Source organism: Streptomyces sp. NRRL WC-3742, assembly GCF_000720635.1.
GTDB lineage: Bacteria > Actinomycetota > Actinomycetes > Streptomycetales > Streptomycetaceae > Kitasatospora.
In genome coordinates, this window is record NZ_JOCF01000062.1 from 1 (window position 1) to 49,527 (window position 49,527).

A 49,527-nucleotide genomic window follows, 5' to 3' on the forward strand; every position below is an offset into this window, starting at 1 on the left:
CGGCTTCCCCGGCTTCACCGCCGCCTTCTTCACGACCGGCTTCGACGCCGCCGCCTTCCGGACCTTGCTCTCTGCCATGCACGAAGGCTACGCCGAACCACAGGCCCCCTGGCGGCGGATCAGCCACAAGCCGCTCGCAGGAAGCACCGCGCCGCCAGTTGCGCCGATCCTCGCCACTTCGCGCCGAAGTGCGCCGAACTTCGCCGGTCCGTGCTAAGGTAGCGCTCGATCTCGACTCACCATCTGGGGCCACCAACATCGAGGAGCGTGAACGATGGCAGATTCCCCCACACCTCGACCGAGCTGGACAGACCAGAAAATCGGCACCATGGTTCGAGCGGCCCTATGGCTGGTCGACGTGGTTGGTGAAGGGAATGTGTTCACTCGAGCCCAGCTCCGCGATGCCTTTCCCGACGTGACCCAGATCGAACGCCGAGTACGCGATCTCCGAGACGCCGGCTGGGTGATCGAAAACTCCCGTACACAGGTGTCCCTGCAGCCAAACGAGCAACTCTTCGTTCAAGCAGGCGACGCCGTCTGGGACCCCGCCGTCAGAGCAGCCAGACAGCGCCAGCGAGCCGTCAGCTCCAAAGCCGGGCTGGAGCAGGTCGTGCGGCAGGTCAGCAAGCAGACGGCTTGGGAACGGCTCAAGGACCTCTCTCCAGGCGACCGTTCTCTGGTCCTGGCCTGGATGGCGATGGGGCGGCGGCCTGCCTCGGCCGTCGATGCCGCGTGGGTGGCCTACTCATCGCTGTCTGCGGAGGACCGATCTGAGCTGATGGCAATGCTCGGAGAGCTGATCAGCAAGGAGTTCACCGAAGACGCCTCCGCTGCCGCAAACAGCGAAGCCTCCTCATAAATGCTTCCGCCGGAGATCCCGTGTCACCTTCCACAGATCCTCGGGCTCCGGCGGTTGGTCCCACCTCATCGAAACAAGGAGACGACCGTGGCCAGTATGCGCCTAACGTCAACGAAGAGCCACCGACCGCCCCGCCTTGAGTTCCTCGTGGCGGCAATCGCGGCGGCCTACACCGCCGGCTACACCGCGGGGGTCGGCAACGACACCGAGCAGATGGTCGGGGCCGCCGGCGTCGCGATCATCGCGTGGCTCTGGGAACGCTGGCGAAGCTGACCCACGCGCCGGGCGGAGCCCTCTCCGCCACCTACCGTAACCATCCCTGACTGACTCGAAGCCCTCCTCACAAGTACCGGGGAGGGCTTCGGCTTTCAGGTGCACCGCCGCTGACCTGCAATCGCCCACCGCACGTTCGCATGGCCTCGGGGCGCCCCGGCGAGACGAACTACCAAACCTCTGAAACGCGTTTGCGACGGGTCATAGCCCAGGATCGCCTCCCTGACCCTGCTGCCGCTGACGCTGTCCCGGCGGCATAGGGCAGGTGGGAGCGGGGCCAGACGCATAATCCTCAGGCGTGTAAGAGACCGCGAGCCGCATGCATTCGACCAATACTGCCGGACTGACCCTTATCTCACATGCCAGGCGCTGGAGTACCTCGTCATTCTCAGGCCGGAGTCCAAGGGTGCGAAGTACGAGATCACCGAGGTCCAGTTGCAGCCGACGCTTCTCGCGGACCAGTGCTCGGCCCCGTTGAACGTACTCTTCCCACTGGACAGGGTCTGCGCAGGGAACCCAGGAATGCTCACCCATGTGGGCACCTCCTCGACGCCGTAGAGCCACGCGTTCGTGCTTCCATCGTCCCTCCCACAGTTCCCTAGCGGGGGTCAGAAGCGAGACCGCTCACCTCGGCGTGGCCATGCCCGCCGGAGTAGATTGGTTCGTAGACGGCATGCGGAGCCGCCAAGGGCTGTTGCGGCTTCTCGCGGTCCGAACGTCAGACGGGCGGGTGGAAACCAGCTCGACGGCACGCGCTCAGCACACGAGTGAGGAGGCTCCTCGTGGCAACCATGACACTTCCCACCGGCTACACGAAGTCCGAATGGGAACCGATCGTTCGCAAGGGCCGGAAGCTGGTCAAGCAGAAGTCCAGCATCCAGTTCGCACTGGGTGATCTCGTGATCGAAGCGCTGGAAGGCCACCCTCGCAGGCGTGGCGAGGTTGGCGAGGTCATCGAACTGCTGGCACACCAGATCGGCATCAACGCGGGGACGCTGCAGAACCACTACAAGATTGCGAAGCAGTGGCCCGAGGACAAGCGCCGCGCGGACGTCTCCTACTCCGTCCATCGGGAACTCGCCTACGTCCGAAGCCGCTACGTCATGATCCGGAAGGACCCGTACGACCCGATCTCGAAAGAGTACCGCTGGACCGAGAACGAGGCCCAAAAGGTCGCAAACCGTAACTTCGACACGCCGAGCAACAGGGATGAACGGCTGGCCAGGACCCGTCGGCTCCTGCACAGCGACGAGGACGCGGCCGAGGTCGTCAAGGAGATGATCACCCGGCCCGAGGTCCGCAGCCGGGTGGTGGCCGACCCGCGGTCACGGAACATCCTGCGGGAGGCTCAGCGTGAGCACTGGCGGAAGGTCGACGAGGAGCTCGAAGCCGAAGTCGAGCTGGCGCCGGCCGAGGACGCCGAGGAGGTCGAGGAGTTCGTCGAGGAGCAGGAACCACTGGTCAGCTACAAGGAAGCGCCTCTGGAGATTCTGCGGCTGATCGGGGCGTTCGCATCGTTCTTCGTCTCCCTGCAGCGGATCATCCCCGAGATCCACGCCCAGGACTACAACGAGGAGACGAAGGCTGCGGTGCTCGACAACGTCCACAAGGCGCGGATGCTCCTCGACTGGTGTGAGAGTGCCGTCAAGACGGGCCGTACCGACATGGACAAGGCATTGGCGAACCTGTTGGAGGACGAAGAGGGTGAGTAGCCGTGGCAACGCAGCGCGGCCGGTCGGCGCGCGACATCGGGGAGGAATCTGTGACCGGGTGGCCAAGGCCGGTGACAGCGGCCTGCCCCAGGAGGAGGCAATGGGCCAGCTCACGCTCGCTGAGTTCGAACGGGGCAAGGCGTAGGTCCGTGACCACCTGCCTCCGTGCACGGGGAAGTTTCACCTGAACGGTGGTCGCTACACGTGACAAGCGATGAGGACGAAGAAGGCGAGTAGCTATGACGACGACGCGCCGCCGAGCGGCGCACGACAGCGGAGAGGACATTTGGAACCGGGTGATCGTGGCCGGTGACGACGGCCTTCCCCGGGAGGAGGCCATGGGCGAACTCACGCCCGCCCAGTTCGAATGGGGCAAGGCGTGGATTCGCGACTTCCAGTGCGGTAACGAGAAGACCGGGTTCGTGCTGTTCCAAAGCCGTTATGCGGCGACGAACAACGTCGACATGAACAAGCTCTACGCATCGGCCCGGTTGCACAGCTTGTACAAGTCGGTTCTGCGTGTTTACAAGTGCGCCCTGGCGAATCTTCCGCCGGAGGCCGAGAGTGACCTATCGATCAGGGTGTTGCTCAAGACGTGCGACGACATCTTCCGTGCGATGAAGTTCCTCGAAGAGACAGGATTCTCGGCGGACGCCGCTGCAAAAGCCGCGCAGGTGAAGCCCAAGACGTCTACGGCATCGGCGAGGAGCCGCAAGACGTCGGGTGCCGCCGCACGTAGCTGAACCCGAAGGGCACGAGCCGGGCCCACAGCGAGGGTGGGCCCGACCCGCTAAGGTCGAGCGTCCCTGGCTACAGGTGCCAACGCAACTCAAGGTTGAACTCACTGTGCCAGGCCAAAACGAGCACCCGCCGCTCCTCTAACGGTTCTTCTTGCGAGATGCCCTCGCTTGCTTCTGCTGCCGCTTCCTGACTTGCGTGGCGCGCTTCTTTGCCTCCAGCGCCTGCCGCTCTGCCGGCGAGAGCATGGCGCGGCGGAACGCGGCCTCCGTCAGTTGCTCATCTTCGCCAAGCCAGTTCGGGGCCTTGCCAATCACCGTTTCGTCGGCCGCGATAGAGGCAGCAAGCTCGTCCCGAAGATCTTCAGCGCGGTTGTAGCTGATGATCTCGACAGGCTTGCCATAGACGACCCCGGGGCCGACCTGTGTCTGCTCGAAGCCGTAGTCGTTGTAGGCAACGATCCCACCGCCGACGCCGCGCGCATCCCCCTTGGGGATATTGGCTCCGTACATGTTCGAGGCTTCACCTCGGCGGCCTTCCGGGCTGCTCAGATACGGGCAGACCATGGCAGCATAGATCATGCATGTCCGATGACCGGGGGCCTCACCAGTGGGCGCAGGGTTGAGGTATGCCTTCCCGATGTCCAGCAGCGCGCTGATCATCTCGGCGTCCTCGCCGTCCACGACGCGCCACACTGGTCCCGGCTGCATCTCCCTGCCGCAGACCGTGCATCGACGCTCTTCGACGCAGAGAAACACCCGGCGCATGCTGGTGCTGGCGAATTGTGGAACGCCGTCCTCCCAGGGAGTGATCGCCGGGACGGGGTAACCACGGTCGTCGCGCGGACGTGCGGTGATGCCGGAAGGCATGGTTATGTCGGTGACTCGCATTCCGCGACTATATGACTCTGCTGCGTCATCAACGCCCCTCGGGGGGCAAACCTCAAGATCAGATGCCCGAAATGTGACACTTAAATACTTAGTCAACACTTTGTTTTATGAGATCCAAGCCGGAGCGCATCCCCAACGCCGCTGCGTAGCGGGCGCAGTCATGTCCAGCGCCTGCTCCCGCAGCTCGGCCCTGCAACCTCGTTCTGGGCTACATTCCTGGCTCCAGAGGCTCAGCCGTTTTACAAGGCGAAGAACGTGCGCGAGAAGGGCCAGCTCGACTTCGATCAGATGCTGCCCCGCCTCGATGCCGGCCAGCGAGCCTGGCTCGTGGGGACGCTGGAGCTGGTCCTGCCGGGCCATGCCTGGCTGGGCAGGCTCAGGAAGGTGAGGAGTGGCACGTCGTAGAGGGCGGGGTTGCGGGGCCGGGTCATGGTGGGCCTGGCGACTTCCACGATCAAGAGCTCGCTGAGGAACTGCACGCGGGCGTTGAGCAGGTGGCTGGTGCGGCCGTCCGCGTTGTCGCCCTTGAGGCCGGCGGCGAGGTGGATGTGCGGGAGGACGAGGCCGGTGGCGGGGTCGTGGGCGAGGGTGCCGCCGCCGAGGGCTTCGACGAACTCGACGCGCGTGCGGTCCCAGAGGGGCTGTTCGGGGTGGGTAAGGCCGTCGCAGGTGCCGACGATCTCGGCTTCGGAGAAGGCGCCGATGAACATGGGGATGTAGCCCTGCTGGACGTCGTGCTCCTTGCAGAACTCGGCGAGGGCGTCGAAGAAGTCCTCACCGTGCTCGAAGGTGACGCCGAAGGTCCGGCCGAGGGTCAGTTCGCTGGCGCGCATGAGGCTGGATCCTCGCTGTCGGAAGGGCTGGTGCGGGCTCGGCTCAGTCGGCTGCGGCGCGGAAGGCGGCGGCGATCTCACGGTCTTGCGGCCCTGGGCGAGCAGGAGGTGCAGGAGAAGACGGGCCTTGTAGGCGTCGAGGTGGCCAGCTCGGATCAGCCCACGGGCGAGGAGGTCCTTCTCGGAGCCGGGGAAGCTGTAAGTCGCTCGCAGGACTGGGCCGTTGCCGATGCGACTGGTGAGGAGGACCGGAATCCGGGAGGTGGTCCTCTCCAGGGTGGCCACGTAGTTCTGGGGGACGTGGCCCACGCCGAAGGCGGCGATCACGAGGCCGTCGCACGCCTCGGCCATCGTGGCGAGGAGGGTACCGTCGTCGCCGAGCGTCGCGGTGTACAGGCCGCCGCGGGGCGCGGGGCTGGTGAACTCCTCGGCCAGGTGCGCACCCCGGAAGCTCCAAGCGATCGGCGGGTGGTAGGCAGGCGCTAGAATCCCTACTGCCGTGGGTGATTCACTCCGGCACTGTCGCCGCTCGGGACTCGCTTGGCCGCCTGTTCCGGGCGGCTGACTTGTATCTGATTGCGGGTGGAGCCCAGCGGGCGGGGCGAGCGAAAAGCCCGGCCAACCGGGGAGCAGTCCTCGGTAGGATGCTATTGCCCGCAGTAGACCTTCGATCTGTGCGGCGCCTCGGGAGCTGGCCCTGGTCAGCGTCTCGTCGCGGCCCTCAGACTTTGCGCCCTGTGGCGGCCCGCTGGGGTGCGCGCAGGAGGAATTGGAGCATCCGAGGATGGCTCGGCACCTGATCACCAGCGCCCTCCCGTACATCAACGGGATCAAGCACCTGGGCAACATGGTCGGGTCGATGCTCCCGGCGGACGTCTACTCCCGCTACCTGCGCCAGCGCGGACACGAGGTGCTGTACATCTGCGCCACCGACGAGCACGGCACCCCCGCCGAGCTGGCCGCCCAGGAGGCGGGCCTGCCGGTGTCGGAGTTCTGCGCCCAGGCGCACGACCAGCAGAAGGCGATCTACGACGGCTTCCAGCTGTCCTTCGACTTCTTCGGCCGCAGTTCCTCGCCGCAGAACCGGGAGATCACCCAGGAGATCGCCCGCGAGCTGCACCGGAACGGGTTCATCGAGGAGCGGTCGGTCCGCCAGGTGTACTCCAACGCCGACGGCCGCTTCCTGCCCGACCGGTACATCGTCGGCACCTGCCCGCACTGCGGCTACGACAAGGCGCGCGGCGACCAGTGCGAGAACTGCACCCGCGTCCTGGACCCGACCGACCTCCTGGAGCCCCGCTCCGCGATCAGCGGCAGCTCCGACCTCGAGGTCCGCGAGACCAGGCACCTGTTCCTGCTCCAGTCGAAGCTGACCGAGCAGGTCGAGGAGTGGATCGCCGCCAACGCCGACCACTGGCCCGTCCTCGCCTCGTCCATCGCCCGCAAGTGGCTCACCGAGGGCCTCCAGGACCGGGCGATCACCCGCGACCTGGAATGGGGCGTGCCCGTCCCGGCCGACGTCTGGCCCGAGATGGCCGCCGAGGGCAAGGTCTTCTACGTCTGGTTCGACGCCCCGATCGAGTACATCGGCGCCACCAAGGAGTGGTCGGACGCGGCCCCGGCCGGCGAGGTCCGCGACTGGAAGTCCTGGTGGTACGAGGTCGACGAGGCCGTTCGCTACACGGAGTTCATGGCCAAGGACAACGTCCCGTTCCACACGGTGATGTTCCCCGCGACGATCCTCGGCTCGCGCCGGCCGTGGAAGAAGGTCGACTACGTCAAGGCGTTCAACTGGCTGACGTACTACGGCGGGAAGTTCTCCACGAGCCAGAAGCGGGGCATCTTCACCAACGTCGCTCTGGAGCTGCTGCCCGCCGACTACTGGCGCTACTTCCTGATGGCGCACGCGCCCGAATCCGACGACTCCAGCTTCACCTGGGACCTCTTCGCCTCGGTCGTCAACAAGGACCTCGCCGACACGCTCGGCAACTTCGTCAACCGGGTGCTCACCTTCACCCGCAAGCGCTTCGGCGACGAGGTCCCCGCCGGACACGCGGCCGGCGAAGCCGAGCAGCGCCTCGGCGAGCAGCTCGCCGAACTGCTGGCGGAGTACGAGGGCAACCTCGACGCCATGAACTTCCGCAAGGCCGCGCAGAGCCTGCGCGCCCTGTGGAGCGCCGGCAACGCCTACCTGGACGAGAAGGCCCCCTGGCTCCAGGTGAAGACCGACCCCGAGGCCGCCGCGCTGACCCTGCGCACGGCGATGAACCTCATCCACCTCTACGCGGTGATCTCCGAGCCGTTCATCCCGACCGCAGCCAAGGCCATGCGCGGTGCGTTCACCCTCACCGACGACACGGCGACCTGGGTGAGCCCCGAGGAGGCCCAGGCGCTGGACTTCGTCCCCGCCGGCACCGGCTTCACCGTGCCGCCGGTCCTGTTCGCCAAGATCACCGACGAGGACCTGGCAACCTGGACGACCCGCTTCGGCGGCGAATAGGCGACAAGACAGCCCGACACGGATGGGGGCGGCGGCACTGTGATCTTCCTGGTTCGCCACGGAGAGGCCGACTACGACACGCTCGTGCCGCACGCCCCCGTCTACGAGGGGGCAAGACGGGACTTCGCCCCCTTGACGGCCTGCGGCTTGGCCCAAGTGCAGGACGCGGCACAGACATTGCGGGGTTTCCAGCCGACGCTGGTAGTCAGTTCGCCATACACTCGCACGCTGCAGACCGGCGCCCTGCTGGCTTCTGCCCTCGGCTGCGAGCTGCGGATCGATCTCTCTCTTCACGACTGGCTGCCGGTCCGCGACGGAAGAACGCCGGTGACCGCCGACTCCGTGCGCCGCGCGATCGACGAGTACGAGCTGTGGCGCTCCTCGGGCCACCTGCCATCGAACCGGCAGTGGGAGACGGACGCCGAAATGGCCGAACGGCTGAAGACTGTGGCGGAACGCCACCAGTCGCCGGGGCCGCTCGTGCTCGTGAGCCATGAGGCCGTGATCAAGGCTGCGACCGGTTCCAAGACCGTCGACCTGGCGTCAATTCACCCACTGCGCGCATAGTCACTCGTTCAGGTGCCTGCGCTGTGTCTAGTGCGATACATGTTTTCCGTGTGCTGCCCTGAGGGGAGCTTTACGCCGCACACGTGGACGTATCAGGCCAAAGTGCAATGAAACACCGACGATGCCGATCGAGTTGTGGGACTGTGGCCGCTCTCTGGGAAGTCCGACAGTGCGTCGAGACGGAGCATCCTGATGAGCGATCCCGCGCCACCTCGGCAACTCCCTTCCGCACAGCGCGAGCTGCTGGCAGAACTGGCCGACCTGCTGCAGGTCGACGAGCTGCTCGTCTACGGCGGGGCTGCCCTGGACCTGCTCGTGGCTCCACAACTGCCCAGCCATGACATCGATGTGGCGGTCGTCGGTTTGGACCAGGCCCATCAGTGCCGGCGCCTGCTCCTCACTCACCCGGAGGTCGGGGCGGTCTCGACACCGCGCGAGTACTGGATCAGGTTCAACCAGCCGGTCGTGATGTTCGACGTCGAGTGGCGCGGACGTGTTCTCGACCTCAACTTCGTGGACGCCGTCGAGGGCATCGGCCACTTCGACGTCGAGTGCGTCCGCTGGCACCATCCCTCCGCTACCTACACCGACCCGCACGACGTCCTCGCCTCCCTCCCGGTGCGGGACGCAGCGTTGGTGAGCGGAGTCGAGAGTGAGAACCCACTACTCCTGCTCAACCGGGCCATCAGGCTCGCCGCCAAGTACGGCATCAGCCTGGAGGGCTCAGGCAATCTGGCCAAGGCCCTCCCCGAGCTCACACGGTCAGCCCGGCAGTGGGCGAGCACGGATGCATTCCACGGCCGCGAGGCCGCGCACGCCCACACCCGGGCGCTGGCCTCGGCCACGCAACGCGCCTCCGGGCCGGCACGCTTCCTCGACCAGTGCCTGCGGACCGGAGTCATCGACTGCCGGCACCCCGTGCTTGCCGAAGCCCTGCGCGAGGACGAGGAAGCCATCCGACGGCTGGCCGGAACCCGCTCGTACGACGAGTTCTGGGCCGCGGCCGAGGCCCTTGGCCAACACCGAGCACGCCACCACGCCACCCACCCTGGAGGTATCTCGTGACCCGGTACGGCTTCGTCATCCCCACCTACAACGAGGCCGAGTACATCGGCCGCACGATCGAGAGCATCGCCAACCAGCAGGACGAGCAAGGCCGTCCCATCCCACGGGACCAGTACGAGATCGTCATCGCCGACGCACCTGCCGAGGACGACACCGCCAGAGTGGTGGCCGCCACCGCCGTGAAGTTCCCCGGACTGCGCTGCACGGTAGTCACCGAGACGGCCCGCTCCATGGTCATCCCGCGCAACACCGGAATCGACTACCTTCTCGATCAGCCGACACCCGCGCAGTACATCGTCAGCGGAGACGCCGACACGATCTTCCCGCCCACCTGGCTGACCACCGTTGAGAAGGAAACCCGGCGAGGGGCAACTGTGGTCTCCACCGCCGGCTTCTTCGAGGCCGACTTCTGGCGCCGCTGCCCAGCCTTGACCCGGCGCTACACCGAACACGTCGGGACCGTCTTCTTCCCGCAGAGCATCGTCGACAGCCACGTCCGCGAGGAAGAACGGCCGCTGTTCACCGAGCAGGTCTTCCGCGACTTCGGCCGTCCTGTCTCCGACTGCGCCCTCGTGATCGAGGCCCAGACCTACCGACAGCTCGACGGCTTCCGGCCTGGGTACTACGACGGGGCAGGGACTCATGAAATCCCGGCTGTCGGCTGGCCGTTCATGTTCCGCGCCGAGTTCGCCGACATCGACATCGCCTACGTCCGAACGCCAGAGTACGAGACCAGCGCACGGCGCATGCTCCACGAGCCGGAGGCCCTGTTCAGCGGCAGCTGCTACACCGGCGAGATCGAGAACTACCGCTCTGAGAACCACGATCAGCACGCCGTACTCGACCACTTCGCCGACCGGCTCGACATGGCGCCCTTGCGCCGGTACGTGGTCAAGAACTACCTGCTCCAACAGTGCATCACCCGCCCCGAGCGGGTGAACCAGAACGCCGCCTACTTCGGAGACGTCGCGGCCGAGCTCGCCGAGCGGATCGCTGCCTGGCGGGCGGACCACACGCAGGCGGTGACGCGCGAGATCTTCGCCTTCGCCGACGAGCTCACCGACCAGTTCCTCCACCCGGTACTGGAACTCGCGGCTGAGCGAGCACTCGCCTGAGTGCTCGCTCAGCTGGACGGCCGCGGCCGTGTGGAACACGCGCGCCACACGGCCCGATCAAAGACGGCCTTGCGCTCGGCGAGCAGGTCGATAGCGGCCTTCATGTGCTCGCGGTCGATCAGCGGGCTGGTGGGGTAGAACTTCAGACCCGAGATCGGTACGCCGCCGGCGGTAGTGACGTACCGGCTGCTGAACGAGTAGACGACTCCACCCGTGTTGCGGTCCATCCGGGTCTTCTGATCCCACTCGAAGAAGGCCCGCAGGTAGGAGTTGCCGTCCCGCACGGCATCGGCCATCTCCGGCGACGGGTCGAGGATCTCGTGCCGCCAGTCGGCTGCTGTCCGGTCGGGCCGGTGAAGGCGGACCATCGTCTGGTATCCGAGAGCGTGCGGGTTGAGCACCGTCATCCCGCCCTGCCGGCCGATAGCCGTGCGAAAGTGGAAGGCCGCATCGATCAGACGGGTCAGGATGGTTCCGTAGCCCTGGTGGCCAAGGCTGTGCAGGCTCGCGAGCGCCGCAATGGCCTTACCACCGGCCCGCGAGGTCTCCAGGGTGTAGTCGACCGGGGAGACAGCACTGAAGTCCTGTGCGAGCTGGTGTAGTTCGGGACCGGATGGGCCGCCCTTTCGTAGGACCGCGCAGTCGATGCGGTCGTTGAACTGAACGAAGCTGCAGTCGATGGGGCACACACCAACACCCTTGTGAAAGTCGACGCCCCAGGAGTCGGCGAACCGAAGGCCCTGGATGCGCCGCTGCTGCTCGCGCAGGGCCGCGACAGCGGCCGATTCCGGTTCCAGTTCTCCCAGGGCTTCGTCGGTGAGCATCAACCAGGCCCACCCGACCACGGAGTCCACGTGGAGGTGAGGGCGGTAGTGCAGGCAGTACTCCGCGACCAGGCGATCCCGAAGGCAGGCCATCGCGGCGATGTCATCGATGGCATGGTCGTAGGTGGTACCGCCGTTGACGATGATGGTCGCTATCTGGTGCCCGGCGTCGAGCTCGGCCCTCAGCAGGACCTCGACCTGGTCCATGTCCGTACGGCGGTCCCCGCCTGCAGGCAGGACAACGAGCTGTTCCGTGCCCAGGCCGAGCCAGTCGGCAGCAGTGGCGTGTGAGAAGTGGGCGTCCTCGGTGATGATCACGCGAGCACTGCTCGGCACGCCGGTGCGGGCCGAGTCCGGGAATGCCTTTCGTAAGCCGGACTTGATGCCGTACGCCATCGTGCCGGTGCCGCCGAAGGTGAACAGTCCGTACGCCTGCTGAGGGTCGATACTCGTGAGGTCCGCGAGGATGCTGCTGACGGCGGCTTCGGCCGCGACGGCGTTGCCGGCGAGGCCGTCGTTGATCAGGTACACGTTCACGTCGAGAGAGACGGCGTACATCGCTGCGGCCACCACGTTGACAGCCGCACCGAGGTTGTACTGGAGCTCCGGACAGCGCCAGTTGACGGCCCCGGCGAGGAAGTCACCGGTCATCTCCTCGACGAGCTGGAGCGGGTCAGCGGTCCCGGTACCGGGAAGCTGTCCGTAGCGCTTGAGGAGATCGTCCTGGGTCTGGCGGGGACCGCGTGGGCTCGGCACCCGGGGCAGGTCCCCCTCCGGCATCAACTGGTAGAGAGTTCCGAACGCGCGACCGCACAGGTCGAGGAACGGGCTGTCCCGGTATCGGACGGGGAACAACGAGCGTGGGTCGATGGGCTGGTTCAGGGCATGCATCAGCCAGGACTCCTGTCCGTGAGTGGATGGTTGTTCCGATCGGCGCGCTTTGCGATGACCCGTTTTACGTCAACTCCCTTCGTAATGCTATGAGTTATCCGATTGGGTGAGCGCCCCCGCAGCCCTGGCGCGTGAATCGCGAGGCTGGATCTCACGGCGGAGACGCGGGGGCGCTCGGAGTGGACGGCACCCCGGGGGAATTCGGTGCCGGCCACTCGATCGTGGGCCCGCCGAGTGCGGGCGTTCTGCAGGTCAGAGTTCGCGGAGTGCGACCAAGGTGCGGGCCACAACCAACGGCGTGTCCCTGTAGGACCGTCCGGCGTTGCCCTGGTTGTCGGCGCTGCGGCCGCGCCCGTCGTCGTTCCTGAATCTGGGATCTCGACCAGCGATCAGCAGCTCCGACCACACGACCTTTCCGGCGGCCCCGGGAGGGTAGTAGTAGCCCCACTTCTCGCTCAGGGCATCGACCAGGAAGACGCCCCGGCCGCTCTCCGCGTCCTCGCCCACCTCCTTGACCACCGGCGGGCGGCGGTCGTTGTCCTGCACGAAGATGACCAGACGCCCGCGTTCGAGCCAGAGTGCCAGGGTGATTGCCTTCACCGGTGACAGCGGCGAGTACGGGGAGACCTCATCGTCGGCGTGAGTGTGCCGAATGGCGTTGGTGACCAGCTCGGACACGATGAGATTGGCCGTGTCGATCGTGTCGCTCGGAACCTGCCAGCGGCGGAGCAGGTCAGTGGTGTGTCGCCGGGCCCACCCGACCGCGTTCGGGGTGTCGGCCAGCACCAACTGGCTGGTGCAGGGGCGTGCTTGTGACACGGGAGTCCTCCCGGGTTGGGAGCTGTTGGGGTGAAGGCTCGCCGCGCGGTTCTCGCTCACCCCGTTCGAGGGATGCAGACCTTGAACTGTCCAACCGGGAAGCCAACGTTGTGTGACTAGGCTGGCGCCCAAGGTGACCAAGCCGGTACGACCTGGCACTGCCCCGGCCCTGAACTTTCACCGAACTTCGGCACCCGACTGGCCGGAACCACGCCTCGCCACTCGGAGGCCGGTGCCATGCTTGGCGCCATGGCGGAACTGAACGGTAGCCCGATCAGCCTGGACCATCTCCAGGCCCTTGCCCTGACGAACTACGGGCACTTCACCTCGATCCGTGTGGAGGACGGCCACGTTCGCGGCCTCCCCCTCCACCTGGCGCGTCTGGCCCGTGACTGCCGCGCCGTCTTCGACACCGACCTCGACCTCGACCGCGTCCGGGACTTCGCCCGTCGCGCCGTACCGTCCTCCGGGGACTGCGTGGTCAGGGTGACGATCTTCGATCCCGCCCTCGACCTCGGACACGTCGGGAACGACGCGCACCCCCACGTCCTGGTGACCACCCGACCAGCTGGGTCTCTGCCCCTTCCCGCCATGCGCGTTCAGTCCGTGGTCTACACCCGCGACATGCCGGCCGTGAAGAGCGTCGGCCTCTTCGGCTCGCTCCGCCACCGACGCGACTCCCAGCGGGCAGGCTTCGACGACGCGCTCTTCACCGACACCGACTCCGTGATCTCCGAGGGCGGCACCTGGAACGTCGGCTTCGTCAAGGGAGACCAGGTCGTCTGGCCGGACGCCGAGTGCCTGGTCGGCACCACGATGGAGCTGCTGCGCCAGGCTCACCCGTCGTCGACCGCGACCGTGTGCCTGGGCGACCTCACCGACTTCGACGCCGCCTTCGCCACCAACATCGGCATCGGCGTCCGGGCAATCAACGCGGTCGACGGCGTGACCTTCCCGGACACACACCCCGTGATCGAACAACTCCGCAAGGAGTACGCGGACGTGCCGACCGATCTACTCTAGTTGCCACCAGCGAGGGGACGCTGGGCGCAACGGCTGTGGGGTGGAGGGCCGCGTTGGCGACCGTAGAAGTATGGACCGGTGTCGAGGTCAAAGCGCTTCGGCAGGCGAAGCGGATGAGCATCGAGGCGTTCGCGGCTCACCTCGGCATCAGCGATCGCATGGTGTCGAAGTGGGAGTCGAGAGGCGCCGATATCACGCCCCGGCCGGTCAACCAGGCCGCTCTGGATACGTCGTTGGCCGCATCCGGTCCCGAAGCCCACGAACGCTTCGTCCGGTTGACCGGCTCCTCGGACGCCGTCCTCTCCGACCAGCACGCGGAGACGGAACATGCGCTGCCCCGGCAGCACCAGATCACGCACCCCGGCGACGGCAAGCGGATGGCCCTCGTCGAAGCCGGGGTGTTCCTCGCCGGCCCCGAGAAGAGGCCGATCTGGCTGCCGGACTTCTACATCGACGTCTTCCCGGTCACGAACTCGGACTTCTCCCGCTTCGTCGCAGCCACCGGGCACCCGGCGCCCCGCCACTGGCCCAAGGGGAAGTGCCCCGACAGCCTGTTCGACCACCCCGTCGTGTTCGTCACCTGGCACGACGCCGCCGCGTACGTGCTCTGGGCGGGCAAGCTCCTGCCGACCAGCCAGCAGTGGGAGAAGGCCGCTCGTGGGCCGCGCGGCGACGCGTACCCCTGGGGTGATCAGCTGACCCCGGCGAAGTGCAACAGCCGTGAGAGCGGCATCGGCCGGACGACACCGGTCAGCCGATTCCACAGCGGCGTCAGCGCGTACGGCGTCTACGACCTGTGCGGCAACACCTGGGAGTGGTGCTCGGACGAGTCCGAACCCGGACGGCGCGAACTCAAGGCCGGCGCCTTCACCAGCCCGTTCGCACGGGCGACCCCGTCCGCCTTCAACGACGCCGACACGACCATGTTCGACGACGACACCGGCTTCCGATGTTGCTTCGTCGAGGCCGAACCGACCTGAGCGAGAACGGGACGGCGAGGCGCGGCAAGATCGGCGGCACGGGCCTGCACAAGGGCTATCCGGTGATGGCCAGGCCCCCCAGGGTCATGCCGGCGGCCTTGGCGGCGCGCAGCGCGTTCCTGGCGCGGGCCGCTCCGCTGCGGGTGGCCGCCTCGCCGCCGCCGACGCCTACCGTTCGTTCTCCGAGGCCGGCGCACGCCCGGCAGATGCCCGGCTGGGGCACCGGGTCGTGGCACTTGGCGCACTCGCTGTACCGGGCCGCTGCGGGCCGTACGGCGGCCTGGACGGGCGGCAGCTTGTGCTCCAGGCGGTAGCGGAGCACCGCAACCGCCGAGTGCATCGGGGCGGGCAGGCCCGGCAGCAAGGCATGGGCGAGGTCTGCGGAAGTCGCGCCGCGCTCCAGCCACTGCGCGACCAGGGGTGCGAGTTCCTCGACTTCGGCCTGGCCGAGCCGCAGGCGAGGTTCGGGGCCGATCACCCGGAACAACGTGGCGACCGCCTCATGGACTTGCTCGTCCGGCACCGTCAGGGGCTGCTCGTCAGCCTCCTCCTTCGGGGATTCCTCCCGCCCTCCCGCCTTCGCCTGCGGCTCGTCGGCGCGGACCGGCTCGTCGGCCTGCTCGGCAGGGAGGGAGGGTTCTTTCACCAGGTCCTTTGGAAGGGTGTCAGCACCACCGGTGGTCGCTCCACCGGAGACCGGACGGGTGGCACCCGGCAGCGCCCGCTGCGGGGTGTCGTAGACATGGGTCTCGGTGATGATCGTGCCGTCCGGCATGCGGATCTTCTCGACGCGGTAGAAGCCGGCCTCGGTCAGCTCCTTCAGGGCCTTGCGGATCGCACCTCGCCCCTGGGGGCTGGAGTCGGCCATGTGCCGGCCGTCCTCGCGCCAGCCGTCCGGGCGGGAGAGGAGGTCGGCGAGCAGGCCGCGGGCGGTGAAGGACAGCTGCCGGTACTGCAGCATGGCGTTGGGCAGCACGGTGAAGTTGCGCACGTGGGCGCTACGATGGACACGCATCGGGAGTTCAGGCTCCTGTTGCCGGACCCCGGAGCGTTGGCGCGCTGCCGGGGTCGCCTATTTTCGGTTGGACCACGGAACGTAGCACAGACCCGGCCCGAAGATCGACGTGATCGGCGAGCGATCACCATCACACTCGATCTGGTCTCACTCGATCTCCAAGCAGCAAGGGTGGAAGTCCAGTTGGCGATCCCGCGGCCGTCGGCACGTGGTTCTGCCGGACGGGCACCGAGGGATTTACGGAGTAAATTTCAGGTCGGTTTACCGAGGAAATCCTCTCGGTTTTACTCAGTAAATCCGACCCCTTCTGTTTCAGCTCCTGAAACGGCGCCCCCGCCCAGGAGCTGGGCAGCGCTCCTTTCAGTCTCTGAAGGAGCGCCGCCAGCGGTTGTACTAGGCGAGGTAGGTCAGCCGGAAGAGGCCGTCGAAGCCGAGGCCGCGGTACATCTCGTCGAAGGACGCCCAGACTCGCTCGTTCGCCGTGGCGCCCCGGACCGCGGTGACGTCGGCGGTTTCCAGGTCGTGTTCCCTCCACTCATGGGTGCAGCGGCAGCGGACGAAGACCATGCCGGGCTCGACGTGGATCAGGAGCCAGTCGCGGGCGGCGTTGCAAGCGGCGCAGGTGATGGTGATGCCGCGCGGGTTGAGGGGTTCGGGGTGGGGAACGGCGAGGACGACGGGGTGGTGGGAGTTGCGGTGGTCGTCAGCCGAGTTGGTCATGTGCCGCCCTTCTCAGTGTCGGTTGCAAGCACCACAAGCCGACCGCTGGCCCGATGGTTCCCTGTCTCCGGAGAACTACATCGAATCGACACCATGACTGCGTTGCAGGCCAGTTGACGGTCTCCGCGATGGCTTATCCCCGGAGAAACCGCTGCGGTTTCTCCGGGGATAAGCCCGGCGTCGGATGACGGGTCAGCGTGGACTGGTGGGCGGGGTGTCGGCTTCGCGGGCGAGGAGTTCCTCGGCGAGGGTGCGGGCCTCAGGCGTGAGGTTGTCAAGGACCTCGCGGATGAGGGCGCTGTCGGGCCGACCGGCGAGGCTGCGGACGGTGTCCCAGTGGTCGGCGATCAACTGGAGCGCCTGCTGGGAGTGCCGGAGGGCGTCCTGGCGCTGGGCGAGGTAGTGGTCGGCGCGCCGGGCGGCTTCGGGCCAGTCGATGAGGCCGTCGTCGACCAGGCGGGCGAGGGTGGGCTGGATGTCGCCGTCGGCGGCGCGAACGGCGTCGACTCGGTCGACGTGCGCGCGCAGGCGTTCCTCCTCCTGGCAGCGTTCGAGTTCGGTGAGCGCGGCGGGCATGTCGAGGTCACCCTCGGTGACGCGCACTGCGAGGTCCGGGGCCTGGGCTCGGAGCAGGTCGTACTGGGCGTTCCGGGTCTTGACGGCGGCCTTGTGCTTGCGGGCCTGCTCGTAGGCGGCGTCCAGGCCCATCGCGCCGGTGATGACCAGGCGGACGAGGGTGGGGGCGTGCTTGATCACCGTCGTGGCGAGGGATACGCGGGCGGGGCTGATGCCGTAGGTGGCGGCGTCGTCTCGCGCGGAAAATTTCGAAACAGAACGCCCCTTCGCGATGATCATGGCGCGCTGGCCCTGGGTGAGATGCCGGCGCCGGATGTTGAGCGCCCAGGCCACGGCAGCGGGGTCTCCCTTCGTGTGGGTGGCGAAGCGGGGTTCGACGCCGGCGAGCTTGCAGGCGGCGAGGCGGTTGCGGCCGTCCAGCAGGACGCCGTCGGCGTCGAGCAGGATCGGCTCGTGCTGGCCCTCCTTCTTGATGGCCTGGGCGAGGTCGAGGAGTTCTTCCTCGTTCATGGTCGGGAACGTGGCGGTGAGGGGGTGGACCTTCACAGGGCTCCTTGAGAGCGAGGACAGGGACGGGATGGGCCGGCGGACGGGAGAAGGCGGCCGCCGACGGCTACCGCCTAGGGCGGTTGGCGTCGACCGTGGGCGGTACCGGCGGCGCGGGCGGCACGGTCGTGGTCACCGTGGAGGCGGAGGCACGGCCGGTGGTGCTCCTGGACAGGGCTGCGCGGGTACGCAGTTCGTCCGGGGTGGCGGCCGGTGCGGGGGCGGGGAGGTGGGCGTCGCGGCGGATGCGCCAGGTGAGGACGGCGGCGGGTGAGTCGGCGGTGGCGAGTTCGCGTCGACCGGCGGCGTTGGTGAGCAGGGTGGTCGGGTCGTGGCCGGCGGCTTCGGCCTGGGCCAGCGTTGCGGCGAGGGCTGCCCAGTTGTCCTCGGCGAGGAGTCGGGTGGCCTGGTCGGCGGGCAGGGTGCGGCGGACGGTGGCGGCCTGCCGGTCGTGGTCGGGCTTGGGGAGGAGTCGGCCTTCGAGGGTGAGGTGGGCGATCGGTTTGGCGGCGTGCCGAGCGTAGGCGGCGCGCAGGTGTTGGGCGGCGGTGTGGGCGGCTTCGGCCTGGTGGCGGTGGCCTTGGGCGGCGTGCCACTTGGCGATCACGATGGCGAGCAGGACGAGGCTGGTGAGGATCGTGGCGGCGGCTGTGCCGTCCTCGCCCCGGCCGTTGGCGGGTCCGGCGTGGAGGAGTTCGCGGGCGGCGGAGCGCATCGCGCGCAGGTCGGCGCCGGCTGCGCGGGTGTGGGCGATGCGGGTGTACTCCAGGGCCCGTGCGGCCTGGTTGATCTCCTTCCTGCTGAGGGTCGGACTGGTGGCGGCGAGAGTGTCGAGGACTTCGAGGCCGCCTCGGATCGCCGCCTCCGCGCGGGCGGCGTCCTGACCGTCGTCGAAGGCCGGATAGGCGTGCTCGATGGTGGTGCTGGCCCGGTGGCGGCTCACAGCAGGCCAGGTGCGAGGGTCGGGTGTGGGAGCGGGCTGGTCGATGCCGGCGGTGAAGCGTGCTCGGATCTTGGGCTGGGTGAGGTCGGAGGCGAGTTTGCTGCCGGAGAACCAGACCGGCCCGGTCTCGTCGCCGGTGGGGAGGGCGAACTTGTAGCCGGTCACGTCGCCGGAGGGCGCTCGGCGCACGCCGAACAGGACACCGTTCGCCGCGAGACGTGCGGTGAACTCCTCCTCGTCCGCGGCCCCGGCCAGGGCCTGGCGGACGGCGGTGCGCAGGCGGTCTCGGTCGGTGCCCTCCCGGCCGAGGCGCTCGGCCTTGCGGATCTCGGCGCCCGTGGCTCGCTTGGGGATCGCGTCCCGGTACTCGCGGGTGCGGGTGTCGGAGAGGTCCTTGAGCCCGTACTGGCGCTCGATCTTGGTGAGTTCGTCTTCGACGCGGTACTGGTCGCCGTACAGGCGAGCCTGGGTGAGGTCGGCGCGGACGACGGTGGCGAGGATGTGGATGTGGTTGTCGGCGTGGCGCACGGCGACCCAGCGGCAGGCGTCCTCGTCGCCGTCCGGGGCGATGCCGGCGGCAGCCATGACGCGGTGGGCGATGGCGGCCCAATCCTCGTCGTCGAGGATGCGGTCGCCCGGGTCGGCGCGGATCATGCGGTGGTAGACGTGGTTGTTGACCTTCCTTCCGTACTGGAGGACGTGCAGGTCGAGGGCGTCCCCGAGCTGTTCGAGGGTGGCGGAGGGGTGGCGGCCGGGGTCGGGGACGAAGCCGTCCCAGGAGGCGACGATGTGCGGGTCGGTGTGCTCGTTCGCCTTGCCGGGGCCGTACAGGTAGCGGAGCGCGCCGAGGGTGTCGTTGCCGTGGACGGCCTTGCTGATCACCGGCGCTTCGCCTTCTCCAGCAGCGTGGCCACCCGGTCGACTTCCGCGATCAGCACGGCGCCTTCATCGAACGCCTCGCGCACCGCGGTGGCGGCCTCCAGGTACGCGTCGGGCCCCGGCTGGGAGCGCACGTGAAAGGCGTGCGTGAGCTGGTTGAGGTTGTTCGCCGAGCCCGCGTGCTGCCGGCGCAGCAGGCGCACCTCGGTGGCCAGCGCGTCCACGCTCGCGTCACGGCCGCCGAGGCCGACGGCGGGGTCGTCCGCCAGGACCTTGGCCGCGCAGTAGGCGGCGACGGCCAGCCCGTACTCGGCCGCGCGGCGGGCGATCTCGGCGTGCTGCTCGGCGGTCACGCGGAAGGCGATCTTCACGCGCTTGGGGTTGGCGTTGTCGCGGCGGCGACGCTTCGACGCGCGCGGCTCAGTCGGCGCGGCGGAGCGGACAGCACGGTGCTCGGCACGCTCGGCGGAGCACGACGGGTGGTCGGCGGCGTGGGTGCGGCGGGACTCGGTGAGCGTCTCCTCCTGCTTCGCCGCGCCCTCGCGGTGAAGCTCCGGTGCTGCCGCCCTCGGCAGCACCGTCCCGTCCACGCCCTCCTGGGCGTGGACGTCCGCATCGGGACCCCTGTAAGGGGTCCCGACGCACTCGCTTGCTCCGCTGTTGGCCTGGAGGTGGCCAACTCCATTGCGGTCCGGCGAGGTTACAGCACCGGCCACGTGCTCGTGCGGGGTCGGTCGGGTAGCGGTCAGGGCGTGCTCCTGGGGTAGCGGGGTCGGGGTGCGCAGTGTGCGGGGTGATGCCTGATTTGGCGGGGCCGGGCTTCGCAGGTAGGAGGGCGCGCGGCGCTCCGGTCGGCGCCCGGAGAGAGGCCGGTCCCGTCCGGGTCGGGGAGTGACCGCGGACGGGACCGGCAGGGTGGGGACTTCTGCCCATCGGCAGAAGTCCCGGTGACCGGACCAGGACCGGGGTGGGTTCCGGTCGGTCCGGTCACCGGGGACGGGGTTTAGCCGACCGGCGGGTGCGGACGAGCCTGGTCGTCCGGGAACTCCTTGCGAAGCTCGTCCATCAGGACCGTGAAGCGCGTACTGCCGAGCGGCAGGTTCGCTTCGCGGACGGCCCGCTCGACGACCGGGCGGCTGGGGCGACCGTGCGCCCGGACCGCCGGACGGCTGACCTCCAGCAGCCGGTCCATCGACGCGCCCGCAGGCCGTCCGGTCCGCCGCGCCGGACCGTTGCCGTCCGCCGGGAGCCGCTCGTCCGCGTCCGGACCGTGGTCCGCGGACGGGGGAACGGGGACTTCTGCCGACCCGTCCGGGACCGGACCGGTGCCGGTGTCCGCGGACGGGCGCCGGACGGCTTCGTCGGATTCCGGACCGGTGGCAGAACCGTCCGAACCGTCGGACGGACGGCTGCTGCTCGCGGTGGACGGACCACGGTCCGCACGGACGGGTACCGTGATCTGGACCGGAGCGTCCGGACCGCTCGGACGGTCCGGACCGGCAGAGGCGGGGACCGGACGGTCGGCGGAAGTCGCGTAGGACGGTCCGGTCCCATCCGAAGACGGGACGGGAGCGTGGCGGGCGATGAGGATGTAGAGGTGGACGGCGCCTCCGAGGGCGAGCGGCGAGAGGGTCGACAGCGCGCCGACGACGCCGTCGCCCAGCCTCAGGCCACCGCCGTGGTCGAGCACCTGGTTGAGGCGCACGGCGTGCAGAGCGTTGGCCCACACGCTCGCGGCGGTCGCCCCTGCGAACAGGAACCAGGCGTAGACGCGGGCCGCCAGCGGGGCCGCGCGCAGGACGAGCAGCGCGCGCACGCCGTAGGCGATGAACCCGTCGACGGTGAAGGGGAAGACGTACGTCAGCGGGCCGCGCACGTGGATCGCGACGGCCATCTGCTGGAGGGCGTCGAAGGACAGGAGGAAGCCGGCCAGGCCGATCAGGGCGACGGCGAGGCGGTCCCACGCTGTGGCGCGGGGACGGGAGACGGCAAGGGCGCTGAGCCGGACGGCTGCGTCGGCGGTGGGCAGCACCGTACGCTGGAGCACGCAGGTTCCTTCCTCGGTGCGCTCGGGCTGCAACCCGGCACCAGGGTCGATCGTCGTGGATGGGCGGTTTCGGGACCTTTCAGGCCCTCGGTGTTGGTAGCACCGGGGGCCTTCGGCCTTCTCGGGGCGAGCAGCAGGCAGCCTCCGCGATGCGGTTCGACTTGACATGCATTTCGCCATGCATGACTATGGCACCCCGGCGACCGTAATGCAAGTCGCCTCAAACTCGAATGCGAGGTGAATGGGTGCCCGAGAACGACGAGCCCACGACCAACCCGGCCGAGGGCCAGAGGGAGGATGCCGCCTCCACCGTCCTGAGCGAGGAGAACGCGGCCGAGCGCGTCCGCCTGGAGCGCGAACTCCGCGGCTGGAGCACGGGCGAGCTGGCCAAGCGCATGACGGAGGCCGGCTACCCGATCAACCAGTCCTCGGTGTGGCGCATCGAGAGCGGCGAACCGCGCCGGCGGATCAACCTGAACGAGGCGATCGGCTTCGCCAAGGTCTTCGACCTGGCCCTGGAGGACTTCCTCGGCCCGCCGACCTCACCCGAGGAAAAGATCATGCAGCAGGTCGCCGACCACGTGATCTTCGGGTACCGGACGACGGCGCAGGGCGCCGAGTTCACGGCCACGGCCATGGCCGCCGCCCAGAAGTACTGCCGAGACTTCCCCCACAACGCCAAGCGGCTCCGCGGCAAGATCGCGATCGGTCTCTCCTTCGAGTACCGCAAGCACGCGCCAACCAAGCTCGTCCAGGAGTTCCTCAAGGGCGGCAAGATGCCCACCGATCCGGTCCACACCGACGAGTGATCGGACCAGGCACACTCCCCGGCCACCGCCGACCGTCCGCAACGGCCACTCAAGATCTTTTTTGGTAAAGAGCCGAAACGCTCCTAGCGTGCTCACCGAGCCCGGAAGGCCACTTGGTACGGCCGGAAAGCAGAGCTAACGTCACACCCCACGCGGCCACCAACCGCGCGAACCGCCCATCCACGACGATCGACCCCGGTGCAGGGTTGCAGCCCGCCAGCCACCGAGGAAGGAACCGAGTGCCGTCCACCCGGTGCACACCTCTCTCGTCGCCCCCGGCGACCCGGCCGACCCCAACGGCCCTGGTGTTCACTTTCGAAATTCCAAGACCGATCTGACGGTCTTCCCCAGCTGCCGCCCGCACGCAGGACTCCACCCTGCCCACTCCGCGACGCAGCTTCTCCGCCGCCCCGCCTCTCAGCGCGCGGCCGGCTCCACGACGCCGCCCAACAGCCGGCGCGCCTCGCCGCTCCCGATCCGGAGCGAACACCCACCCCGCCCCCGCCGCACCGTCACCGGCTCCCCCACGCTGCCCGCCCACGGGGAACCGACCGCCGGACAGGAGACCCATGCCCGTCACCGCCCTCGCGCGGAAGTCCCCCACCACCACCGCCGCGATGCTCGCCAGCGCGGCGAGTACTCAGTCCCCTTCAGCGATCGCCCAACCAGTTGGGTGGCTCCACCTCGGCCGGCGCGTGGACAACCGGCCCGAGTCACTGGCCACCTGGCGAGTGACGACCTCCCAGCTCTCGGTCGCAGCGGCCGTCGCCGACCACTTCGTTGTGGCCACTGCGGACGCCGCAGCCGCGGAGGATGACGAGATCGAGGTCATGACCCGCACTCCAACGATGCGGATCATCGTCAACACCGAGGCGATCACTGTCGACATGCGGCGGTGGGGCCAAGGCCGCCTCGTTCACCACTGTGACGGGGCTGCCTTCCTATCCCCGCCCACAGCCGCCGGTTCCCCCTGTGGATGCCCTCGCTCGATGGCGGACCGTAAGGCACTGGCCAAGGCCGGACGCGGTCCCCACCCGAGCGTGACGGTCGATTGCCGCCTCGCGCAGGCCCCGGGCCTCGGCATGTTCCGCTTCCAGTCCGCCTCCTGGAAGCTCGCCGAGTCGCTTCCCACCGTGCGGGCCGCGCTCGCCGCCACCGGTGGCGAGGCGCTCTGCGAGCTGGCCATCCGGCGCGTGGACGTCCCCATCGGCGGCGGGTCCCACCTCGCGTATCGCATGCCGGCTCTTACGGTCCTCGGCCCCTGGGGTTAACGAGAAGGGGGCAGCCCGCTGGGCTGCCCCCTTCTCGTCCTGCCGAGCGCCTACTCGTGCCCGCCCTCCGAGTCATCCTCGACGCCGTCGTTCGGCCCGACCCACTTCAGCTCGACCCGGGGCTCGACGTCATACGCCTTCGTGCGCGAGTGGCCCCAGCGGCTGGCCGCCTTGGAGATCACGATCTGCCGGACGAAGAGGCTGACGAACGTCCGGCGGGCGTCAAGGTCAGCGTCGTGCCACCAGCTCTCCTCCCCCAGAGGATCGGCGGTCGGGTCAGCCGGCAGCCACTCCGACAGCGGCAGCACCACGTCGTCCAGTTCGTGCAGACCACCGAGGCGGACGTCGGCGGCAGCGATCCGGCCCTCGATCCGGGCCTTCTTTGCGAGGAAGCGCTCGCGGCCCATCCTGCCGCTGTAGACGTTCGCGTCGAGGTCGTCGTACAGCTCGCCCAACGCGCGTTCCGCGTCCACCCTCTCCGCGATCAGCGCATTGCGCTCGGCTGCCGTCGCCGGGTTCTCCTGCGACCGCGCGAAGGTCCTGGTGGCCTCGGCGATGACGGGCAGCACCTCGGGGTCGTCCTCGGCCGAGCGGATCAGCGCGAAGATCCGCCGGGCTACGTGCTCGTCCAGGTGCTTCAGCATGACGGCGTTACCGCCCTCGTGCTCGCCTTCCGTAGCAACGCCCGGCGCTCGGGTGCAGCGGTAGACGGGCTTGACCTTCGGGTCGGTGGCGGCGGCGTTCAGGCTGGTCATCGGGCGTCCGCACTCGCAGGTGAGGACCGGTTCCCTGTCCGTGTTCTTCAGGCTGGCCAGCAGGGACGTGCCGCGCGAGAGCCCCTGTCCGCGTCCACGGCCCGCGAGCCAGTCCTGCAGGTCGTACCACTCGTCGGGCGGGATGATCGGCTCGCAGATCATGATGGGGCGGCCCTCCTCGTCCCGGTTGATCCGGTAGCCCTCGACGGTCTTCGTCCTCGTGCCGTCCTCCTTCACCTTGTAGATCGTCTCGGCGCTCATGCCCGCGATGACCGGGTTGATCAGGATTCCCTTGAGGGTCCGGCTGTGCCACTGCGAGTCGGCGCGATCCTTGCCGATGCGCTGGCCCTTCGTCTCGACGCCGCGCACGTTCATGTCAGTGCAGATCCCCGACAGCGAACCCGGGTGTTTCTTCCCCGGCTTGATCGGCTTGTCCCTGTGGGCTTTGATCGTCGCCCAGACCTCTCGGAGGTTCTTCGTCTCGTCGTCCTCGTGGCGCAGAACGTAGATCACGAGCTTGCCGCGGATCTCCTTCTCCGCGCGGAGACCGTAGGTCGGGGCACCACCGAGCCAACTCCCCGCATCACGCTGGGCGGCCTTCACGTCCCGAACGGCCTCGCTCTTGTTCTGGGACTCCTGGTGAGCGGCGTCCAGGCGCATGATCAGATAGATCAGCGCCATGTTGTCCCCGGGCGGGAAGACGCCCTCCATCACGCTGACGATGGTGATCCCGAGCCGGTGCAGCTCCGTGACGACCGGGATCGCGTCCATCACCTCGCGCCGCGAGAACCGGCTGACGTTGTAGACGATGAGGACCTGGAAGAGGCCGGCCCGCGCGTCCGCGAGCATCCGCTCGAAGTCCTCGCGCTCCGCGTCCGGGTCCCAGCCGGAGATACCGATGTCCTCGTAGTGACGCCGGAAGGTGCCCCAGTTGGCCGACGCTTCCTCGTTCTTGTCCCGCTGGGTCTGCGGCGACGCCTCAGTACGGTCCGCCTTGGCAGAGGACTGCCGGACGTAGCTCACCACGATCCGGTTGACGGCGGCGATCAGCTCGGGGTCCACCTCGGCCGACTGGCGCGGGATGGTTCGTACAGGGGCGTTCACCCGGCCGAGTCTATCGACCTGATGTGCGAACCCCGTGAGCCTCCCCGAGGGCGCTGAGCTGGACGGTTGCCACCGGCCTTCAGGCCGCAGCTGCGAATTTCTGTCGTTCTGATGTGTGAACACCGAACGCGTTGCCCAGGACGACGTTGGCGGTCTTGCGGCCGACGCCGGGCAGGGTCACCAGGTCGGCGAGGCGGCCGGGGACCTCGCCGCCGAACTCGTCGCGCAGGGCGGCGGAGAGGCCGATCAGGGACTTCGCCTTGTTCCGGAAGAACCCGGTCGGACGGATGATCTCCTCCAGCTCCTCCGGGTTCGCCGCCGCCATGTCCTCGGGCGTCGGGTACTTCGCGAACAGGGCCGGGGTGGTCTGGTTGACCCGCAGGTCGGTGGTCTGCGCCGACAGCACGGTGGCCACCAGCAGCTGGAACGGGTTGTCGAAGTCCAGCTCGGGGTGCGCGTACGGATACAGCTCCGCCAGTTCCCGGTTGATCCTGCGCGCCCGCCGCACCATCGCCAGATGCGACTCCGGCTTCCTCGGTTTCACCGCCGCCTTCTTCACGGCCGGCTTCGGCGCCGCCGCCTTCCGGACCTTGCTCTCTGCCATGCGGGAAGGCTACGCCGAACCACAGGCCCTCTGGCGGCGGATCAGCCACAAGCCGCTCGCAGGAAGCACCGCGCCGCCAGTTGCGCCGATCCGCGCCGAAGTACGCCGGTTGGTACCAGGTAGCGCCCGATCTCGACTCACTGTCCGGGGCTACCCGGCAAGACGGGCCCCAGAGGAAGGAAACGGCCTGCGAAACACATCGACCTGGGGTGATGCCGTCGGCGCCCGGTGTTGAAACGGGGACCACCTGTGAAACACCGACTTGCGGTGGGGCCGAGGCGCGTCAGGGGTTGTTCAGGTAGGTGAGAACGGCGAGGACGCGGCGGTTGTTGTTGTCGTCATCGGTGATGCCGAGTTTGCCGAACAGGGAGGTGGTGTACTTGCTGATGGCACTTTCGCTGAGGAAGAGCCGTTGGCCGATGGCCTGGTTGGACAGCCCTTCGGCCATGAGGCCGAGCACGGAGTGTTCGCGTTCGGTGAGCCGTTCGAGCCGTCGGTACGAGGATCCGCTGGACAGTAGTTTGGCGATGACGGCCGGGTCCATGGCGGTCCCGCCGGCGGCGACGCGTTCCAGGGCGTCGATGAACTGACCGGCGTCGAAGACGCTCTCTTTGAGGAAGTAGCCGATGCCACCGGCGCCGTCGGCCAGGAGTTCGCGGGCGTACAACTGCTCGACGTACTGGGAAAGGATGAGGACCGGCAGCCCGGCCAGTTCGCTGCGGGCGGCAAGAGCCGCCCGCAGGCCCTCGTCCGACTGGGTCGGCGGCATGCGGACGTCGACGACGGCAACATCCGGCCGCCACGTCAACAGCGCATCCAGCGTCTCGGGTCCGGTGGCTGCGGTCGCCACCACCTGGTGTCCATATGCCTCGATGAGGCGAACCATCCCGTCACGCAGGAGGTAGAGGTCTTCGGCTACGACGATTCGCACGGCACCATCATCCTCATCCGGGTCGGGCCGCCTTCCGGACTGGTGATCTTTAGGGCGCCGTCGAAGACCGCGAAGCGGCGGCGCAGCCCCGCGAGTCCGCCGTCGGCTCGCAGGCCGGCTCCACCGCGGCCGTTGTCTTCGACATCGATGACGATGCCGGTGTCGTCCTGGGTGATGGAGATCCGGACCTGGGTCGCCCGGGCGTGCTTGGCCGCGTTGGTCAGCAGTTCGGCGATGGCGAAATACAGGGCGGACTCGATCGGCGGGTCCAGGCTGAGTTGAAGGTCTGCGCTGACAACCGCTTCGAGCGGGCTGTCCAGGGCAAGAGCGCGAACGGCATCGATGAGCCCGCGGTCGTTCAGCACGGGCGGGTTGATTCCCTGGACCAGTTCGCGGAGCTCGGTCAGTGACGCGATGGCACCGGCCCGCGCTTCCCGCATCAGCGTCCTGGCCTGGTCAGGGTCGGTTTCCATCAGCTTCTCCGCAGTCGCCAAAGAGAGCCCGAGCCCGACCAGGCGGGCCTGCGCCCCGTCGTGCAGGTCCCGCTCGATCCGGCGGATCTCGGCGGCCTGGGCGATCGTCGCATCCGCGCGCTGGGCAGTCAGCTCGTCCACCCGGTCCGCCAGTGCCATCGCGGGTGACGGGCGCAGGAAGCGGACGGCCACCGGCTCGACACACCGCCAGGCATACGGGGCGCCGGCGACGGCCACGACCAGGCCGAGCGCCCCGACGACGCGCGCGGCGGGCTCCGGTCGACCGAGCCCGAGGACCGCCACGACCACCCCGGCCGGCGGGAGGGACGCGACCACGCCCGCGGTGAGCGGCGCGATCGCCGTGAACCGGAGGTCGCGCCAGTTGGCGGGGTCGCTCCACCGGACCCGCCACTTCTGATCGAAGAGGGCATCGCGGCGGGTGCGCTCGTAGCCGAAGCCGTTCCACCAGTACCCGGTGGACATCCGCGTCACCGGCCCGGCCTGCCGGTATCCGGCGGGGATGACGGTGGCCGTCCACCTCGCGACGAGGAAGCGGACCATCCGGCAGACCGGGCGGGACAGGGCGGGCGTGCACCCGCACACCAGCACGACCGGGGCAACCCACGACCACGGGTTTCCCGCTCCCCACCAGATCCCCAGTGCCACGGCGGCGGCCCACACGGCCGGGACCAGCATGCTGATGACCGCCACGACGCACGCCCGTACGAACCCCACGCCGACGCGCGCCAGCCACGAACTCAGCTGTCTCATGATCTTCCTTCGCTTTCCGTCCGGTGCCCCCACTGTGCACCGCGCGGAGCCCGCTGCGGCCCTGGTGGGCCGAGGAGTGGGGCTGGCCCCACCCACCCGTGGGTCCAGACGGATACCGCGTCGGCCTGGCGCCTCTTAGCGTCGGTGAGCATGGAAACCAAGAAGCACACGACTGAGGCGGCACTCCTCAACGGCCCCCGCACCCAAGATGCCTTCGACACGGCGAAGAACAGCGTCAAGGTCTACGGCGCAATCAGCGCCGTCGCCCTCCTGGCGGTCATCGTGGTGTCGAGCGGCGGTCATATGGTGAACACGTTCATGTGGGTCCGGGCAGTCCTGCTGCCTGTAGTCGCCGTGCTGGTCTACCGGATGACCGTCTCCGCTTCCCGAGGATCTCGACGGGCCTTCGAGCGGGTGAGCGCCCTCGCCGTCATCATGCCGATCGCGATCATCGGCGTCGACCTGATCCCGGATGTCTGCCCGCTGTGGTACGCCGTGATGCAGGCCGTCTGCATGCCGCCCATCGTCCGAGTCGCGTTCATCACCCGCGGCTCCGCACTGCGCGCCGCCTTCCCCAAGTCACGCTGACCGGACGGGATGTCCTCCGCGGTGAGCGGCGAGACGACCAGCTCCCCGATCCGAGAACACCCTGGCGGCCATCGGCCCTCCCACCCCACTCGACCGACGCCGACGACGAGCACCACTACTACCCGGCCAGGCAAGGGGGACAGGCAAAAATCCCCGAACTCCGCTGGGCGGTAGCAGTCCCGAGGAAAATGGATTGCTTGGGGACCGCAGTCCACCGTTGGCTTGGCAACATGACTGAACTGCGTACCGATCGCCTCATCCTCCGTCGATGGCAGGACTCTGACCTTGAACCGTGGGCAGCGATGAATGCCGATCCCGAGGTCCGGGAGCACCTGTGTGACCTGCTGACCCGTGAACAGAGCGATGCCTCCGTGGCAAGGTTCCAGACAGCGTTCGACGAGCGAGGTTACGGGTGGTGGGCGGTCGAAGTATCGGCGACCGGCGAGTTCATCGGCTTCGCAGGCTTGGACCAGGTGGATGACGGCATGTCGTTCACGGGGGTGGAGATCGGTTGGAGGCTCGCTCGTTCAGCCTGGGGCCAGGGCTACGCTACCGAGGCCGCCGTGGTGGTCCTGTCCTTCGGCTTTGAGGCCCTTGGACTCCCCGAGATCCTGGCGGTAACGACAGCCACCAACCTCCGTTCCCAGGCGGTCATGCGCCGGATCGGCATGACGCGAGATCCCGCTGACGACTTCGACGACCCCACCGCGCCCGAGGGACCGTTGCGCCGGAATGTGCTGTATCGGATCGCCCTGGGTACGAAGATGTGACGCTCCGCGTTCGGTCGCCTGATCACGCGGCGAGAGCGGGTCTGGCCGCCCCAGCGGAGGCCCTTCTCGCTGCGGACACGGGCCCGTTCGCGGCGCTGAAGCCGCCGGCGGGCTGAGGCTGTCCTCATGGGCCCGCGTTGTCCAGCCCTCTCCAGATCGCGGGCGGCAACGGACATGCCGATGTGCTTCCGGCTGCACCACCATGGCAGGCAACGGCATTCCTGCCGCACCGAACGCGTTACCGAGGGCCGGTGGCGCCGCTTCCGGATGCTCCGTACGCTCCAAGATCGAAACGGATCGGCGGGCGTGAGGGCTGGAGGAGGAGGGCGTGGGGGAGGACGCGAGGCGGTGGGTCCGCGTGCCGGTCGGGGCGGAGGCGCAGCGGTGGGCCGCGAGGGGGCGGTGCCGGAGGGTGCTGCTGGTCGTCCACAACGTGACCTCGGCGACCCGGCTGCTGGACGTGCTGCCGCTGTTCCGGGACGACCTGCGGGTGCAGGTGCTGGCGACCTGCACGGGGTCGTCGCCGTTCCAGGCGGGGGTGGCGGAGCTGCTCGAGGCGACGGGGGTGCCGGTCCTGCCGTGGGAGCAGGCGCTGGCGACTCCGGTGGACCTGGCGATCTCGGCCAGTTACGGCGGCCAACTCGACGAGATACAGGGGAAGTTGGTCGTACTGTCGCATGGCGTTGGATACAATAAGAAGCTCACCACACCGGACACCGGACACCGGACACCGGACACCGGGTGACGGGGGTCTTCGGCCTCGGGCCTGAATGGGTCCTCTCCGGGGGCACGCCGGTCGCGGACGCCATGGTGTTCTCCCACCCCGAACAGATCGACCGCCTCGCCGAAGCCTGCCCCGAGGCGCTGCCGACCGCCGTCCTCGCCGGCGACCCCTGCTACGACCGCATCCTCGCCGCCCGCCACCACCGCGACCGCTACCGCCGCGCCCTCGGCGTCCACCCCGGCCAGCGGCTCGTCCTGCTGAACTCCACGTGGAACCCCACGGGCCTGTTCGGCGACGCCGGCCCCGAGGACGTCCTCCCCCTCCTCCTGCCCCGGCTGACCTCCGAACTGCCCGCCGACGAGTACCGGGTGGCCGCCGTCCTCCACCCCAACATCTGGCACGGCCACGGCCCCGGCCAGGTCCGCCTCTGGCTCGACCGGGCCCGCCGCGCGGGCCTCGCCCTCGTCGACCCCGTCGACGGCTGGCGCCAGGCCCTCATCGCCGCCGACCTCGTCCTGGGCGACTTCGGGTCCGTCAGCTACTACGCGGCCGCCCTCGGCACCCCCGTCCTGCTCGGCGCCGCCCACCTGGACGGCCTCGGCGAAACCTCCCCGGTCGCCGCCTTCGTCCGTACCGCGCCCCGCCTCGACCCGTACGGCGTGCTGCTGCCCCAGTTGGAGAAGCTGCTCGCCGAACACCGCCCCCTGCCGGGGCCCGCCGAGTCCACCACCTCGGCGCCCGGCCGGTCGGCGGCGCTGCTGCGCGGCCTGTTCTACCGGCTGATCGGCATCCCCGAACCGCCCGGCCCCGCGCTGCTCGACCCGCTGCCGCTGCCCCCGTACGAACCGCCGCTGCGCACGGCGCCGCTGCGCGTGCTCACCCGCACCGCCGCGGACGGCGCCATCGCCGTGCAGCGCTTCGCGGACCCCCGCTACGAGCCCGAGGGCGAGGCCGAGGAAGCGGAGAGCCACCTCGCCGTGCACGAGGACACCCTCGACCCGGGCGCGCTGGACCTCGCCGACGTCATCCTCCGGTACGGCGCGGCCGACGACCCGCGTCTGGGACCGCCGTACGCCTGGGCGGCCGAGGTGCTCGCCCGCCACCCCGGCGCCTCGCTGGCCGCGTACGTCACCGGGCCGCGCGAGTGCCAGGTGCTGCACCGCGACGGGCTGCGGCTGCACCTGTCGGCGGAGGGGGACGCGGAGGGGGACCCGGCCGACCCGGCCGCGTACGCCTCGGCGCTGCACGCCCAGCTGTCCGCCCACCCGTACCCCCAGGACACGCTGACGGTTCGGACCGGGGCGGGCGTTCAGCGGGTCAGCGTGGTTCCGGCGTGCACCGATCGCGGAGGTCGGCCAGGTAGGTGAGGTGCGCGGTGGCGTTCTCCCGGCCCAGCAGTGCCACGGCCCGGTCGATCAGCGGGAGGGCGGCGGCGGGGTCGGACTCGGCGATCCGGAGCTCGGCGAGGTCCGTCAGCACCCGGGCCGTGTTGTAGCCCTCGCCGCTCCCCTGGAAGAAATCCAGTGCCGTGCCCAGCCGTTGCACCGCCTCCTCGAAGCGCGACAGGCCCCGCAGGGCGCGGCCCCGGTGGCGTTGCAGCAGGGCGCGGGCGCGCGGCAGGTCGGCCGCGCCCTCTCCGTCCGGGCCGATCCGGTCGAGCAGCCGATCGGCCTCCTCGAAGCACTCCAGCGCCGACTCGAAGCGCCACTGCCGCAGCCGCAGCAGGCCGAGCGACTCGACGGCCGTCGCCCGGCCGCGGGTGTGCCCCGCCAGGGCCTCGTCCTCGGCCGCCGCCCGCAGCTCGCGCTCGGCCTCCTCGTCCTGCATCGACTCCATCAGCGCGAAGGCCAGTTGGACGTGCATCCGCCCGGCCGTCCGGGTGCCGGGGCAGTGCCGGGCGGCCGCCCTGGCCCCGGCGCGCAGTGCGGGCAGCAGCGCCTCGTGGCCGCCCGCCTTGAGCTGGACGGCCCAGAGCGCCTCGACGCTCTGCCAGACGAGGTCGTCGTGGCCGAACTCCTCGGCGGCGATCACGGATTCGACCAGGTTGCCCGACTCGGCCACCAGCGCGGCGACGGCCGCACCCGCGTCCTCGTACGCGCCGGGGCCGAGCTCGTCGTAGAGCGGACCGAGGTGCCAACGCTCCTTCAGGGCCGCGTAGTCGGCGCGCACGGCGAAGCGCAGGTACCAGTCCACCGTCCGGCGCACGGCCGCCGCGCAACCCGCCAGGCCGTCCTCACGGGCGGCGGCCTCCTCCGCGTGGGCGCGCACCGCCGGGCGGTGGCGGTAGCGGCCGTCGCCGGTGTCCTCCAGCAGCTGCAGCTCGGCGAGTTCGGCCAGCAACAGCTGTGCCCGCTCCTCCTCCACGCCCGCCGCCGCGGCCGCCGCACCCGCGCCGAAGGCGGGCCAGGGCCGCAGGGCGCACAGACGGTAGAGCCGGGCCGCGTCCGGTTCGAGGCGGCGGTACGCCTCCTCCGCCGCCGCCCGCACCGGCGGCAGTTCGCCCGGCGCGGCGGCGGGCGAGGCGCTCGTCAGGTACGGCGCCATGGCGCGCAGGGCGAACGGGACTCCCCCGCACCGCCGCAGCAGCGAGGGGAGCGAAGCCTTGGCCTCCGTCATGACCTCGCGGCCGGCGAGGAGGGTCAGCAGACGCCTGGCGTCCTTGTCGGACAGCGGGCCGACCGGGACGGTGACGGCGTCCAGCCCGGTGAGCGGGCGGCGGGCGACCACCACGGTGAACACCCCGGGCGCGCCCGTGATCAGCGGCCGCACCTGGGCGGCCGACTGCGCGTGGTCGAGCACGACCAGCAGCCGGCGCTCGGCGAGCAGCGTGCGCAGGCGGTCGACGCGGCCTTCGAGGGTGAGCGGGACGTCGTCGGCGGCCGTGCCGAGCCGCAGCAGGAACTGCCGCAGGACGGTGGCGGCGGTCGGGGCCGTGCTCGCCGAGCCGCCCCGCAGGTCCGCGTACAGAGTGCCGTCCGGGAACGACTTCGCCCGGAGACCGCCCCAGTGGAACGCGACGGCGCTGGTGCCGATGCCCTCCGGGCCGTGCAGGACGGCCACCTTGGGGAGTCCGTCCAACTTGCGGGTGGCCTCGCGGTCGAGGAGGGCCAGCGGATCCTTCCGGTCGGTGAAGTAGCGCGTCGAGGCCGGGAGCTGGCGCGGCACGCCCTGCGCCGCCGACCCGCCCGTACCCGTGCCGCTCATCAGCGCGACCAGCGCCCGGGCCTGCTCGGGGCTGCGGCGGGCCTCCGCCACCAGGAGCGCCGCGACGGCCTCCCGTTCGGCCTGACCGGCGGGCGCGGGAACCTCGCGGCCCATCATCCGGGCCACCGCCGCGCCCGTCGTCTCCCAGAGCCGCTTGCCCGCTTCGTTGGCCATGCTCGTGCCGGCCGCCGTCAGGAAGGCCGTCACCGCCGTCAGCGACAGCGCGTCCACCACACCACACCCCCGGTCGTACGTGGCGCAGGAGTTCGCCACCGCCCAGCCTGTTGCGTCCGGTTCAACCGTATCCTGCCTGGGCGGTTCGCCCGGGCGAACCGCCTTTCCGGGCAACGGAACTGACTAGCCGCTGCGCTTGCTCCAGCGGCTGGCGCCCGGCGGGTAGTCGTAGCCGGGACGGCCGGTGGCGGCGCTGGTGCGGAAGGACGTGCCGGAGTCGTCGATGCGCAGGGTTCCGTGGCGGCCGCCGCTGGACCAGTCGAGGGTCAGCTCCCAGCGGACGTCGTGGGCCTTGGTGTGCGCGATGACGTAGAAGACCTCCGGGTCGGACTCGCTGACCGTGTACGGGAAGGCGCGCTGGCCGTGGCCGGGGGCGAGCGCCGGACTGCCCCGGTCGAGGTCCACCTCGAAGGACTTGGTGTCGGCGACGCCGCCGCAGCCCACGCCCATCGCGTAGTCGTTCCAGGCCAGCGGCGCGGACTTGGAGACGACCCGTACGTGCAGGGCCTCCAGGACGACGGTCTCGGCGCCGGTGCCCTGCACGGTCAGGGCGACCATCTGCTCGTCGGAGGAGACCGCGCCGTACTCGCCCGCCCAGCGCCGGGCGTCCGACTCGGCCGCGGGCGGGCCGACCTGGCCGGGCTCGCGACGGACGAGGAAGTGCTGGCTGCACGGGTCGGAGTAGGCGTACGGGCGGGTGCGCACGGTGAGCGGGGCGGGGCCGTCGTCGGGCTCCGGCGTGGTCGGGGTGGCGGTGGGGGTCGGGGCCGGGGCCGAGGAGGGGGTGGCTGCCGGTGCGTCCGGGGTGGTGGGGTCGGTGGCGGGCGCCACCGTCGCGGCGGCCTCCGCGGCGCCGCCGTCGCCCTTCGGGGTCGGGCGGACGGCGAGCACCACCGCCGCCGCCAGGACGACCACCGCCGCCGCGGAGGCGATCAGCGCCCTGCGGCGGCGGCGCGAGGCGGTGGGCGCGGGCGCGGGCTCGGGCTCGGGCGCTGCAACGGGCGCTGCAACGGGCTCGGGGGCAGAAGCCGGCTCGGGCTCCGGTGCGAGCGCCCCCGCCGGCCTCCGTCCGCGCCCCGCGTCCGCCAGGATCCACTGCCGGTGCAGCTCCACCAGCTCGTCCGGCGTCGCCCGGCACGCCCGGGCCAGCCGCTCCACGGGCGAGAACTCGTTGGGCACCGCCGTCCCGTTGCAGTACCGGTGCAGCGTCGACGTGCTCATGTGCAGCCGCTTGGCGAGCGTCCCGTAGCTCAGCCCCGAACGTTCCTTGAGGCCGCTGAGCAGCTGCGAGAACTCCGTCGCCCCCTCGGCTCCCGTGCTCCCTGTCTCCCCCGACACCCCGCGCCTCCGATCGTCCGGTGTCCCGTTCCAGCGTTCCAGGCCCGGCCGTTTCCCCAGGTCAGACCCCGTAACGGCGTTCCAACGTACCGAGTTCACCGTCGACCGTAGCGGCCGGGACGAACCACGTCACAAGCTTCGGTCATCCCAGCGCCACACCGTAACCAGAGGAACCCGCCGACATGCCCAGCACCCGCACCCGCCGTCTGGCCGTCGCCTCCGCCACCGCCGTCGCGGCGCTCTCGCTGACCGCCTGCGCCGGGAGCGGGGGCGCGGGCCCCGAGGCCGCCCGCCGGGGCGCGGCGCCCACCTCGGCCACGGCCCCGGTGCACCACCTGGTGAAGCACCTCGTGCGTTCCCTCCCCCGGTGACCTCCGCCGACCACACCCCGCACCGAAGCCCGCACCGAACCCTGCACCGAACCGACCCGTCCGACCCCGTCCGGCCCCGTCCCGTCCCGATCCGCACCGAACCGACCAGGGAGTCACCAGCATGAGCAGGATCGCCCGCCTCGTCACCGCCTTCGCCGGCGCCGCCCTCCAGGTCGCCATCCTCGGCGCCACGGACACCTTCGCCCCCGAGGCCGGGGTCCGCCGACGCCGCTGACCTCCTCCTCCCTCCTCCCTCCTCCTCGCCCGAGCCCTCCGTCTCCTACTCTGCGATGCTGATCAGCCGATCCGATCAGCTCCGATCAGAGGGGGAACACACCGCCATGAGCGAGACCATCGACGAAGACTTCCGGGCCGTCCCGACCACCACCCTGGCCGACGTCCTGGGCCGTGCCCAGGTGATGGACATCGGCATCCGCCCGCTGTGGACCGGCGGCCCCCGGGTGGCCGGGCCCGCGTTCACCGTCAAGTGCCCGCCCGGCGACAACCTGATGCTGCACGCCGCGATCTACCGGGCCGAGCCCGGCTCGGTGATCGTCGTCGAGTCCGGCGACCTCGACTACGCGCTGGCCGGCGGCAACGTCTGCGCCGTCGCACAGCGCCGGGGCGTCGCCGCCTTCGTCGCGGACGGCCTGATCCGCGACCTCGGCGAGGTCCGGGAGCTCGGCTTCCCGGTGTACGCCCGGGGCGTGATCCCGATCCCCGGCGCCAAGGAGGCCCTGGGCACCCACGGCGAGGAGGTGCTCTGCGGCGGCACCTCGGTCGCGGCGGGCGACATCGTGGTGGCCGACGAGGAGGGTGTGGTGGTCGTGCCCGCCGCCCGGCGCGCCGAGGTGCTGGCCGCCGCGCGGGCGAAGCTGGCCAAGGAGGCCGCCGAGACCCTGGACGACTGGGAGGCCGCCCACCGCGCCCGGATCGACCGCAACCTCGCCGACCTGGGCTTCACCGGCTGAGCGGCGGCGGCCCGTCCGCCGTTCGATCGCGACGACCACATGTTCGCCCCCGGAGGTCCGGCGGGCGCCGTACACGGTGACCCGCCGGTACGAATGGCCCCGCGCAGCACACCTCCGCACACCCCCTCCTCATATGATCGGAGCGACATGCGCCATGCTTGGTGATGCAGAACACTGAACGGAACTTGCGCCGGACGGCACACCCGCCCGAAGGCCGAGAAGGAGGAAGCACGTGGACGACGTTCTGCGGCGCGCCGCACTCTTCGCGGCACTCGACGACGAACAGGCCGGCGAGCTGCGCGCTTCCATGACCGAGGTCACCCTCGCCCGTGGTGAGTCGCTGTTCCACGAGGGCGACCCGGGCGACCGGCTGTACGTCGTCGCCGAGGGCAAGGTCAAGCTGCACCGCGCCTCCCCGGACGGCCGCGAGAACATGCTCGCCGTCCTCGGCCCCAGCGAGATGATCGGCGAGCTGTCGCTGTTCGACCCGGGCCCGCGCACCGCCACCGCCAGCGCGCTGACCGAGGTCAAGCTGCTGGGCCTGGGCCACGGCGACCTGCAGCCCTGGCTGCACGCCCGCCCCGAGGTCTCCATCGCGCTGCTGCGGGCCATCGCCCGCCGTCTGCGCCGGACCAACGACGTGATGTCCGACCTGGTCTTCTCCGACGTGCCCGGTCGCGTCGCCAAGGCCCTGCTGGACCTCTCCCGCCGCTTCGGCGTGCAGTCCGAGGAGGGCATCCACGTCGCCCACGACCTCACCCAGGAGGAGCTGGCCCAGCTGGTCGGCGCCTCCCGCGAGACGGTCAACAAGGCGCTCGCCGACTTCGCCGGCCGCGGCTGGCTCAAGCTGGAGGCCCGTGCGGTCGTCCTGCTGGACGTCGAGCGGCTGTCGCGGCGCTCGCGCTGACGCGCCGCCCGTAAGGAGCCTCGAAGGGCCGGTCCCCCACGGACCGGCCCTTCGGCGTTCGGGCCGACTGCTCCGTCTGCCTCGCTCCGTCAGCCCTGCTCCGTCAGCCCTGCTCGGGGATCAGCCCGTGCTCGCGCAGGTAGTCCAGCTGGGCCCGCACCGACAGCTCGGCGGCAGGCCACAGCGTCTTGTCCACGTCCGCGTACACCCGGGCGACCACGTCGGCGGGGGTCGCGCAGCCCGCCTCCACGGCGGTCTCCACCTGGGCGAGCCGGGCGGCCCGGTGGGCCAGGTAGTAGTCGACGGCGCCGAGGGCGTCCGCCAGCACCGGGCCGTGTCCGGGCAGGACGGTCCGTACGCCGTGGTGGGAGGCCATCGTGTGCAGGTGGCGCAGCGAGTCCAGGTAGTCGCCGAGCCGCCCGTCCGGGTGGGCGACCATCGTGGTGCCCCGGCCGAGCACGGTGTCCCCGGTGAGGATCGCGCCGTCCTCCGGCAGGTGGAAGGTCAGCGAGTCCGAGGTGTGGCCGGGGGTGGCGACCACCCGCAGGTCCAGGCCCCCGACGTCCAGGCGCTGGCCGCCGACCAGGCCCTCGGAGCCCAGCCGGTGCGCCGGGTCCAGGGCCCGCACCTCGGTGCCGGTCAGTTCGGCGAAGCGGGCCGCGCCCTCCGAGTGGTCGGGGTGGCCGTGGGTGAGTAGGGTCAGTGCGATGCGCTGACCGCGCTCCTCGGCGAGGTCGATCACCCGGCGCAGGTGGCCCTCGTGCAGCGGCCCCGGGTCGATCACCACGGCGAGGTCCGAGCCGGGCTCGGCGAGCAGCCAGGTGTTGGTACCGTCCAGCGTCATCGGCGACGGGTTCGGCGCCAGCACGCACAGCGCCCGAGGCGTGGCCTCGCCCCCGATCGCGGCGGCGGGGTCACCCGGCAGAATTCCGGTCACCGGCCGCCCTCGCTGACGCGGTGCAGGGCCCGTAGCGGCAGGGCCCGGACGAGGGCGCGCTGGGCGACCTCGACGAACGGGACCGGCTGGGCGTCGCCCGGGCTGCGGGAGTTCAGGCGGCGGGCGGGCAGTTCGGCGGCGATCCGGCGAACCACGTCGTTGTGGGCCATCGGGCGTCGTCCTTTCTGTTCGGCGGTCACGTCTGTTCGGTGTTCACGGCATCGGAAACTCACGGCCTCAGGGGGAGAACGTTCAGGAGTCCTCGGGAAACTCCCCGTCGATGGTCAGTTCTTCGTACCCCGGCCAGCGCACGGTCATGTGGTCCCCGCGCACCTCGGCCCGGCCGAGCACCGGCTCCACCGTCCGGTCCGCCGCCGCGGCCAGCGCCTCGGCGGCGCTGCGGGCGAAGGACAGCTCGCGCAGGACGGTGACGGTCGGCGGCAGCATGCCGAACCGGCCCTCCGCGTGGCCCCGGACGGCCTCGGCCGGGGTGAGCCAGGCGACGCGGTCGGCCTCGCCGACCTCCAGGGCCGCGTCCTGGCCGGGCGGCAGCGCGGCGACGAAGAACCAGGTGTCGTACCGGCGCTCCTCGAACTCCGGGGTGATCCAGCGGGCCCAGCCGCCGAGCAGGTCGCTGCGCAGCACCAGGCCGTGGTCGCGGAGGAACTCGGCGAAGGAGAGCTCGTGCGCCTCCAGCGCGGCCCGCTCGGCGGACCAGTCGCGGGGCGCGGCCACGCTCCCGGCGTCCGGGCCGGCCAGCAGCACGCCGGCCTCCTCGAAGGTCTCGCGGACCGCCGCGCAGACCACCGCCCGCGCCGTCCGGGCGTCCACGCCGAGGCGGTCGGCCCACTGCTCGGGCGTCGGGCCGGCCCAGCCGGTCTCGACCTCGGCGTCGCGCGGGTCCACCCCTCCGCCCGGGTAGGCGTACATGCCGGCCGCGAAGGCCATCGACGTGCGCCGGCGCAGCAGGTACGCCTGCGGGCCGTCCGCCGCGTCGCGCAGCAGCACGACGGTCGCGGCGAGCCGGGGCTCGGGCGGGGTCAGCACGCCGGAGTCGACCGCCCGGATGCGGGCGGGCCAGCCGGGCGGCATCGGGAGCGTCGTCGCTCGATGGTCCATGCCCGGATGCTAAGCGCACGGAGGCGGGGTTGGACAGGGCCGGATCCCCGCCTCCGTGATCACGATCGGATGATCGGAATCAGGCTGCCTTGACGCGCACCTGGATCTCGACCTCCACGGGAGCGTCCAGCGGCAGCACCGCGACGCCGACGGCGCTGCGGGCGTGCACCCCGGCCTCGCCCAGGACGCGGCCGAGCAGCTCGCTGGCGCCGTTGATCACGGCCGGCTGGCCGGTGAAGTCCGCGGCGGAGGCGACGAAGCCGACGACCTTGACGACCTGCTCGATCAGGTCGAGGTCACCGATCACCGACTTCACGGCGGCCAGGGCGTTCAGCGCACAGGTCTGCGCCAGCTCCTTGGCCTCCTCCGGGGAGACCTCGGCGCCGACCTTGCCCGTGGTCGGCAGCTTGCCGCCGACGACCGGCAGCTGGCCGGAGGTGAAGACGAACTCGCCCGCGCGGACGGCCGGCACGTACGCGGCGACCGGGGCGGCCACCGGCGGGAGGGTCAGGCCCAGCTCCGCGAGCTTCGACTCGACGGCGCTCATGCGCGCTTCTCCCGCTTGAAGTAGGCCACCAGCTGCTCCGGGTTCGGGCCGGGCACGACCTGGACCAGCTCCCAGCCGTCCTCGCCGAAGTTGTCCAGGATCTGCTTGGTGGCGTGCACCAGCAGCGGCGCCGTCATGTATTCCCACTTGGTCATGGCCAGACTCTAGACGAGCGGTCGGCGTGCGGGGTCGGCGCACGGGGTCGGCGTGTGAGGTGGAGCACAAAGCGGGCATGATCTGGGCCTGGCACCCCAGGGGCTCCGGGCATCCGGCACGGTCCCTGGTTACCCTCGCGGGAGGGCACTGCCGTGCGGACGACGCGGCGGCGAGGCCCGTGACTCGGAACCGACGGAACCGACGGAGCGGACGGAGACGGAGCGTGGCACGCACCCCCGGCCAGGCGGCCCGGCGCGATCCCGACTGGGAGGGCGTCCGACTGCACGTGGTCAGCGGCAAGGGCGGCACCGGGAAGACCACGCTGGCCGCGGCGCTGGCACTGGCGCTCGCCGCGGACGGCGGGCGGGTGCTCCTGATCGAGGTCGAGGGCCGCCAGGGCATCGCCGAACTCTTCGGGATCGCCGCCCTGCCGTACGAGGAGCGGCGGATCGCCTCCGTCGCGCGCCCCCAGCTGGGCCTGCCCGCCGGGGAGGGCGCCCCGGGCGAGGTGTTCGCGCTGGCGATCGACACCGAGCTGGCGCTGCTCGAGTACCTGGAGATGTTCTACAAGCTCGGCCGGGCCGGAAAGGCCCTGCAGAAGGTCGGGTTCGTCGACTTCGCCACCACCATCGCGCCCGGCGTCCGGGACGTCCTGCTCACCGGCAAAGCCTGCGAGGCGTCCCGGCGCAAGGGCCCGGACGGGCGGCGGCGCTACGACGCGGTGGTGATGGACGCGCCGCCGACGGGCCGGATCACCCGCTTCCTGAACGTCAACTCCGAGGTCGCCGGCCTGGCCAGGATCGGCCCGATACACACCCAGGCGCAGGCGGTGATGCGGGTACTCAAGTCGCCGGAGACGGCCGTGCACCTGGTCACCCTGCTGGAGGAGATGCCCGTGCAGGAGACCGTCGACGGCATCGAGGAGCTGCGCGAGGCGAAGCTCCCGGTGGGCGGGGTGATGGTCAACCTGGTCCGGCCGCCGGTGCTGGACGCGGCGGCGGTGGCCGCGGTGGACGGCGACCACCGCGAGGACGTCGCCCTGGCCCTCGGCGAGGCCGGGCTGGGCGGGCGCTCCCGCAAGCCGGACACCATCCGGGCGGCGGTGGAGCCACTGCTCGACCCGCTGCTGGAGCAGGCCAGGGAGCACGCCGAGCGGGTCGAGCTGGAGCGCGCGCAGCGCGCCGACCTGCAGCGGCTTCGGCTCCCCACGTACGAACTGCCGCTGCTGGGCGAGGGCGTGGACCTCGGCGGGCTCTACCGGCTGGCGGGCGAACTCAAGCGGCAGGGGGCGGCGTGAGCGGCGCGAACAACGGCAACGGCGGGCACGGCTCGAACGGCAGCAATGGCGCGAACAGCGGGAACGGCGTGCGGAGCACCGGCAGGCGGCTCGCCGTGGACGGGCTGATCGACGACCCGAAGACCAGGATCATCGTCTGCTGCGGCTCCGGCGGCGTCGGCAAGACCACCACCGCCGCGGCGATCGGCCTGCGGGCCGCCGAGCGCGGCCGCAAGGTCGTGGTGATGACCATCGACCCGGCCCGGCGGCTGGCCCAGTCGATGGGCCTGACCGAGCTCGACAACACCCCCCGGGTGGTCAAGGGCGTCGCCGGTGACGGCGAGCTGCAGGCCATGATGCTCGACATGAAGCGGACCTTCGACGAGGTCGTGCTCGCCCACTCCGAGCCGGAGCGGGCCCGCGCGATCATGGAGAACCCCTTCTACCAGTCCCTGTCGGCCGGCTTCGCGGGCACGCAGGAGTACATGGCGATGGAGAAGCTCGGGCAGCTGCGCGCCGCCGAGGAGTGGGACCTGATCGTCGTCGACACCCCGCCCTCCCGCTCGGCACTGGACTTCCTGGACGCGCCCAACCGGCTCGGCTCCTTCCTCGACGGCCGGGTGATCCGCATCCTGACCGCCCCCGCCAAGGTCGGGGGCCGCAGCGCGATGAGGTTCCTGAACGCCGGCATGGGCCTGCTCACCGGCACCCTCGGCAAGATCTTCGGCGCCCAACTGCTCACCGACGTCCAGACGTTCGTCAGCGCGACGGACTCGATGTTCGGCGGCTTCCGGGAGCGCGCCGACCGCACGTACCAGCTGCTGAAGGCGCCGGGCACGGCGTTCCTGGTGGTGGCGGCCCCGGAGCGGGACGCGCTGCGCGAGGCGGCGTACTTCGTCGACCGGCTCGCCGCGGACCGGATGCCGCTGGCCGGGCTGGTGCTCAACCGGGTCCACGACACGGGCGCGCCGCAGCTCACCGCGGAACGGGCGCTGGCCGCCGCGGAGGCGCTGGAGGAGAACGGGTCGGAGCACTCGTCGCCGGAGGCCGAACTGCTCGCGGCGGGGCTGCTGCGGCTGCACGCCGAGCGGATGCAGATCATGGGGCGCGAGCGCCGTACCCGCGACCGCTTCGTCTCGGTGTACCCGGACGTGCCGATCGTCGAGGTGGCCGCGCTGCCCGGCGACGTGCACGACCTGGAGGGGCTGCGCGAGATCGGGGGCCGGCTCGGCGGGTCCGCGTGAGTGGTGTCCGGGCCAGGTGATGTCCGAGCCAGGTGGTGTCCGGGCCAGGTGATGTCAGGCCCGGGGTGGGGCTCAGCCCGCCTGGGCGTAGTCCGTCAGTATCACGCCGGTCGCCAGGGACTCCTCGTACTCCGTACGGGCCGTCTCCAGCAGCCTGCGCCACGAGATGACGGTCGGGCGGCGGCGCAGCAGCGCCCGGCGCTCCCGTTCCGTCATGCCGCCCCACACCCCGAACTCGACCCGGTTGTCCAGCGCGTCCGCCAGGCACTCCGTACGGACGGGGCACCCGCTGCACACCGCCTTGGCGCGGTTCTGCGCCGCCCCCTGGACGAACAGTTCGTCCGGATCACTCGTGCGGCAGGCGGCCTGCGCACTCCAGTCGTCAACCCAGCCCATGCCGGCGCCGTCCTCTCCCGATGATTCGAGGCTCCCCCACGGCGGCAACGGCATATTCACCGTTGCCAGTTGAGGACGTTACGGAAGAACGACAGCTTGCAACAGCCCCTTCGGGCTCAATCTCGAATGACCCGATTGGACTATGGGTATCGGTCAGCTCACTCGTTGGAGTGATCGCAGGTCGCAAGGCTTGCCAGGTGTGGCGCCCGCACTCTCGCCACGCACGTCATCACGGAGCGCTACGGTTCACACGGGTACAGCAGGCCACAGCTGCCTCAAAATCCCCCGAATTTCGGGCAATTCAGGCAAGTCTCCCCACTCACAAGAGTGAATGATGTTGACGCACCGAAGCTGTCGCAAGCTTGTGACAAGCCTAGGCGAACACCTGCCCCGGTGTGCGGGATTCCGCGACGTAGGGTTCTCCCCATGGCACCGAACCGCTCCCAGGCCCCCCAGCCCCCAGGAAACAGCGGAGCTCCGCGCCGCAAGAGCAGCGGATCACCGTTGGACTTCGCCGGCCACGGCATGAAGTTCCTAGGAGTCAGCGTGCTCTCCGGAGTACTGCTGGCCGGGCTCGTCCTGCCCGCGGTCGGCGCCATCGGTCTCACCGCCAAGGACACGGCGGAGAGCTTCGACAACATCCCCGACGACTTCAAGACCCCGCCGCTGACCCAGGCCACCCAGATCTTCGACGCCAAGGGCGGCCTGATCGCCAAGGTCTACGAGCGCGACCGCCTCAAGGGCATCCTGCGCGCGCTCGGCAAGAACGCCGAGACCGGCACCAACTCGCAGGGCGCCTCGACGCTGACCCAGCAGTACGTGAAGAACGTCAACGTCGAGAAGGCCGGCGAGGACCAGTCGGCCGTCCTGGAGGCCCAGCGCAAGACCCTGGGCCGCAAGATCCAGGAGCTCAAGGTCGCGATCAAGCTGGAGGAGGACCTGACCAAGGACCAGATCCTCACCAACTACCTCAACATCACCTTCTACGGCCACCAGGCGTACGGGGTCGAGTCCGCCTCCCAGAGGTACTTCAGCAAGAGCAACAAGGACCTCACGGTCGCCGAGGCCGCCACCCTCGCCGGGATAGTGCAGAACCCGTCGTCCTACGACCCGGTGCGCTACCCCGAGAACACGGTCAAGCGCCGCAACGTCGTGATCGACAAGATGCTCGAGAACAAGCACATCACCGACGCCCAGGCGAAGGAGGCGAAGGCCGCCCCGCTGGGACTGAAGTACAAGGACCCGCAGAACGGCTGCATCACCGCCCAGGCCGGCATGGGCTTCTTCTGCGACTACGTGCGCCACGTGATCAAGCAGGACCCGGTCTTCGGCAAGAGCGCCGACGAGCGCAAGAAGCTCTGGAACACCGGCGGCCTGAACATCTACACCACGCTGGACCCGGACAAGCAGGCCGCCGCGCAGAACGCCGTCACCAAGAAGGTCTTCGTGACCGACCCGGTGTCGGCCGCCGCGACCATGATGGAGCCCGGCACCGGCAAGATCCTCGCGATGGCCCAGACCCGCCCGTACGGCCTGGACAAGAACAAGAACCAGACCGTCGTCAACCTGAACGTCGACGCGGCGATGGGCGGCGGCAACGGCTTCCAGACCGGTTCGACGTTCAAGCCGATCCTGGCCGTGGCGGCCCTGGAGTCGGGCATGTCGCCCACCCAGCCGTTCGCGTCCGAGAACAAGATCGATTACCCCAACATGTCCACCTGCGAGGGCACCTGGAAGAACATCCCGAAGCCGGGCGACCCCAAGGCTTCGGTGAAGAACGAGCAGGCCAGCGAGGTCGGCCCGTACCAGCTCAAGGAGGCCATGGCGCGCTCCGTCAACACGTACTTCGTGGAGATGGAGCAGCAGGTCGGCCTCTGCGCGATGAAGCAGATGGCCAACAAGCTGGGCATCACCCAGTCCGCCGGGGGTGACGCCTTCAAGGAGGTGCCCTCGATGGTCCTGGGCACCATGGAGCTCTCCCCGCTGACCATGGCGAACGTCTACGCGACCTTCGCCGCCCGCGGCAAGTACTGCACCCCGATCGCGATCAACAAGATCACGACCGTCGACGGCAAGGACGTGAAGGTCCCGCAGACGCAGTGCAGCCAGGCGTTCTCGGAGAACACGGCGGACGCGCTCAACACCGTCCTGCTCAACGTGACCGAGAAGGGCACCGCCGCCGCCCTCCAGCTCGACGACGGCCGCAAGATCGCCGGCAAGACCGGTACCACCGACGAGAAGAAGGCCGCCTGGTTCAGCGGCTACACCCCGTCGCTGGCCACCTCCGTCTGGCTCGGCGGCCCCGACGGCGGCGTGAAGATGAAGAACATCACCATCGGCGGCAAGCCCTTCACCGAGGTGTTCGGCGCCGACGGCCCCGGCCCGATCTGGCAGATGGCGATGAACCAGGCCCTCAAGGGCACCCCGCAGGAGCCGATCCAGACCATCAACATCCCGGACCCGCAGCCGGCCACCCCGCCCCCCGGCGCCACCCCGCCGGCCGACCCGAACCAGCCGCAGCCCGGCGGCAACCCGCCGCCGCCGCCCGGCAACGGCGGCCCCGGCAACCCCGGCGGCGTGATCGGCGGCGGGTTCACCCTCCCGCCGGGCGTCATCGGCGGCCCCGGCGGCCCCGGCGGCAAGCACGGCGGCGGCGGCAACGGGGGGAACGGCTGAGGCCGTCCGTCTCACCGGACGATGAAGGGGCGCCCCCCGAGCACGGCTCGGGGGGCGCCCCTTTTCATGTCCTGTCGTTCGGCTGTCAGCCCAGCGCGGCCTTGACGGCCGCGGCGACCCGGCCGCCCTCCGCCAGCCCGTCCACCTTCGGACGCACCAGCTTCATCACCGCGCCCATCGCCTGCGGGCCGCTCGCCCCGCTCTCCGCGACGGCGGCGGCCACGATCGCGGCCAGCTCCTCGTCCGAGAGCTGCTTGGGCAGGTAACCCGCCAGCACCTCGCCCTCCGCCCGCTCCCGGGCCGCCTGCTCGGTGCGGCCGGCGCCGTCGAAGGCCGTGGCCGCCTCCCGGCGCTTCTTCGCCTCCCGGCCGATCACCTTGAGCAGCTCGTCGTCCGAGAGCTCGCGCTTCTCCCGGCCCGCCACCTCCTCGCTGGTGACGGCGGCCAGCGTGAGCCGGATGGTGGACGAGCGCAGCTCGTCCCGGTCCCTGATGGCAGCCGTGAGGTCCTCCTGCAGCTGCGCCTTGAGCGTGGTCATGGCCGCAAGTCTCCCACCTGCGGCGTTCCGGCGCCCGGCATTAACGCCCGCCGCCTCCCCGGGTGGGGCCCGTCCAGGTCCGGGCGGGCCGGGCGGGCCCCGGGCGGGCCTGTGCACGCCCCGTGCACGCCCCGTGCACTCCCCGGGCGGTCACCGGCTGATCCCCCGTCTGAGACCATGGAGCGATGCGACCGCTGTACTCCGTCCCCCTCGGTGTCGCCGCCGTCGGCGCCGCCTGCCTCGCCTACTCCGTCGGGTACGAGGTCCGATCCTTCCGGCTCCGCCGCGTCGAGATCCCCGTCCTGCCGCACGGCGCCCGACCGATCCGCGTGCTGCAGGTCTCCGACATCCACATGGTGAGCGGGCAGGGCAAGAAACAGCGCTGGCTCCAGAGCCTCGCCGGCCTGCGCCCCGACCTCGTCGTCAACACCGGCGACAACCTCTCCGACCCCCACGGCGTCCCGGCCACCCTGGACGCGCTCGGGCCGCTGATGGACTTCCCCGGCGTCTACGTCTTCGGGTCCAACGACTACTACGGCCCCGCCCCCAAGAACCCGGCCCGCTACCTCCAGGCCCTGCGCAGCGGCGTCCACGGCATGAACAACCCCGACGGCACCGCCAACACCGGCGTCGTCGGCGCCGTCCACAACCCCTGGGAGAAGCTCCGCGACGGCTTCGACGCCGCCGGCTGGCTCGACCTGACCAACGCCCGCGGCCGCCTCACCGTCAACGGCCTCGACCTCGAGTTCACGGGCCTCGACGACCCGCACATCCGCCGCGACCGCTACTCCGCGGTCGCCGGCGGCCCCTCCGCCGACGCCGACCTCTCCCTCGCCGTCGTCCACGCGCCCTACCTGCGCGTCCTCGACGCCTTCACCGCCGACCGCTACCCGCTGATCCTCGCCGGACACACCCACGGCGGCCAGCTCTGCATCCCCTTCTACGGCGCCCTCGTCACCAACTGCGACCTCGACACCGACCGCGTCAAGGGCCTCTCCACCCACACCGCCGGCGGCCGCCGCGCCCACCTCCACGTCTCCGCCGGCTGCGGCACCAACCGCTACACCCCCGTCCGCTTCGCCTGCCCCCCCGAAGCCACCCTCCTCACCCTCACCCCGGCCCCCCGCTGACCCACCCGGACGCCCGCCCGAAACCGGATTTCGTGTCTCGGCGAGCGTCCGGTAGAGTTCTACTCGTTGCGACGGAGACGGAGCGACAAACCGCAGGACCGGGGTGTGGCGCAGCTTGGTAGCGCGCTTCGTTCGGGACGAAGAGGCCGTGGGTTCAAATCCCGCCACCCCGACCCAGTAACACCAGCTCAGGGCCGGTAATCCGCAAGGGTTACCGGCCCTGACTGCTTTTCCCGGGGCTCTCGGGAGAATCCTGGGAGAAAGCCGCCGGGAAACCTTCTCCCAGGGGCTACTCCTGAGGCGCGGTGAGCAGGTCCACCAGGGCGGAGACACCGGCCGGGCCATGGCCGGCGGTGACGGCGCGGCGGGTGAGGGCGAGGGCGGCGTCCAGGACGGAGGTGTCCAGGCCGCGGGAGCGGGCGGTGTGGGTGACGTGGGCCAGGCCGGCCGCGGCGGAGGCGAGGGTGCTGCGGTCGCCCGGGTGGTGGTGGGTGTCGGCGCGGTGGGCGAAGTCCTCGATCAGGGGCGGCAGCAGGAGCGGCAGGCCCTGGGCGTAGGGGGCCAGTTCGGCGCCGGTGATGCCCTCGGCGCGGGCGAGTGCGAGGGCGTGGACGTAGCCGTGGACGGTGGTCCAGAAAAGGTCCAGTACGGCCGTGTCGAAGGCGGCGGCCCGTCCGGGGTCCTCGCCCACGTGGCGTACGGTGCCGAGGGACGCGAGCGTCTCCTGGTGCGCGGCGAAGGTCTCGGCGGGGCCGCTGAACAGGACGATGGCCTCGGGGCGGCCGATGGTCCCGGTCGGGGTGAGGATCGCGGCGTCGAGGAGGCGGTGTCCCCGGTCCTCGGCGTCGGTGGCGTTGGCGCGGGCGTCGTCGGGCGTGAGGGAGGTGGCGTTGACGACGGTCCGGCCGCGCAGGGCCGGGCCGGCGGCGTCCAGGACGGTCCGGGCGGCCTCCTGGTCGCGGACGCAGAGCAGGACGAGCGGCGCGTCGGCAACCGCCTCCGCGGGGCTCGCCGCCGAACGGGCGCCGAGAGCGAGCGCCTCGGTGTCGCGGCCCGGCGTGCGGTTCCACACGGTGGTCGGATGGCCGGCCGCGAGGAGCGCCCGGGCCAGCGCCCGGCCCATCGGGCCCAGGCCGAGAACGGCAACGGTGATACGGGAAGGGGTGATTGAGGAAGATCGTTGGTTCGGCACGGCGTTTACGCTAGAGCTTCACGTCGGCGTCAGAGTCAAGCCCGTGCCGGACCACGGAAGGTGCCCGTCATGCGAATCGGAGAGCTCGCCCGTCGCACCGGGGTCACCCCGCGCGCGCTGCGCTACTACGAGGAACAGGGGCTGCTCACCCCCGAACGCCGCCCCAGCGGCTACCGCGAGTACGCCGAGCGGGACGTGGACGCCGTCCACGGCATCCGCACCCTCCTCGCCGCGGGCCTCAACAGCGCCACCATCGCCGAGATCCTCCCCGGCCTCCCACCTCCCGGCCGCCGCCGCCCCGGCCCGACCTGCCCGGAACTCCTCACCGTCCTCGCCCGCCAACGCGCCCGCATCACCCACCAGATCGACGAACTCACCACCGCCCGCGCTCTCCTGGACCGCATCACCGACTCCGCCGCCCCGAGCGACGCCATCCGCGCGGCACGGACGGCGGGCTGAGACGGGGTCAGGTGGTGGGGAGGAGGGTGGTGGGGAGGTCGGTGCGGGAGGTGATGCCGAGTTTGGGGTACGCCTTGTAGAGGTGGTGGGCGACGGTGCGGGGGCTGAGGAAGAGCTGGGCGGCGATGTCGCGGTTGGTGAGGCCCTGGGCGGCCAGGCGGGCGATCTGGAGTTCTTGGGGGGTCAAGGGGGTCAAGGAGGTCAGGGGGGATACGGG

Annotated in this window: 49 protein-coding genes, 1 tRNA gene and 1 pseudogene; 26 read left to right on the top strand and 25 right to left on the bottom strand. The window is 70.3% G+C overall.

Annotation, left to right across the window (positions count from 1 at the left end; genetic code table 11):
- From IH61_RS49030 to IH61_RS0129405, 5 genes are all read left to right on the top strand, one after another.
- Nucleotides 1–217 (top strand): hypothetical protein (locus IH61_RS49030; protein ID WP_037973526.1); only part of this gene is annotated, 217 nt, incomplete at its 5' end.
- A 57-nt stretch (nucleotides 218–274) separates the two neighbouring features.
- On the top strand, nucleotides 275–859 hold the full coding sequence (locus IH61_RS0129380; RefSeq protein WP_031075318.1) for a hypothetical protein: 585 nt from the start codon (nucleotides 275–277) through the stop codon (nucleotides 857–859).
- 87 nt (nucleotides 860–946) lie between these two features.
- Entirely contained in the window at nucleotides 947–1,132 is a 186-nt protein-coding gene (locus tag IH61_RS41645) for a hypothetical protein (RefSeq protein ID WP_037973527.1), read from the top strand.
- A 791-nt stretch (nucleotides 1,133–1,923) separates the two neighbouring features.
- Nucleotides 1,924–2,844 (top strand): DUF6192 family protein, encoded by a 921-nt coding sequence (locus tag IH61_RS0129395; RefSeq protein ID WP_031075323.1) that lies wholly within the window; start codon nucleotides 1,924–1,926, stop codon nucleotides 2,842–2,844.
- 239 nt (nucleotides 2,845–3,083) lie between these two features.
- Entirely contained in the window at nucleotides 3,084–3,587 is a 504-nt protein-coding gene (locus IH61_RS0129405) for a hypothetical protein (RefSeq protein WP_031075325.1), read from the top strand.
- A 135-nt stretch (nucleotides 3,588–3,722) separates the two neighbouring features.
- Here IH61_RS0129405 and IH61_RS0129410 read toward each other — a convergent pair whose 3' ends face one another.
- Both IH61_RS0129410 and IH61_RS49035 read right to left on the bottom strand, forming a co-directional pair.
- Entirely contained in the window at nucleotides 3,723–4,472 is a 750-nt protein-coding gene (locus IH61_RS0129410) for a hypothetical protein (RefSeq protein ID WP_158845403.1), read from the bottom strand.
- 284 nt (nucleotides 4,473–4,756) lie between these two features.
- A complete protein-coding gene (locus IH61_RS49035; protein ID WP_324607631.1) occupies nucleotides 4,757–6,154 on the bottom strand; it encodes a PCC domain-containing protein in 1,398 nt (465 codons plus the stop codon).
- Between IH61_RS49035 and metG the strand changes: the two genes are divergently transcribed.
- The 4 genes from metG (at nucleotide 6,090) to IH61_RS0129435 (ending at nucleotide 10,552) form a co-directional block, all read left to right on the top strand.
- On the top strand, nucleotides 6,090–7,805 hold the full coding sequence (gene metG, locus IH61_RS0129420) for a methionine--tRNA ligase (RefSeq protein WP_031075335.1): 1,716 nt from the start codon (nucleotides 6,090–6,092) through the stop codon (nucleotides 7,803–7,805). The genes IH61_RS49035 and metG overlap by 65 nt on opposite strands.
- Before the next feature lie 39 nt (nucleotides 7,806–7,844).
- Nucleotides 7,845–8,372: a histidine phosphatase family protein gene (locus IH61_RS0129425; RefSeq protein ID WP_031075337.1), complete on the top strand. Its 528-nt coding sequence runs from the start codon at nucleotides 7,845–7,847 to the stop codon at nucleotides 8,370–8,372.
- A gap of 192 nt (nucleotides 8,373–8,564) precedes the next feature.
- Entirely contained in the window at nucleotides 8,565–9,437 is an 873-nt protein-coding gene (locus IH61_RS47290) for a hypothetical protein (RefSeq protein ID WP_031075339.1), read from the top strand.
- The gene (locus tag IH61_RS0129435; RefSeq protein ID WP_031075341.1) at nucleotides 9,434–10,552 is read left to right on the top strand and encodes a glycosyltransferase; all 1,119 of its coding nucleotides are present in this window, start codon (nucleotides 9,434–9,436) and stop codon (nucleotides 10,550–10,552) included. Before IH61_RS47290 ends, IH61_RS0129435 begins: the two co-directional genes overlap by 4 nt.
- Before the next feature lie 8 nt (nucleotides 10,553–10,560).
- Here IH61_RS0129435 and IH61_RS0129440 read toward each other — a convergent pair whose 3' ends face one another.
- Together IH61_RS0129440 and IH61_RS41650 are read right to left on the bottom strand one after the other, a co-directional pair.
- Complete coding sequence (locus IH61_RS0129440; RefSeq protein ID WP_031075342.1) at nucleotides 10,561–12,267, bottom strand: hypothetical protein; 1,707 nt, start codon at nucleotides 12,265–12,267, stop codon at nucleotides 10,561–10,563.
- A 252-nt stretch (nucleotides 12,268–12,519) separates the two neighbouring features.
- Nucleotides 12,520–13,053 (bottom strand): ATP-binding protein, encoded by a 534-nt coding sequence (locus IH61_RS41650; RefSeq protein ID WP_234327387.1) that lies wholly within the window; start codon nucleotides 13,051–13,053, stop codon nucleotides 12,520–12,522.
- Nucleotides 13,054–13,335: 282 nt separating this feature from the next.
- On the opposite strand from IH61_RS41650, the gene IH61_RS0129450 reads away from it, so the two are divergent.
- Both IH61_RS0129450 and IH61_RS0129455 read left to right on the top strand, forming a co-directional pair.
- The gene (locus tag IH61_RS0129450) at nucleotides 13,336–14,109 is read left to right on the top strand and encodes an aminotransferase class IV family protein (RefSeq protein ID WP_031075345.1); all 774 of its coding nucleotides are present in this window, start codon (nucleotides 13,336–13,338) and stop codon (nucleotides 14,107–14,109) included.
- Between the two features lie 35 nt (nucleotides 14,110–14,144).
- Nucleotides 14,145–15,089 carry an SUMF1/EgtB/PvdO family nonheme iron enzyme gene (locus IH61_RS0129455; protein WP_324607632.1) on the top strand — a complete coding sequence of 315 codons (945 nt, stop codon included), beginning with the start codon at nucleotides 14,145–14,147 and terminating at the stop codon, nucleotides 15,087–15,089.
- A gap of 55 nt (nucleotides 15,090–15,144) precedes the next feature.
- Here IH61_RS0129455 and IH61_RS0129460 read toward each other — a convergent pair whose 3' ends face one another.
- The 6 genes from IH61_RS0129460 to IH61_RS0129485 all read right to left on the bottom strand — a co-directional run bounded on the left by IH61_RS0129460 (nucleotide 15,145) and on the right by IH61_RS0129485 (nucleotide 21,815).
- Entirely contained in the window at nucleotides 15,145–16,104 is a 960-nt protein-coding gene (locus IH61_RS0129460) for a hypothetical protein (protein WP_078911489.1), read from the bottom strand.
- A gap of 393 nt (nucleotides 16,105–16,497) precedes the next feature.
- Nucleotides 16,498–16,824 (bottom strand): hypothetical protein, encoded by a 327-nt coding sequence (locus tag IH61_RS0129465; protein ID WP_051838317.1) that lies wholly within the window; start codon nucleotides 16,822–16,824, stop codon nucleotides 16,498–16,500.
- A gap of 192 nt (nucleotides 16,825–17,016) precedes the next feature.
- A complete protein-coding gene (locus tag IH61_RS43315; protein WP_051838319.1) occupies nucleotides 17,017–17,946 on the bottom strand; it encodes a ParB N-terminal domain-containing protein in 930 nt (309 codons plus the stop codon).
- A 67-nt stretch (nucleotides 17,947–18,013) separates the two neighbouring features.
- A complete protein-coding gene (locus IH61_RS0129475) occupies nucleotides 18,014–19,771 on the bottom strand; it encodes a relaxase/mobilization nuclease domain-containing protein (protein ID WP_051838321.1) in 1,758 nt (585 codons plus the stop codon).
- The gene (locus tag IH61_RS0129480; RefSeq protein ID WP_031075352.1) at nucleotides 19,768–20,358 is read right to left on the bottom strand and encodes a plasmid mobilization protein; all 591 of its coding nucleotides are present in this window, start codon (nucleotides 20,356–20,358) and stop codon (nucleotides 19,768–19,770) included. The genes IH61_RS0129475 and IH61_RS0129480 overlap by 4 nt, the downstream gene beginning before the upstream one ends.
- Before the next feature lie 413 nt (nucleotides 20,359–20,771).
- Nucleotides 20,772–21,815, bottom strand: a complete 1,044-nt coding sequence (locus IH61_RS0129485; protein ID WP_234327389.1) for a DUF2637 domain-containing protein — start codon at nucleotides 21,813–21,815, stop codon at nucleotides 20,772–20,774.
- 314 nt (nucleotides 21,816–22,129) lie between these two features.
- Here IH61_RS0129485 and IH61_RS43320 point away from each other — a divergent pair, with 314 nt between their 5' ends.
- Together IH61_RS43320 and IH61_RS0129495 are read left to right on the top strand one after the other, a co-directional pair.
- On the top strand, nucleotides 22,130–22,624 hold the full coding sequence (locus IH61_RS43320) for a helix-turn-helix domain-containing protein (protein ID WP_234327393.1): 495 nt from the start codon (nucleotides 22,130–22,132) through the stop codon (nucleotides 22,622–22,624).
- A 569-nt stretch (nucleotides 22,625–23,193) separates the two neighbouring features.
- A complete protein-coding gene (locus IH61_RS0129495) occupies nucleotides 23,194–23,895 on the top strand; it encodes a hypothetical protein (protein ID WP_051838325.1) in 702 nt (233 codons plus the stop codon).
- Between the two features lie 50 nt (nucleotides 23,896–23,945).
- On the opposite strand, the gene IH61_RS41660 is transcribed toward IH61_RS0129495, so the two are convergent.
- The 4 genes and pseudogenes from IH61_RS41660 to IH61_RS0129515 form a co-directional block, all read right to left on the bottom strand.
- Nucleotides 23,946–25,877 (bottom strand): recombinase family protein, encoded by a 1,932-nt coding sequence (locus IH61_RS41660; RefSeq protein ID WP_078911491.1) that lies wholly within the window; start codon nucleotides 25,875–25,877, stop codon nucleotides 23,946–23,948.
- Nucleotides 25,873–26,358, bottom strand: a pseudogene (locus IH61_RS0129505) (endonuclease III domain-containing protein); the annotation flags it as partial. The pseudogene IH61_RS0129505 and the gene IH61_RS41660, both read right to left, overlap by 5 nt.
- A 283-nt stretch (nucleotides 26,359–26,641) precedes the next feature.
- Complete coding sequence (locus tag IH61_RS0129510) at nucleotides 26,642–27,289, bottom strand: response regulator transcription factor (protein ID WP_031075361.1); 648 nt, start codon at nucleotides 27,287–27,289, stop codon at nucleotides 26,642–26,644.
- Nucleotides 27,274–28,533: a sensor histidine kinase gene (locus IH61_RS0129515; protein WP_031075363.1), complete on the bottom strand. Its 1,260-nt coding sequence runs from the start codon at nucleotides 28,531–28,533 to the stop codon at nucleotides 27,274–27,276. Before IH61_RS0129515 ends, IH61_RS0129510 begins: the two co-directional genes overlap by 16 nt.
- A 150-nt stretch (nucleotides 28,534–28,683) precedes the next feature.
- On the opposite strand from IH61_RS0129515, the gene IH61_RS0129520 reads away from it, so the two are divergent.
- The 4 genes from IH61_RS0129520 to IH61_RS0129535 all read left to right on the top strand — a co-directional run bounded on the left by IH61_RS0129520 (nucleotide 28,684) and on the right by IH61_RS0129535 (nucleotide 31,982).
- The gene (locus IH61_RS0129520) at nucleotides 28,684–29,121 is read left to right on the top strand and encodes a hypothetical protein (protein WP_031075364.1); all 438 of its coding nucleotides are present in this window, start codon (nucleotides 28,684–28,686) and stop codon (nucleotides 29,119–29,121) included.
- Between the two features lie 230 nt (nucleotides 29,122–29,351).
- Complete coding sequence (locus tag IH61_RS0129525; RefSeq protein WP_031075366.1) at nucleotides 29,352–29,891, top strand: GNAT family N-acetyltransferase; 540 nt, start codon at nucleotides 29,352–29,354, stop codon at nucleotides 29,889–29,891.
- Between the two features lie 412 nt (nucleotides 29,892–30,303).
- Nucleotides 30,304–30,636, top strand: a complete 333-nt coding sequence (locus IH61_RS0129530; RefSeq protein ID WP_158845406.1) for a hypothetical protein — start codon at nucleotides 30,304–30,306, stop codon at nucleotides 30,634–30,636.
- Nucleotides 30,633–31,982, top strand: coding sequence for a hypothetical protein (locus tag IH61_RS0129535; RefSeq protein ID WP_234327390.1), 1,350 nt, complete (start codon nucleotides 30,633–30,635; stop codon nucleotides 31,980–31,982). Before IH61_RS0129530 ends, IH61_RS0129535 begins: the two co-directional genes overlap by 4 nt.
- Here IH61_RS0129535 and IH61_RS0129540 read toward each other — a convergent pair.
- Both IH61_RS0129540 and IH61_RS0129545 read right to left on the bottom strand, forming a co-directional pair.
- On the bottom strand, nucleotides 31,933–34,092 hold the full coding sequence (locus IH61_RS0129540) for a tetratricopeptide repeat protein (RefSeq protein ID WP_234327391.1): 2,160 nt from the start codon (nucleotides 34,090–34,092) through the stop codon (nucleotides 31,933–31,935). The two genes, IH61_RS0129535 and IH61_RS0129540, sit on opposite strands and share 50 nt — an antisense overlap.
- Before the next feature lie 84 nt (nucleotides 34,093–34,176).
- Nucleotides 34,177–35,391 carry a helix-turn-helix domain-containing protein gene (locus IH61_RS0129545; RefSeq protein ID WP_031075373.1) on the bottom strand — a complete coding sequence of 405 codons (1,215 nt, stop codon included), beginning with the start codon at nucleotides 35,389–35,391 and terminating at the stop codon, nucleotides 34,177–34,179.
- Nucleotides 35,392–35,573: 182 nt separating this feature from the next.
- On the opposite strand from IH61_RS0129545, the gene IH61_RS0129550 reads away from it, so the two are divergent.
- The 3 genes from IH61_RS0129550 to IH61_RS0129565 all read left to right on the top strand — a co-directional run bounded on the left by IH61_RS0129550 (nucleotide 35,574) and on the right by IH61_RS0129565 (nucleotide 37,640).
- Entirely contained in the window at nucleotides 35,574–35,762 is a 189-nt protein-coding gene (locus IH61_RS0129550; protein WP_031075374.1) for a hypothetical protein, read from the top strand.
- A 341-nt stretch (nucleotides 35,763–36,103) separates the two neighbouring features.
- Nucleotides 36,104–36,733: an RraA family protein gene (locus tag IH61_RS0129560; RefSeq protein ID WP_031075375.1), complete on the top strand. Its 630-nt coding sequence runs from the start codon at nucleotides 36,104–36,106 to the stop codon at nucleotides 36,731–36,733.
- Nucleotides 36,734–36,965: 232 nt separating this feature from the next.
- Entirely contained in the window at nucleotides 36,966–37,640 is a 675-nt protein-coding gene (locus tag IH61_RS0129565) for a Crp/Fnr family transcriptional regulator (protein WP_030288117.1), read from the top strand.
- 103 nt (nucleotides 37,641–37,743) lie between these two features.
- Here the strand turns inward: IH61_RS0129565 and IH61_RS0129570 are convergent, their stop codons facing one another.
- From IH61_RS0129570 to IH61_RS47300, 5 genes are all read right to left on the bottom strand, one after another.
- Nucleotides 37,744–38,577, bottom strand: coding sequence for an MBL fold metallo-hydrolase (locus IH61_RS0129570; RefSeq protein WP_031075376.1), 834 nt, complete (start codon nucleotides 38,575–38,577; stop codon nucleotides 37,744–37,746).
- Nucleotides 38,574–38,747, bottom strand: coding sequence for a hypothetical protein (locus tag IH61_RS47295; RefSeq protein ID WP_158845408.1), 174 nt, complete (start codon nucleotides 38,745–38,747; stop codon nucleotides 38,574–38,576). Before IH61_RS47295 ends, IH61_RS0129570 begins: the two co-directional genes overlap by 4 nt.
- Before the next feature lie 82 nt (nucleotides 38,748–38,829).
- Nucleotides 38,830–39,696 (bottom strand): NUDIX hydrolase, encoded by an 867-nt coding sequence (locus IH61_RS0129580; RefSeq protein WP_031075377.1) that lies wholly within the window; start codon nucleotides 39,694–39,696, stop codon nucleotides 38,830–38,832.
- Between the two features lie 79 nt (nucleotides 39,697–39,775).
- Complete coding sequence (locus tag IH61_RS0129585) at nucleotides 39,776–40,243, bottom strand: RidA family protein (RefSeq protein ID WP_031075380.1); 468 nt, start codon at nucleotides 40,241–40,243, stop codon at nucleotides 39,776–39,778.
- Nucleotides 40,240–40,398: a DUF4177 domain-containing protein gene (locus IH61_RS47300; protein ID WP_158845411.1), complete on the bottom strand. Its 159-nt coding sequence runs from the start codon at nucleotides 40,396–40,398 to the stop codon at nucleotides 40,240–40,242. The genes IH61_RS0129585 and IH61_RS47300 overlap by 4 nt, the downstream gene beginning before the upstream one ends.
- A 224-nt stretch (nucleotides 40,399–40,622) precedes the next feature.
- Here IH61_RS47300 and IH61_RS0129595 point away from each other — a divergent pair, with 224 nt between their 5' ends.
- On the top strand, nucleotides 40,623–41,696 hold the full coding sequence (locus tag IH61_RS0129595; RefSeq protein ID WP_051838329.1) for an ArsA-related P-loop ATPase: 1,074 nt from the start codon (nucleotides 40,623–40,625) through the stop codon (nucleotides 41,694–41,696).
- Nucleotides 41,697–41,764: 68 nt separating this feature from the next.
- The gene (locus IH61_RS0129600) at nucleotides 41,765–42,919 is read left to right on the top strand and encodes an ArsA family ATPase (RefSeq protein WP_037973536.1); all 1,155 of its coding nucleotides are present in this window, start codon (nucleotides 41,765–41,767) and stop codon (nucleotides 42,917–42,919) included.
- Between the two features lie 72 nt (nucleotides 42,920–42,991).
- Here IH61_RS0129600 and IH61_RS0129605 read toward each other — a convergent pair whose 3' ends face one another.
- Nucleotides 42,992–43,315: a WhiB family transcriptional regulator gene (locus IH61_RS0129605; protein WP_030240986.1), complete on the bottom strand. Its 324-nt coding sequence runs from the start codon at nucleotides 43,313–43,315 to the stop codon at nucleotides 42,992–42,994.
- 546 nt (nucleotides 43,316–43,861) lie between these two features.
- Between IH61_RS0129605 and IH61_RS0129610 the strand changes: the two genes are divergently transcribed.
- Entirely contained in the window at nucleotides 43,862–45,991 is a 2,130-nt protein-coding gene (locus IH61_RS0129610) for a transglycosylase domain-containing protein (RefSeq protein ID WP_234327392.1), read from the top strand.
- A gap of 85 nt (nucleotides 45,992–46,076) precedes the next feature.
- Here IH61_RS0129610 and IH61_RS0129615 read toward each other — a convergent pair whose 3' ends face one another.
- Complete coding sequence (locus tag IH61_RS0129615) at nucleotides 46,077–46,529, bottom strand: GatB/YqeY domain-containing protein (RefSeq protein WP_031075390.1); 453 nt, start codon at nucleotides 46,527–46,529, stop codon at nucleotides 46,077–46,079.
- A gap of 185 nt (nucleotides 46,530–46,714) precedes the next feature.
- Here IH61_RS0129615 and IH61_RS0129620 point away from each other — a divergent pair, with 185 nt between their 5' ends.
- Nucleotides 46,715–47,659, top strand: a complete 945-nt coding sequence (locus IH61_RS0129620) for a metallophosphoesterase (RefSeq protein WP_031075392.1) — start codon at nucleotides 46,715–46,717, stop codon at nucleotides 47,657–47,659.
- Between the two features lie 99 nt (nucleotides 47,660–47,758).
- Nucleotides 47,759–47,832, top strand: a tRNA-Pro gene (locus tag IH61_RS0129625).
- A 116-nt stretch (nucleotides 47,833–47,948) separates the two neighbouring features.
- On the opposite strand, the gene IH61_RS0129630 is transcribed toward IH61_RS0129625, so the two are convergent.
- Nucleotides 47,949–48,851 carry an NAD(P)-dependent oxidoreductase gene (locus IH61_RS0129630; protein WP_051838334.1) on the bottom strand — a complete coding sequence of 301 codons (903 nt, stop codon included), beginning with the start codon at nucleotides 48,849–48,851 and terminating at the stop codon, nucleotides 47,949–47,951.
- Between the two features lie 69 nt (nucleotides 48,852–48,920).
- On the opposite strand from IH61_RS0129630, the gene IH61_RS0129635 reads away from it, so the two are divergent.
- Nucleotides 48,921–49,310 (top strand): MerR family transcriptional regulator, encoded by a 390-nt coding sequence (locus tag IH61_RS0129635; protein WP_031075396.1) that lies wholly within the window; start codon nucleotides 48,921–48,923, stop codon nucleotides 49,308–49,310.
- A gap of 7 nt (nucleotides 49,311–49,317) precedes the next feature.
- Here IH61_RS0129635 and IH61_RS0129640 read toward each other — a convergent pair.
- On the bottom strand, nucleotides 49,318–49,527 hold a 210-nt coding region (locus tag IH61_RS0129640; RefSeq protein ID WP_158845413.1), incomplete at its 5' end, for a helix-turn-helix domain-containing protein.

Coding starts and splice junctions, on each gene's coding strand:
- IH61_RS0129380 (WP_031075318.1), top strand. CDS start 275: ATGGCAGATTCCCCCACACCTCGACCGAGCTGGACAGACCAGAAAATC.
- IH61_RS0129395 (WP_031075323.1), top strand. CDS start 1,924: ATGACACTTCCCACCGGCTACACGAAGTCCGAATGGGAACCGATCGTT.
- IH61_RS0129405 (WP_031075325.1), top strand. CDS start 3,084: ATGACGACGACGCGCCGCCGAGCGGCGCACGACAGCGGAGAGGACATT.
- IH61_RS0129410 (WP_158845403.1), bottom strand. CDS start 4,472: ATGCGAGTCACCGACATAACCATGCCTTCCGGCATCACCGCACGTCCG.
- metG (WP_031075335.1), top strand. CDS start 6,090: ATGGCTCGGCACCTGATCACCAGCGCCCTCCCGTACATCAACGGGATC.
- IH61_RS49035 (WP_324607631.1), bottom strand. CDS start 6,154: ATGTTGCCCAGGTGCTTGATCCCGTTGATGTACGGGAGGGCGCTGGTG.
- IH61_RS47290 (WP_031075339.1), top strand. CDS start 8,565: ATGAGCGATCCCGCGCCACCTCGGCAACTCCCTTCCGCACAGCGCGAG.
- IH61_RS0129440 (WP_031075342.1), bottom strand. CDS start 12,267: ATGCATGCCCTGAACCAGCCCATCGACCCACGCTCGTTGTTCCCCGTC.
- IH61_RS0129450 (WP_031075345.1), top strand. CDS start 13,336: ATGGCGGAACTGAACGGTAGCCCGATCAGCCTGGACCATCTCCAGGCC.
- IH61_RS0129460 (WP_078911489.1), bottom strand. CDS start 16,104: ATGCGTGTCCATCGTAGCGCCCACGTGCGCAACTTCACCGTGCTGCCC.
- IH61_RS0129465 (WP_051838317.1), bottom strand. CDS start 16,824: ATGACCAACTCGGCTGACGACCACCGCAACTCCCACCACCCCGTCGTC.
- IH61_RS0129495 (WP_051838325.1), top strand. CDS start 23,194: ATGCCCGTCACCGCCCTCGCGCGGAAGTCCCCCACCACCACCGCCGCG.
- IH61_RS0129515 (WP_031075363.1), bottom strand. CDS start 28,533: ATGAGACAGCTGAGTTCGTGGCTGGCGCGCGTCGGCGTGGGGTTCGTA.
- IH61_RS0129520 (WP_031075364.1), top strand. CDS start 28,684: ATGGAAACCAAGAAGCACACGACTGAGGCGGCACTCCTCAACGGCCCC.
- IH61_RS0129525 (WP_031075366.1), top strand. CDS start 29,352: ATGACTGAACTGCGTACCGATCGCCTCATCCTCCGTCGATGGCAGGAC.
- IH61_RS0129550 (WP_031075374.1), top strand. CDS start 35,574: ATGCCCAGCACCCGCACCCGCCGTCTGGCCGTCGCCTCCGCCACCGCC.
- IH61_RS0129560 (WP_031075375.1), top strand. CDS start 36,104: ATGAGCGAGACCATCGACGAAGACTTCCGGGCCGTCCCGACCACCACC.
- IH61_RS47295 (WP_158845408.1), bottom strand. CDS start 38,747: ATGGCCCACAACGACGTGGTTCGCCGGATCGCCGCCGAACTGCCCGCC.
- IH61_RS0129580 (WP_031075377.1), bottom strand. CDS start 39,696: ATGGACCATCGAGCGACGACGCTCCCGATGCCGCCCGGCTGGCCCGCC.
- IH61_RS0129585 (WP_031075380.1), bottom strand. CDS start 40,243: ATGAGCGCCGTCGAGTCGAAGCTCGCGGAGCTGGGCCTGACCCTCCCG.
- IH61_RS47300 (WP_158845411.1), bottom strand. CDS start 40,398: ATGACCAAGTGGGAATACATGACGGCGCCGCTGCTGGTGCACGCCACC.
- IH61_RS0129605 (WP_030240986.1), bottom strand. CDS start 43,315: ATGGGCTGGGTTGACGACTGGAGTGCGCAGGCCGCCTGCCGCACGAGT.
- IH61_RS0129615 (WP_031075390.1), bottom strand. CDS start 46,529: ATGACCACGCTCAAGGCGCAGCTGCAGGAGGACCTCACGGCTGCCATC.
- IH61_RS0129620 (WP_031075392.1), top strand. CDS start 46,715: ATGCGACCGCTGTACTCCGTCCCCCTCGGTGTCGCCGCCGTCGGCGCC.
- IH61_RS0129635 (WP_031075396.1), top strand. CDS start 48,921: ATGCGAATCGGAGAGCTCGCCCGTCGCACCGGGGTCACCCCGCGCGCG.